Annotated in this window: 50 protein-coding genes and 1 pseudogene (2 of these 51 only partly in view); 24 read left to right on the top strand and 27 right to left on the bottom strand. The window is 66.3% G+C overall.

Translation table 11 applies throughout. From position 1 onward, the window contains the following. The 4 genes from E2484_RS17940 to E2484_RS17925 form a co-directional block, all read left to right on the top strand. Positions 1-300, top strand: the 3' portion of a protein-coding gene (locus E2484_RS17940) for a DUF7855 family protein (protein ID WP_137286704.1). It extends 39 nt beyond the left edge of the window; the window shows 300 of its 339 coding nt (coding positions 40-339); its start codon lies off the left edge, out of view; the stop codon is at positions 298-300. Further along, on the top strand, positions 297-1,127 hold the full coding sequence (locus E2484_RS17935) for a DUF7856 family protein (protein ID WP_137286557.1): 831 nt from the start codon (positions 297-299) through the stop codon (positions 1,125-1,127). The genes E2484_RS17940 and E2484_RS17935 overlap by 4 nt, the downstream gene beginning before the upstream one ends. 429 nt (positions 1,128-1,556) lie before the next feature. Continuing rightward, complete coding sequence (locus E2484_RS17930; RefSeq protein WP_137286556.1) at positions 1,557-2,222, top strand: DUF7857 domain-containing protein; 666 nt, start codon at positions 1,557-1,559, stop codon at positions 2,220-2,222. Next, on the top strand, positions 2,219-2,899 hold the full coding sequence (locus tag E2484_RS17925) for a MinD/ParA family ATP-binding protein (RefSeq protein ID WP_137286555.1): 681 nt from the start codon (positions 2,219-2,221) through the stop codon (positions 2,897-2,899). Before E2484_RS17930 ends, E2484_RS17925 begins: the two co-directional genes overlap by 4 nt. 23 nt (positions 2,900-2,922) lie before the next feature. Here E2484_RS17925 and E2484_RS17920 read toward each other — a convergent pair whose 3' ends face one another. After that, complete coding sequence (locus tag E2484_RS17920; protein WP_137286554.1) at positions 2,923-4,461, bottom strand: pyridoxal phosphate-dependent decarboxylase family protein; 1,539 nt, start codon at positions 4,459-4,461, stop codon at positions 2,923-2,925. A 201-nt stretch (positions 4,462-4,662) separates the two neighbouring features. Beyond that, positions 4,663-6,384, bottom strand: coding sequence for an aldehyde ferredoxin oxidoreductase family protein (locus E2484_RS17915; protein ID WP_137286553.1), 1,722 nt, complete (start codon positions 6,382-6,384; stop codon positions 4,663-4,665). A 159-nt stretch (positions 6,385-6,543) separates the two neighbouring features. On the opposite strand from E2484_RS17915, the gene E2484_RS17910 reads away from it, so the two are divergent. Further along, the gene (locus E2484_RS17910) at positions 6,544-7,926 is read left to right on the top strand and encodes an aspartate aminotransferase family protein (RefSeq protein ID WP_137286552.1); all 1,383 of its coding nucleotides are present in this window, start codon (positions 6,544-6,546) and stop codon (positions 7,924-7,926) included. 30 nt (positions 7,927-7,956) lie between these two features. Next, a complete protein-coding gene (locus E2484_RS17905; protein ID WP_137286551.1) occupies positions 7,957-8,349 on the top strand; it encodes a Rid family detoxifying hydrolase in 393 nt (130 codons plus the stop codon). 6 nt (positions 8,350-8,355) lie between these two features. On the opposite strand, the gene E2484_RS17900 is transcribed toward E2484_RS17905, so the two are convergent. Next, a complete protein-coding gene (locus E2484_RS17900) occupies positions 8,356-9,006 on the bottom strand; it encodes a hypothetical protein (protein ID WP_137286550.1) in 651 nt (216 codons plus the stop codon). 570 nt (positions 9,007-9,576) lie between these two features. On the opposite strand from E2484_RS17900, the gene E2484_RS17895 reads away from it, so the two are divergent. Both E2484_RS17895 and E2484_RS17890 read left to right on the top strand, forming a co-directional pair. Next, positions 9,577-11,184, top strand: coding sequence for a BCCT family transporter (locus E2484_RS17895; protein ID WP_137286703.1), 1,608 nt, complete (start codon positions 9,577-9,579; stop codon positions 11,182-11,184). Between the two features lie 408 nt (positions 11,185-11,592). Beyond that, positions 11,593-12,942 carry an aminotransferase class III-fold pyridoxal phosphate-dependent enzyme gene (locus tag E2484_RS17890; protein ID WP_137286549.1) on the top strand — a complete coding sequence of 450 codons (1,350 nt, stop codon included), beginning with the start codon at positions 11,593-11,595 and terminating at the stop codon, positions 12,940-12,942. Positions 12,943-12,963: 21 nt separating this feature from the next. Here E2484_RS17890 and ilvA read toward each other — a convergent pair whose 3' ends face one another. Both ilvA and E2484_RS17880 read right to left on the bottom strand, forming a co-directional pair. Next, positions 12,964-14,223, bottom strand: coding sequence for a threonine ammonia-lyase (gene ilvA, locus E2484_RS17885; protein ID WP_137286548.1), 1,260 nt, complete (start codon positions 14,221-14,223; stop codon positions 12,964-12,966). Beyond that, positions 14,220-15,518 (bottom strand): amidohydrolase, encoded by a 1,299-nt coding sequence (locus E2484_RS17880; RefSeq protein WP_137286547.1) that lies wholly within the window; start codon positions 15,516-15,518, stop codon positions 14,220-14,222. The genes ilvA and E2484_RS17880 overlap by 4 nt, the downstream gene beginning before the upstream one ends. Before the next feature lie 135 nt (positions 15,519-15,653). Here E2484_RS17880 and E2484_RS17875 point away from each other — a divergent pair, with 135 nt between their 5' ends. Together E2484_RS17875 and E2484_RS17870 are read left to right on the top strand one after the other, a co-directional pair. Further along, positions 15,654-16,625: an NAD(P)-dependent oxidoreductase gene (locus tag E2484_RS17875; protein WP_137286546.1), complete on the top strand. Its 972-nt coding sequence runs from the start codon at positions 15,654-15,656 to the stop codon at positions 16,623-16,625. Between the two features lie 8 nt (positions 16,626-16,633). After that, the gene (locus E2484_RS17870; protein ID WP_137286545.1) at positions 16,634-19,636 is read left to right on the top strand and encodes an FAD-binding and (Fe-S)-binding domain-containing protein; all 3,003 of its coding nucleotides are present in this window, start codon (positions 16,634-16,636) and stop codon (positions 19,634-19,636) included. Between the two features lie 229 nt (positions 19,637-19,865). On the opposite strand, the gene gdhB is transcribed toward E2484_RS17870, so the two are convergent. The 3 genes from gdhB to E2484_RS17855 form a co-directional block, all read right to left on the bottom strand. Further along, complete coding sequence (gene gdhB, locus E2484_RS17865) at positions 19,866-21,161, bottom strand: glutamate dehydrogenase GdhB (protein ID WP_137286702.1); 1,296 nt, start codon at positions 21,159-21,161, stop codon at positions 19,866-19,868. Positions 21,162-21,163: 2 nt separating this feature from the next. Then, entirely contained in the window at positions 21,164-22,342 is a 1,179-nt protein-coding gene (locus E2484_RS17860; RefSeq protein WP_137286544.1) for a M24 family metallopeptidase, read from the bottom strand. Between the two features lie 95 nt (positions 22,343-22,437). Further along, complete coding sequence (locus E2484_RS17855; RefSeq protein WP_137286543.1) at positions 22,438-23,340, bottom strand: transcription initiation factor IIB; 903 nt, start codon at positions 23,338-23,340, stop codon at positions 22,438-22,440. A gap of 172 nt (positions 23,341-23,512) precedes the next feature. On the opposite strand from E2484_RS17855, the gene E2484_RS17850 reads away from it, so the two are divergent. Beyond that, a complete protein-coding gene (locus E2484_RS17850) occupies positions 23,513-24,034 on the top strand; it encodes a DUF7858 family protein (RefSeq protein WP_137286542.1) in 522 nt (173 codons plus the stop codon). Between the two features lie 10 nt (positions 24,035-24,044). Here E2484_RS17850 and E2484_RS17845 read toward each other — a convergent pair whose 3' ends face one another. Together E2484_RS17845 and E2484_RS17840 are read right to left on the bottom strand one after the other, a co-directional pair. Next, positions 24,045-24,842, bottom strand: coding sequence for an AAA family ATPase (locus E2484_RS17845; protein WP_137286541.1), 798 nt, complete (start codon positions 24,840-24,842; stop codon positions 24,045-24,047). A gap of 63 nt (positions 24,843-24,905) precedes the next feature. Then, positions 24,906-25,337: an HIT family protein gene (locus E2484_RS17840; RefSeq protein WP_137286540.1), complete on the bottom strand. Its 432-nt coding sequence runs from the start codon at positions 25,335-25,337 to the stop codon at positions 24,906-24,908. Positions 25,338-25,860: 523 nt separating this feature from the next. Here E2484_RS17840 and ileS point away from each other — a divergent pair. The 3 genes from ileS to E2484_RS17825 all read left to right on the top strand — a co-directional run bounded on the left by ileS (position 25,861) and on the right by E2484_RS17825 (position 30,789). After that, positions 25,861-29,157, top strand: a complete 3,297-nt coding sequence (gene ileS, locus E2484_RS17835; protein WP_137286539.1) for an isoleucine--tRNA ligase — start codon at positions 25,861-25,863, stop codon at positions 29,155-29,157. 600 nt (positions 29,158-29,757) lie between these two features. Then, a complete protein-coding gene (locus E2484_RS17830; RefSeq protein ID WP_137286538.1) occupies positions 29,758-30,231 on the top strand; it encodes a hypothetical protein in 474 nt (157 codons plus the stop codon). A gap of 3 nt (positions 30,232-30,234) precedes the next feature. Beyond that, complete coding sequence (locus E2484_RS17825) at positions 30,235-30,789, top strand: hypothetical protein (protein WP_137286537.1); 555 nt, start codon at positions 30,235-30,237, stop codon at positions 30,787-30,789. 31 nt (positions 30,790-30,820) lie between these two features. On the opposite strand, the gene E2484_RS17820 is transcribed toward E2484_RS17825, so the two are convergent. Both E2484_RS17820 and E2484_RS17815 read right to left on the bottom strand, forming a co-directional pair. Next, positions 30,821-31,678: a ribose-phosphate diphosphokinase gene (locus E2484_RS17820; RefSeq protein WP_137286536.1), complete on the bottom strand. Its 858-nt coding sequence runs from the start codon at positions 31,676-31,678 to the stop codon at positions 30,821-30,823. A 179-nt stretch (positions 31,679-31,857) separates the two neighbouring features. Further along, the gene (locus E2484_RS17815; RefSeq protein WP_137286535.1) at positions 31,858-32,718 is read right to left on the bottom strand and encodes an HVO_0234 family beta-propeller protein; all 861 of its coding nucleotides are present in this window, start codon (positions 32,716-32,718) and stop codon (positions 31,858-31,860) included. Between the two features lie 258 nt (positions 32,719-32,976). Between E2484_RS17815 and glmM the strand changes: the two genes are divergently transcribed. Next, positions 32,977-34,341: a phosphoglucosamine mutase gene (glmM, locus tag E2484_RS17810; protein WP_137286534.1), complete on the top strand. Its 1,365-nt coding sequence runs from the start codon at positions 32,977-32,979 to the stop codon at positions 34,339-34,341. Between the two features lie 93 nt (positions 34,342-34,434). Here glmM and E2484_RS17805 read toward each other — a convergent pair whose 3' ends face one another. Then, on the bottom strand, positions 34,435-35,583 hold the full coding sequence (locus E2484_RS17805; protein ID WP_137286533.1) for a DUF7118 family protein: 1,149 nt from the start codon (positions 35,581-35,583) through the stop codon (positions 34,435-34,437). Beyond that, complete coding sequence (hisI, locus tag E2484_RS17800) at positions 35,576-35,983, bottom strand: phosphoribosyl-AMP cyclohydrolase (RefSeq protein ID WP_137286532.1); 408 nt, start codon at positions 35,981-35,983, stop codon at positions 35,576-35,578. Before hisI ends, E2484_RS17805 begins: the two co-directional genes overlap by 8 nt. 135 nt (positions 35,984-36,118) lie before the next feature. Between hisI and E2484_RS17795 the strand changes: the two genes are divergently transcribed. Further along, positions 36,119-37,306, top strand: coding sequence for a sodium:calcium antiporter (locus E2484_RS17795; protein ID WP_137286531.1), 1,188 nt, complete (start codon positions 36,119-36,121; stop codon positions 37,304-37,306). A gap of 337 nt (positions 37,307-37,643) precedes the next feature. Here the strand turns inward: E2484_RS17795 and E2484_RS17790 are convergent, their stop codons facing one another. The 5 genes from E2484_RS17790 to E2484_RS17770 all read right to left on the bottom strand — a co-directional run bounded on the left by E2484_RS17790 (position 37,644) and on the right by E2484_RS17770 (position 42,082). After that, complete coding sequence (locus E2484_RS17790; RefSeq protein ID WP_137286530.1) at positions 37,644-38,261, bottom strand: IMPACT family protein; 618 nt, start codon at positions 38,259-38,261, stop codon at positions 37,644-37,646. Continuing rightward, positions 38,254-39,489 carry an AI-2E family transporter gene (locus E2484_RS17785; RefSeq protein WP_137286529.1) on the bottom strand — a complete coding sequence of 412 codons (1,236 nt, stop codon included), beginning with the start codon at positions 39,487-39,489 and terminating at the stop codon, positions 38,254-38,256. Before E2484_RS17785 ends, E2484_RS17790 begins: the two co-directional genes overlap by 8 nt. 110 nt (positions 39,490-39,599) lie before the next feature. Then, positions 39,600-41,057 carry a PQQ-dependent sugar dehydrogenase gene (locus E2484_RS17780; protein WP_137286528.1) on the bottom strand — a complete coding sequence of 486 codons (1,458 nt, stop codon included), beginning with the start codon at positions 41,055-41,057 and terminating at the stop codon, positions 39,600-39,602. A 141-nt stretch (positions 41,058-41,198) separates the two neighbouring features. Then, the gene (locus E2484_RS17775; RefSeq protein WP_137286527.1) at positions 41,199-41,702 is read right to left on the bottom strand and encodes an amino acid-binding protein; all 504 of its coding nucleotides are present in this window, start codon (positions 41,700-41,702) and stop codon (positions 41,199-41,201) included. A gap of 179 nt (positions 41,703-41,881) precedes the next feature. Continuing rightward, complete coding sequence (locus E2484_RS17770; RefSeq protein ID WP_137286526.1) at positions 41,882-42,082, bottom strand: hypothetical protein; 201 nt, start codon at positions 42,080-42,082, stop codon at positions 41,882-41,884. 130 nt (positions 42,083-42,212) lie between these two features. Between E2484_RS17770 and E2484_RS17765 the strand changes: the two genes are divergently transcribed. After that, positions 42,213-42,773 carry a putative glycolipid-binding domain-containing protein gene (locus E2484_RS17765; RefSeq protein ID WP_137286525.1) on the top strand — a complete coding sequence of 187 codons (561 nt, stop codon included), beginning with the start codon at positions 42,213-42,215 and terminating at the stop codon, positions 42,771-42,773. Here the strand turns inward: E2484_RS17765 and hisB are convergent, their stop codons facing one another. Continuing rightward, a complete protein-coding gene (gene hisB / locus E2484_RS17760) occupies positions 42,774-43,361 on the bottom strand; it encodes an imidazoleglycerol-phosphate dehydratase HisB (RefSeq protein ID WP_137286524.1) in 588 nt (195 codons plus the stop codon). It lies immediately after the preceding gene. A 109-nt stretch (positions 43,362-43,470) separates the two neighbouring features. Here hisB and E2484_RS17755 point away from each other — a divergent pair, with 109 nt between their 5' ends. Then, on the top strand, positions 43,471-43,650 hold the full coding sequence (locus E2484_RS17755; protein WP_137286523.1) for a hypothetical protein: 180 nt from the start codon (positions 43,471-43,473) through the stop codon (positions 43,648-43,650). Here E2484_RS17755 and hisA read toward each other — a convergent pair. After that, positions 43,647-44,375 (bottom strand): 1-(5-phosphoribosyl)-5-[(5-phosphoribosylamino)methylideneamino]imidazole-4-carboxamide isomerase, encoded by a 729-nt coding sequence (hisA, locus tag E2484_RS17750; protein ID WP_137286522.1) that lies wholly within the window; start codon positions 44,373-44,375, stop codon positions 43,647-43,649. The genes E2484_RS17755 and hisA overlap by 4 nt on opposite strands. A gap of 114 nt (positions 44,376-44,489) precedes the next feature. Between hisA and serB the strand changes: the two genes are divergently transcribed. The 4 genes and pseudogenes from serB to E2484_RS17735 all read left to right on the top strand — a co-directional run bounded on the left by serB (position 44,490) and on the right by E2484_RS17735 (position 47,195). Continuing rightward, the gene (serB, locus tag E2484_RS17745; RefSeq protein ID WP_137286521.1) at positions 44,490-45,128 is read left to right on the top strand and encodes a phosphoserine phosphatase SerB; all 639 of its coding nucleotides are present in this window, start codon (positions 44,490-44,492) and stop codon (positions 45,126-45,128) included. A 111-nt stretch (positions 45,129-45,239) separates the two neighbouring features. Continuing rightward, complete coding sequence (locus E2484_RS17740; RefSeq protein WP_137286520.1) at positions 45,240-45,737, top strand: Hsp20/alpha crystallin family protein; 498 nt, start codon at positions 45,240-45,242, stop codon at positions 45,735-45,737. 416 nt (positions 45,738-46,153) lie between these two features. Beyond that, a pseudogene (locus E2484_RS25740) lies at positions 46,154-46,417 on the top strand (FAD-dependent oxidoreductase); the annotation flags it as partial. After that, positions 46,401-47,195, top strand: a complete 795-nt coding sequence (locus E2484_RS17735) for an NAD(P)/FAD-dependent oxidoreductase (protein ID WP_321112707.1) — start codon at positions 46,401-46,403, stop codon at positions 47,193-47,195. The pseudogene E2484_RS25740 and the gene E2484_RS17735, both read left to right, overlap by 17 nt. Before the next feature lie 5 nt (positions 47,196-47,200). Here E2484_RS17735 and E2484_RS17730 read toward each other — a convergent pair whose 3' ends face one another. From E2484_RS17730 to E2484_RS17705, 6 genes are all read right to left on the bottom strand, one after another. Beyond that, the gene (locus E2484_RS17730; RefSeq protein WP_137286519.1) at positions 47,201-47,920 is read right to left on the bottom strand and encodes a DUF7530 family protein; all 720 of its coding nucleotides are present in this window, start codon (positions 47,918-47,920) and stop codon (positions 47,201-47,203) included. Next, a complete protein-coding gene (locus tag E2484_RS17725; protein WP_137286518.1) occupies positions 47,917-48,825 on the bottom strand; it encodes an NAD(P)H-binding protein in 909 nt (302 codons plus the stop codon). Before E2484_RS17725 ends, E2484_RS17730 begins: the two co-directional genes overlap by 4 nt. A 62-nt stretch (positions 48,826-48,887) precedes the next feature. After that, positions 48,888-49,988, bottom strand: a complete 1,101-nt coding sequence (locus E2484_RS17720) for a S1C family serine protease (protein ID WP_321112706.1) — start codon at positions 49,986-49,988, stop codon at positions 48,888-48,890. 44 nt (positions 49,989-50,032) lie between these two features. Next, positions 50,033-52,570: an Hvo_1808 family surface protein gene (locus E2484_RS17715; RefSeq protein WP_137286517.1), complete on the bottom strand. Its 2,538-nt coding sequence runs from the start codon at positions 52,568-52,570 to the stop codon at positions 50,033-50,035. 256 nt (positions 52,571-52,826) lie between these two features. Continuing rightward, on the bottom strand, positions 52,827-54,023 hold the full coding sequence (gene metX, locus E2484_RS17710; protein ID WP_137286516.1) for a homoserine O-acetyltransferase MetX: 1,197 nt from the start codon (positions 54,021-54,023) through the stop codon (positions 52,827-52,829). Beyond that, positions 54,020-55,315: an O-acetylhomoserine aminocarboxypropyltransferase/cysteine synthase family protein gene (locus tag E2484_RS17705; protein WP_137286515.1), complete on the bottom strand. Its 1,296-nt coding sequence runs from the start codon at positions 55,313-55,315 to the stop codon at positions 54,020-54,022. Before E2484_RS17705 ends, metX begins: the two co-directional genes overlap by 4 nt. A 100-nt stretch (positions 55,316-55,415) precedes the next feature. On the opposite strand from E2484_RS17705, the gene E2484_RS17700 reads away from it, so the two are divergent. Beyond that, on the top strand, positions 55,416-56,531 hold the full coding sequence (locus E2484_RS17700) for a family 43 glycosylhydrolase (RefSeq protein WP_170977407.1): 1,116 nt from the start codon (positions 55,416-55,418) through the stop codon (positions 56,529-56,531). Between the two features lie 82 nt (positions 56,532-56,613). Further along, positions 56,614-57,082 carry the start of a S66 family peptidase gene (locus E2484_RS17695; protein ID WP_137286513.1) on the top strand. It continues 596 nt past the right edge of the window, so 469 of the gene's 1,065 nt are visible here — the first part of the coding sequence; it begins with the start codon at positions 56,614-56,616; the stop codon falls past the right edge of the window.

The following is a 57,082-nucleotide window of genomic DNA, read 5'->3' as shown; positions in this document are numbered from 1 at the left end:
ACGCTCCGAAACGTCTGTAACGGACACGAAGAGACCGTCGTCCAGCGATTCGGCCGGGCGGCACTGCTGGAGGCGACCGAACTCGGAGCGTTCCTCGCGCTTCGCCTCCGGGCGAAGCACGCCGGAGACGTGCAGGTCGAGCGAACCGCGCCGTTCAACGAGTTCGAGGACGTGCCCGAGTCGGTTCGGGACGCCGCCGCGGCCTACGAGGACCGCGAGCATCCGAGTACGCCCTACGCGAAGTTCGCGGTCGGCACCGACCATCCGGACCTCGACTCGATGCACGACGCCGACTTATGAAGGTGCGACTCGCCGGGGAGACCCGAATCGGCCGAGCCATCGACCTTCGAGACGTCGATGTCGACGCGACGACGGTCGTAGACGCGATTCGCGGCGAGAACGGTGACGACCCCACCGTCGCTATCGACTGCCCGGACCCCGGTCCCGTCCACGAACACGTCGGCGTGATTCGCGCCGAGATGGACCTCTCGCTCCGACCCGCCCTCGCGGCGGCCGCGCGCTCGCGGGGCCGGACTGCTCCGCAGGCCGACGAACTCGCCGCGGTCCGGGACCGCCTCGACGCGCTGGACGTGTCGGAAATCGACCTCGAACGCGCCCGTCGTCGGGTCGCGGACGCGAGTGACGCCGCGGAGGAACTGCGCGAGCGAGTCGCTACCCTCCGAGGTCGCGTGCAGGCGCTCCGCGAGGCGTCCGCGGGGACGGCCGTCGACATGGACGCGGCCGAGACCGAACTCGAAGACGCGACCCGCCGCCTCTCGGAGGTCGAAACCGAGCGCATCGCGGCCGAACAGGCGCTCGCGCGCGCCCGTGAGAGAGCGCGAGCGAACCGCGAGCGCCGCCGGGAACGCCTCCGTCTGGCGGACCGCGAGAGCAACCTCCGGCGGGCGGCCCGCGAACGTCTCGCCGACGGGATGCGGGACGCGTTCGCCGACGCTCGTGACGCGGTTCCGGACGGCGCGAGCGTCGGCGGACCGGTCGAGACCGCGCTCGCGGTCGCTCGCGCCGCGGAGATGGACGCTCCGGTCGTGCTGGTTCGTGGCGTCGATTCCTTCGGTAGCGTCGAGGAAGCGTCCCGATGGTTAGACACGCCTGTAGTTGGTCTTTGACCGTATTTTCATTTCTTTATATGACACAAAAGATTCCGAAAGATGTTATTTTGTTTCTCGTCGGAGCGTTCTACCGCTCGAAAGGAATCGCCTGACGGGGGTCGAACCGGCGAATTCGCTCGCTACTCCGTGAGTCACGGAGTCTCCGCAACCGCACAGCACGGCACCGCGACGGCCTAGAACCTCCCGCTCCTCGCTTCGCTCCCGCCGACCGCGCCAGCGCGCGCCGGGTGGAACGGTCCACCGAGCGATAGCCGGCCGACCAGACAACCGTGGGCGGGGGCTCGGACCACCGTGGGCGGGGCTCTCTAAAAATCTATTCTAACTTCGACTCCGACGCTGGTTCCAGCCACGTACAGCAAACGACCGGGACTCTCGAAACCGACCCTGCGCCCAACTTTATCACCGAAGACAGGACGAATCCGGGCCATGGTCGAACTCGACTGGCGCGTCGAATCGCGCGCCGGAATCTCGCTCGTCGAACTCGTCGTCCGAAACCCGACAGCCACCGCCCGGCGAATCCGGGTCGGAAACCGCCTCGACGCCGCGGTTTGGCCTCCACGCCGCGAGGGCGTCTCCGCGGCCGGGTGGGACGACGGCGGGTACGAGGGCGTCGTCGCGTCCGGCGGGCGGCGCGCGCTCGGATACGCGAGTCCCGTCCCCGTCGAATCCAGCGCGGAACCCCCGGCCGAACTCGTCTGGAGCGAGCGCGCCGGGGAGTCCGAGGCTGAGGGTGACTCCGACACCTTCGACGCCGACGCGACTCCGGAAAGCGTCGTCCGGGCGCTCGGCGACCCGCGACCGCCCGCCGACGCGGTACCTGCGCCGCAGTCCAGTTCCGAACGCGTCTCGATTCCCGAACCGAACGTCCCCGAACCGGTCGAATCGTGGCTGTCGGCCGTCGAGGAGCGGGCGGACCACGGTGGGGAGTCGCGGTCGGAACCGTCCCCCGAAGACCGTCCCGCAATCCGGGCAGTCGCAAGTCGAATCGAACGACTGCGACGCAGTTCGTCCGAACGGGCGCGACGCGACTCGTGCGAACGACCGCGAAGCGAGTCGAACGGCGAGTCCCGCGACCCGCGGTGGTCGCCGTGATTCTGGCCGTCGCGGGCGGGAAGGGCGGCGTCGGCAAGTCCACCGTCGCGCTCAACCTCGGCGCGGAACTCGACGCCGTGGTCGTGGACGCCGACCTCGCCATGGCCGACCTCGCCGCCCGGCGCGGCCCGGACCTCCACGACGTGCTGGCCGAGCGCGCCGACCCGGTCGAAGTCGTCCGCGAGGACGGTCCCGTGCGCCTGCTTCCGTGCGGGCGAACGCTTGCCGGAGCGCGCGCTGGCGACGTGACCGCCTTGGTCGCGGCCGTCGAAGCGGTCGAGGACGCCTACGGTAGGGTCGTCCTCGACTGCCCCGCGGGGATGGCCGCCGACGCCGGGATGCCACTCCTCGCGGCCGACGCCACGGTCCTCGTCACGTCACCGCACGAGTTCGCGCTGGCCGACGCCCTCCGGACGCGCGAACTCGCCCGCGAACTCGACGCGGGACTGGCCGCGGTCGCGCTGAATCGGACTGGCGAGCGACCCCCGACCGACCAGGTCCGGCGGGCGCTCGGCGCGCCGGTCGTGGCGATTCCCGACGACGACCGGATTCGCCGGGCACAGCGAAGCGGCGTGCCAGTGAGTCGGGTCGCTCCCGAGAGCCGACTGGCTCGGCGATTCGCCGAGTTGGCGGACCGAACTCGGCGAATCGGTGGGCGAACTCGGAACCCTCGATGAAAGTCGCGACTGCCAGTCCCCAGTCAGACCGGGAGACTCGCGCTCTCGCGCCACTCCTCGTCCAGTCGCGCTCCGGTCTCCGCCAGCGCGTCGAACACCGTCTCGATGTCCTCTTCGGTCGTCCTGTGACTGCAGATAGACGTTCGGAGGGCGCGCCTCTGGCGGATGGTCGTCGTCGTGAGGAACGCGAGTCCGCTCTGTACGACTTCGTCCGTGATGGCCTGGTTCAGTTCGTCGAGGTACTCGTGGACCCGCTCCAGCGGGACCGCTGGCGGGGCGGCCAGCGTCTCCCCGATGTCCGTCGGGACGTAGCGGAAGGAGTAGATGAAGAGGTTCGGCTCCTGCACCGCGACGAAGTCGTCGTGCGAGCGGACGAGACCGTCGAGGTGGACGGCGCAATCGACGCTCTTCCGCAGTAGCTCGCGGTACCCCTCCAGTCCGTAGTGCTTCAGGCTCGCCCAGAGTTTCAGTGCGCGGAACCCGCGGGATATCTGCGGACCGAACTCGTAGTAGTCGAACTCTTCGGGGGTCTCCGCGACCGAACCCCGGAGATACGAGGCGTGCATCGAGAAGGTCTTCGCCAGCACGTCGCGGTCGCGGACGAGAACCGCCCCGCACTCGTAGGGGACGAACAGCCACTTGTGCGGGTCGAGGGTCACGGAGTCGGCCTGCTCCATCCCCGCGTACCGCGACTCGAACTCGGGGACCATCGCGCCCACGGCCCCGCAGGCCCCATCGACGTGGAACCAGAGGTCGCGCTCCGCGCACACGTCGGCAATCCGGTCGAGCGGGTCGATCGCGCTCACGTTGATGGACCCCGCTTGACCGACGACGCAGAAGGGTTGGTCCCCCTCGTCCTCGTCGGCCTCCAGCATTCGCTCCAAGGCGTCCACGTCCATGGTGAAGTCCTCGTTGCTCGGCACTCGCTGCACGGCGTCTCGGCCGAGGTTCAGCATGTCCGCGACCCGGACGACGCTGGAGTGGCCCTCGTGGTCGGCCACGTAGAGGGTGTATCGCGGTCGGTCGTCGCCCTGTAATCCCGCTCCTGTCGTCTCGTAGCCGGTCCGGTCGCGCAGACCGGACATGAGGGCGGTGAAGTTAGCCATCGTCCCACCGCTGGTCAGCAGACCACCGGTGTCGGTCGGGTAGCCGATAGCTTCGGCCAGCCACCGGACGCATCGGCGTTCGACCTCGGTTCCGGAAGGTGCGGGATGCCAGCCACCCGTGTTCATGTTGACCGTCGCCGCGATGGCGTCGGCCAGCGGAGCCAGCGGGGTTCCCGACCCCATCACGAACCCGAAGTACCGTGGCGAGGGGTTGTGAGTCGCGTACGGGACGACGCGCTCTTCGACGGCGTCCAGAATCGCTTCCGGGTCCTCGCCCTCCTCGGGGAGCGGTTCCTCGAAGGCCGCGACGACGTCTTCGGGACTCGCCTGCACGTAGACGGGACGGCCCTCGATGGTCTCGTAGTAGTCGGCAATCAGGTCCACCGTCCGGTATCCCAGTTCGCGGAACTCGTCGGAATCGAGTTCGGCGATTGGGGATTCGCCATCGGATGCCATGGCTGGCCTACTCTACGATATTAGTTAACTATTAACAATTAACGTTCCCGCTACGTCGCACCGATCGGAACTCTCTCGACGATCTGAACCGCCGATTCGTCCTGGAGGTCCGTACGAGGACGGTGAGCTTCGAACCGTGGACCGGACGAAGTTCGGCAGAGAGTGAGCGAGTGCGAACTGCCGGTAGAAGCCGAGTGGAGACTACGCCGACATCGTCTCGTCGGAAACCTGCTCGTCCGGAACCACGCCGTCTTCTTCCCACCCACGAACCTCGTAGTACTCGTCGAGCGCCTCGCCGAGACCGTCGATGTCGTAGGGCAGTCGGTCGTCGTCGCGGTCGAACCCGCGCTGGTTGTTGAAGTGTCGTTCGAGAGTCACGGTCCGATTCCCGACGTCGAGGAGGTCGTCGTAGTCGGCGTCGAACAACGCCTCGTACCGACCGGGGGTCATGAAGTCCCGGGAGAACTTGCAGACGATGCCGCTGTCGTTGAGCGCCATGAGGTTCTCGCGCTCGACCAGTCGCTCGGGCTTGCCCTCGAATCCCTCGGGTTCCATGGCCTCGTCCTTGGAGACGAGGGGATACTCGACCGAGTAGAAGGTCGCGTACATGTGGTCGGCCCCGCGGTTGGCGACCGCGTACGAGAGGCCCTGTCCGTGGAGGACGCGGCCTTCGTGGCCGGCGAAGTCCATGCTCTTGACCGTCCAGTTCTCGACGCCCAACTCCTCGTGAGCGCGGTCGATGCCCTCCGCGAGCAGGTCTCCGACGCCCTCGCGGTGGGCGATCTTCTCCACGAGGTCGTGAACCAGGTCTTCGTTGCCGAACTCGTCTTCGCTGGCGAGATACGCCGACACCGTGTTTCCGGCCGAGATGGCGTCGAGGCCGTATCGGTCGCAGAGTTCGTTGGACTTCATCACGTCCACGATGTCGTCGACGCCCGCGTTCGACCCGAACGCCATCGCGGTCTCGAACTCGGGACCCTCGGTTTCGACGCCCGCCGCCTCGTCCTTGGTCGGGAGTTTACAGGCGAACGCGCAGGCCGAACACGTCCCCTTCTTGTACTTCTTCTCCTCGACGGCGTCACCGTTGATGCCCTCGGCACCCTCGAACGACTGCTCGGAGAAGTAGTAGGAGGGCAGGCCGTCCATCTCGTTAGCGAGGTCCATGACCGCGACGGTGCCCTGTCGCTTCATGATGTGGTCCTCGGTGGCGGCCTCGCGGTGAATCTCCATCTGGGTCGCGGGAATATCGACGTCCGGGCTCGAGTCCCCGTCGAAGGTGACGGCCTTGACGTTCTTCGCGCCGAGGACGGCCCCGAGACCGCCGCGGCCGAAGGCGCGTTCCTCGGTCGTCATGATGGAGGCGAACCGGACCCCGTTTTCGCCCGCCGGACCGATGCAGGCGACGTGTTCGGCGTCCAGTCCACGGCTCTCCTCGATGTACTCGCAGGTTTCGGGCACCGTGGCGCCTTCGAGGTTCGGGACTTCCTCGAACTCCACGCGCGGGCGAGACGGAGTCTCGCTGCCTGACGACCGTGGTTCGTCAGCCCCGTCGGTGACGTGGACGACGAGCAGGTCGTCGCTCTCGCCAGCGATTTCGACCGCGGCGGCCCCGGTGTCGGCGACGTGTCGGGACATGAACCCGCCGGCGTTCGAGGAGATCAGTCCGTCGGTCAGTGGTGAGACGCCGGTACAGTTCGTCCGACCGGTGAAGCTCATGTTCGACATCTGCATCGGCCCCGTCGTGAAGAACAGGCTGTTGTCCGGGCCGAGCGGATCGACGTCGAACGGAACGCGGTCGTGGGCCAGTTTCGTCCCGACGCCGCGGCCGCCGACGAACGATTCGAGCACGTCGTCGATAGATTCGGTGCGGGTTTCCCTCGCGCTCACGTCGATAGTGAGAAGCGGCCCCTCTGTGCGTAGCATTGCCACGACAATCCTTCGTGCAGGAGTAAAGTGGTTACGATTATTGTATATGCTGTATCCTATTTCTGGGAACGAGAACATCTAATAATCAGTTACTGTATACGCCTTAGATAGAAAGCGTGGATAAACTATTTATGGTTATTTCCCATGCGTACTCGTATGACGGCTGGACCACCGATCGACGAACTCCACTACGAGGATGCACCGAGCCTCGACGCGGTTCCGGGGCCGAACTCGAAACGCCTGCTGGAGAAACAGCGCAACATCGACAGTAGCGCGGTCGCGTACCCCGAGGATATCCCCATCGCCTTCGAGGAGGGGAAGGGTGCGACGGTTCGGGACGCCGACGGCAACACCTTCATCGACATGTTCGCGGGCATCGGCGTGCTGAACGTCGGCCACGCCAACCCGTACGTGCTCGACGCGGTCCACGAACAGGCCGACAAACTCGTCCACACAGTCGACTTCCCGACCGAGGCGCGACTCGAACTCATCGAGAAACTCGACGAAATCGCGCCGGGGGCGCTTCAGGGGAACAACAAAGTCGTCTTCGGCGGCCCGACCGGGAGCGACTCCATCGAGGCGGCCATCAAACTGGCGAAGTACAACTCGGGCGGCGACGGCCTCATCGCGTTCCGGGGCGCGTACCACGGCGCGACCAGTGGTGCGATGAGCCTCACCGGCAACAAGGGCTTCAAGGACAACTACACGCCCCTGCTCTCGGACGTGGTTCACGCACCGTACCCCAACCCGTTCGAGCAGGGCAAGAGTTCCCAAGAGGCAGTGGACCACGCGCTCGAAGAGGTGCAGGCCATCCTCGAAGACCCCTACGGCGGGTTGGCGAACCCCGCAGGAATCTTCGTCGAGCCGATTCAGGGCGAGGGCGGCGTCGTCGCGCCCCCGGAGGGTTTCCTCCAGGGACTGCGCGACCTCGCCGACGACAACGACGTGACGCTGGTCTTCGACGAGATTCAGAGCGGCCTCGGTCGCTCCGGCCAGTGGTGGGCCAGCGAGTGGTACGACGTGACGCCCGACGTGATGACCTCGGCCAAGGCGCTCGGCGGCGTCGGTTTCCCGCTCTCGGCGACGATGTACCACGAAGACCTCGACACGTGGGGGTCGGGCGACCACGCCGGGACCTACCGGGGTCACGTCGTGGCGATGCGGGCGGGTACCCGAGCCATCGAGTACATTCAGGAACACGACCTGTTAGCCCACGGCCGTGAAGTCGGCCAGTACATCTGCGACCGACTCGAAGAAGTCGCGGCCGACACCGACCGACTCGCCGAGGTCCGAGGCAAGGGTCTGTTCGTCGGCGCGGAGTTCGTCGACGAGGAGGGCAACCCGGACGACGACGCCGCGACCGCGGTTCAACAGCACTGTTACGAGCGCGGGGTCCTCGTCTGGAAGGCGGGCCGTCACGGCAACGTCCTCCGCCTGCTCCCGCCGCTGGTCCTCACGGAGGAACTCGCCGAGACGGCGATGAACGTGATTACCGACGTGGTTCGTGAGGTCACCGCCGCACAGAAGCCCAGCGCCTGAGACCGACTATCCGTTTTCCCGCATCTGAACATGAGCAACACCGAGCGAATCGTCACCGACGAGGCACCGCGAAACGACAACCCCTACTCGCAGGGCGTGCTGGCTGGCGACACCCTGAAAGTCTCCGGCTACGGCCCGGTAGACCCCGAGACGGGCGAGGAAATCGAGGGCGACGTACAGGCCCAGACCGAGCAGGTCCTGGAGAACGTCGCCGCGGTCGTCAGGGAGGCCGGTGGCGACGGCCTCGACGACGTGGTCAAAGTGACGGTCTACCTGACGGACTTGGACGACTACGACCGAGTGAACGAGGCCTACGGCGCGATGTTCCCGAACGACCCGCCCGCGCGGGTCTGCGTCGAGGTCTCGCGGCTTCCGGGCGACGTTCGCGTCGAACTCGACGCCGAGGCGTACCTCGGCGAGTAGAGCCACTCAGTCGTTGAGCTCTTCGATTCGCTGGTCGCGCTGTTCGGCCGCGGCGTTGACCTGCTCGATGAACTCGGTCATCTGTTCTTTCATCTCCGTGCGGAGCGACGTCGCGGAGAAGTCGTCGGACTCCGAGAGGAGTCGGACGAAGGCGCGTAGTTCCTCGTCGGTGACCTCCTCGAAGTCACCGAACTCGAGCTTGTCGATGACCTCGTCTACGTCGATTTGGCCGACCGGGTCGACGTTGAAGTCGACGGTCACCATGCGGTAGTCCGACCCCGCGAGCTCCTGTTCGGCCTTGTTGACGCCCTCCGCGAGCATATCCTTGAACGGGGTGTAGTACCCCATCGTCCCGAGGTGGAGGAACGCCAGCATGTCGGTGATCCCCTGCGTGTAGGCGTCTCGCGCGTCGTCGTCGGGGTTGAACACCGTCTCCCGGTCGCGGTCCTCGAGGTGTTCGAACAGAATCGAGAAGTCGAGGATGGCGTTTCGGATGCGCCGTCGAATCCGATTTCGCTTCTGCTTCTTCGAATGTTCGGTGTAGTCGGTCTTCCGTTCGAGCAGGAACTCCCTGTCGCTCGGGGTGAGGATGCCGCGGCCGCGGTCGGCCGAGTAGGTGAGCGAGTCGCGGTCGGATTCCTCGTGTGTATCATTCATACACAGAATATGTATACGAAACTGATTAAGAGTTACGGACTTTACGAAATCACGGCGAGTTTCGGGAGGTCGAGCCGAGAATACGACCGAGTAGTCGTCGTGAGAGTTGTGACCGGAGTTCTTCAGGCGAAGTCATTTACGGATAGTGTTTACCGTATATGTTTCAAAACTGTCGTCGTTAGTTACAGTAAATATCCTGTGGACCTATCGTTTCGACCTCTCGAGTCGGTAGTTCCGTCTCGCTACTTTTGCTTATAATGACTGTTTTGATCGTATACAGATTACGTATTTAACTAGGTGCTGTAAACACATTTCGTTCTCGCCGGGTTCAGTAATCGTAACGTTTATCACGATAATTCACGACTACAGTGACGTACGACACCGAGAGTCATGGTCAGTGAGGGGATATAACATGAAATACAGCTCTAACGGTTACACTAGACAGAGAGTGAACAGTACACGGGCGATTTCTCGCCTTGGCGTTCGTCTCCCGCGGGCGGGCGTCGTGACCGACTCGTCGGACCTCGTCCAACCGGGTGAGTCGCCGTGAGTCCGGCCGGCGACCAAGGAATGGTCGAGGAGTTCTTCGACGAAATCGAACCGACCATCTTCGCGTTCGGGGCGGCCATCACGCTCCTGTTCGTGGTCGCGTTCTCGCTGAGTCCGGACGCGGCCTACGACACCGTCGACGGAATCCGCGTCTGGATTCTGGCCCACTTCAACTGGTTCTTCCTCCTGGTCATGCTCTCGTTCGTCCTCTTCCTCGGATTCCTCATCTTCGGTCCGTGGGGGAAACTCAGACTCGGCGACGAGGACCCGGAGTACAGTTACTTCTCGTACTTCGCGATGATGTACTCCGCCGGACTGGCGGCGGGTATCGTCTTCTGGGGGCCCGCGGAAGCGCTGTTCCACTACTCGTCGGTTCCACCGATGTACGACGTCTCGGCGGAGTCCGCGGCCGCGATGCCCGTCGCGGTGCAGTACTCCATCTTCCACTGGAGTCTGACTCAGTGGTCGTGTTTCACCGTCATGGGCCTCGGAATCGGCTACTTCGTGTACAACTACGACGCCCCGCTCCGCGTCTCGGCGGTGTTGACACCGATTCTCGGTGCCGACAACGTCGATGGGGTGCTCGGGAAGGTCGTCGACATCCTCGCGGTGTTCGCGACCATCGGCGGGGTCGCTACCTCGCTGGGCTTCATCGGGAGCCAGTTCATCACCGGTCTGAGCTTCCAGTGGGGTATCGAGTTGGGCGACGTCGGGACCATCGTGGTCATCACCGGGATGACGGTCATCTTCACCGTCTCGTTGATACTCGGGGTCGACCGCGGCATCCGGCGACTGTCGAACTTCAACATGAGCCTGTTCCTGCTGCTGATGGTCGCGACCCTGATATTCGGCCCGACGATGCGCATCCTCGAACTGGGGACGCAAGCCATCGGTCGGTTCGTCTCGGACTTCTTCATGACGAGTCTGTACACGCAGTCGACCCAGACTAGCCCGGACAAGTGGGTGAACGCGTGGACCGTCTTCTACTGGCTGTGGCCGCTCGCGTGGTCACCGTTCGCCGGACTGTTCATCGCCCGCGTCTCGCGTGGCCGGAGCGTCCGTGAGGTCGCCTTCGCTGGCATCGGCGCGACTTCGATGGCGACGATTCCGTGGTTCGCCATCGTCGGCGGTTCCGCGGTCATCATGCAGAACTCGGGTGCCGCGAACATCCTCGGCCCCATCACCGAGTACAGCGAGGCGGTGTCGGGGTACGTGCTGTTCGGTGCACTCCCCGTCGTCGGTTCCGTCCTCCTGTTCGGGTTCCTCGTGCTCGTGACGACGTTCTTCGTCACCTCGGCGGACTCCTCGACGCTGGCAGTGTCGATGATGACCACCGGTGGGAAGGAACACCCCTCGTCCATCAACCGCGTCTTCTGGGCGGTGCTCCAGGGTGCAGTCGCGTCCATCCTCATGGTGGTCGGCGGTGTGAACGCGCTCCAGTCGGCCGCCATCATCACCGGTGCGCCGTTCGCCATCGTCTGTCTCATCGCGATGCTCGGACTCATCAGGACGTTCCAAACCGAGTCCGGAGGCATCCTCCTACAGGACCGGTCCACGATATTCGGTTCGGTCGACAGTACCGAGAAATCGCCGGCCGCTCAGCGAGCGGGCACGTCCGACGACGACTGACTACTGGAGGTCGGTCGTCCGGTTAGCAGGCGCGTCTGCGTTTCCGCGGACACGCCTCGATATGTCCCTGAGCAATATAAAAAATCAGTAGGCGAGTGATTGCACATATTAAAGAATCATTTCCATTTATCCGTTCGCGGTAACGCAGCCCGCCTCGGATTCGCGGTCGGGTCGGTAGCAGCCGCGTCGTTCGCGCTCGCGGCGCTGTCAGTTGGCAGAGCTACGAACGTTGGTCGGCAGTAGAACCTCGAACGCCACCCGGAAATGGACTCTCGAACACCGACCGGCAGTTAGAGTCCCGAACGCTGCCCGCAGCGCGAGAATTCGAAGGTCGCACTGCGAGGAAAATCGCCCCCGACCGACTGACTAATAACAAGTTTTAATTGACGGCGAATACGTTTTCTGTGTATGGATAGGGATACCGCGGACCCCGATCCGGTCACGCTTCCCGGACCGAACGCTCGGAAGTGGGTTCAGTTTCACAAGGAGAACGCTGCTCCCAGCGAGTACTCCCACGAGTTCGTCTGGGACATCACGGCCGAGGCCGACGGGCCGTTCGTCACCGACGTCGACGGAAACGTCCTCCTCGACTTCACCTGTCACATCGGTGCCGCGCCGCTCGGATACGACAACGAGAAGGTCCTCGACAAACTCCGCGAGTTCGACCTCGTCGAACCGATGAAGATCGCGGGCCAGGACATGTACTTCGGGGCCGGAGATGACCCCGAGTCCTCGGAGTTCCCCGGTTCGAGCCACCTGATGGAGAAACTGGTCGACGTGTCGAGCCAGTACGGGATGGACACCGTCTTCCTCTCGAACTCGGGGGCCGAGGCGGTCGAGAACGCGATGAAGATCACCTACGACCACAACCCGACCGCCAAGTACGGCTTCACGTTCGCCGACAGCTTCCACGGCCGGACGCTCGGGACGCTCTCGCTCACGCGCTCGAACGAGACGTACACCCGCCACTACCCCGAAATCGCAGGGATTCGAACGGTGCCGTTCTGCGACGACGACGGCGACTGCGATTGCGGTTTCTTCACCGGCGAGGGGTCGGTGCTTCGCAACGCCCTCCAACCCGAAGGCGGCCACCTCAACCCCGAGGAGGTCGGTTTCCTCGTCATGGAACCGGTGCAGGGCGTCGGCGGTTACCGCTTCCCGAACGAGGAGTTCGTGACGGAAGTGAACGACGTCTGCCAGGAGTACGACATCCCGCTGGTCGTCGACGAAATCCAGTCGGGCGTCGGCCGGACCGGCGAGATGTGGGCCTCCGACCACTACCCCATCGAACCCGACGTCATCTCCAGCGCCAAGGCGCTCCGGGTCGGGGCCACCATCTCTCGGTCGGACGTGTTCCCCTCCGAGAAGAATCGGCTCGGCTCGACGTTCGGCGGCGGCGACATCCTCTCGTCGATGCAGGGCGTGTTCACCCTCGAAGCCATCGAGGAGTACGACCTGCTCGACAACGCCACCGAGCGCGGCCGACAGGCCAAGGAACTGCTCCGCGACGACGCCCCCGACCACGTCGCAGACGTGCGGGGCAAGGGCCTGATGCTCGCGGTCGAGTTCGACACGCCAGACCGCCGCGATGCCGTGGTCGAAGAGTCGCTGAAGCGCGGCCTGCTCACCCTCGGCTGTGGCTCGAAGACCATCCGCCTGCTCCCGCCGCTCGACGTGACCGAGCGCGAAATCGAACTCGGCATCGGCATCTTCGCCGACGCCATCGAAGCGGCCGGAACGAAAGCGTCGGTCGCGTAGTCGTCTCGTCGCTCTCCTCTCTTATTCGCGCAGGTCGTCGTCGACGACCGCGACGCCGTCGAGGGCGTCCAGCGCCGCCAGCACCTCCGCGAGGTGGTCCGGCCCGCTCCCCGCTACCGCCGCAGTAATCGGCGTGCGGTTCGGGTCGTCGGTCGCGGTTCGTCGCGCCCGCTCTAGCCTCTCTACTTCGACGCCGTGAGTCTCGAAGACCTCGGTGACGGCCGCGAGGTCTCCCGGCCAGTCGGCCACTGCGAGTCGGACCTCGACGTACCGACCGAGTTCCGAGAGACCCGCCTGCGCGAGTTCGGCGTGCTCGGTGAGGTTCACGTTCCCGCCCGAGACGACGACGCCGACGTGTTCGTCCTCGACGTCCACCGCGCCCGAGAGGACTGCGGCGAGCGGGGCCGCGCCCGCGGCCTCGGCGACCGTCTTCGCGCGCTCGGCGAGGAGCGCGACCGCGGCGCTCGTCTCGCGGTCGCTGACCGAAACCACGTCGTCGACTCGCTCGCGGACGACCGCGAAGGTCTTCTCAAGCAGGCGGGTGTCGGCGATTCCCTCGGCCACGGTATCGACCCCCGAGAGTTCGTGAATCTCGCCGCGTTCGAGCGACGGCTTGGCGTGGGCCGCGCCCTCTGGTTGGACCCCGACGACTCGGGTATCGGAGTCGCGGGCCTTCAGGACGGTCGCGATGCCCGAGACGAGTCCCCCGCCGCCGATGGCGACGACGGCGGTGTCGAGTTCGGGGTACTGCTCGACCAGTTCTAGGCCGACGGTTCCCTGACCCGCGATTATCTCCTGGTCGTCGAACGGATGGACGAATTCGAGTCCCTGCTCGTCGGCGAGGTCGAGCGCGTGCCGGTAGGACTCCTCGTAGATGTCGCCCTCGACCACGACCTCGGCACCGTACCCCCGGGTCGCGTCGATCTTCGCGGCGGGCGTCACCTCGGGGACGACCACGGTCGTCTCCACGTCGCAGAGTCGCCCGGCGAGCGCGACTCCCTGCGCGTGGTTGCCAGCGCTGGAGGCGACGACTCCTCGCTCGCGGCTCTCGGCCGGGAGTCGGGATATCTTGTTGTACGCGCCCCGAATCTTGAACGACCCGGTTCGCTGGACGTTCTCCAGTTTGAGGCCGACCGAGGCGGCACCGGTCGTCTCGGCGAAGGTGGTAGAACGGTCGAGCGGGGTCCGGTGAACCACCTCCGAGAGACGCTCGCGGGCCGCCTCCACGTCGTCGAGGGTGACGATCTCGTCGGCGGTCGGAATCCCGTCGTCCGAACTCATCGCTCGCTTCGGGCTACCGGCCCGTCGTCGGCGACTGCGAGTATCGAGTCGGTCAGCACTGCGACCCCGTGGTCGAGGCTCCGCTCGTCCACGTCGAACGTCGGGGTGTGGTGGCTCGTGGGGTGGTCGGTGCCGACGATGAGGTACGACGCGAATCCGCCCTCGTCCTGGACTCGCTCCATCAGGAAGGTGGCGTCCTCGCTCGCGCCGAAGTCCGCGGTCGGCAGGACCCTCTCGACGCCCGAGACGTCGCGGGCCACGTCGGCGACGACTTCCACGAGTTCGGGGTCGCTGTCGGCACGCGGGGACTCGCTCACGATTTCGACCTCGGCCTCACAGTCGTGCATCTCGGCGGCCGTCTCGAACGTCCGGGTGAGTCGACCCTTGACGTACTCCATGAGTTCGGTCGTCTCGCCGCGGGCCTCTGCGACGACGTCGGCGCGCTCGGCGATGACGTTGCTCGACGTCCCGGCCTCGGCCCTCCCGACGTTGACTCGGGTCATCCCGTCCTCGTGGCGCGGGATGGCGTAGGCGTTCTCGATGACCGTTCCGAGCGCCTGCATCGCGTTGTCGCCGTCCTGCGGGGCCTTCCCGGCGTGGGCCGAGGTGCCCCGGATGGTCGCATCGACGTGACACATGGCCAGCGGTTTCTCGATGCCAGCCACCACCTCGCCGGTCGGGTGGTCGAGGCCGACGTGGACCGCGAAGAGGTAGTCCAGTCCCTCGGCGAACCGGCTCTCGGCCATCGGGTGTCCGCCGCCGGACGCTTCCTCGGCCGGTTGGAAGAAGACGACGAGTCGCCCCTCGAAGTCGCTTTCCTTCACGGCTTCGAGCGTGGCGAGTCCCCACGTCATGTGGGCGTCGTGGCCGCAGGCGTGCATCGTCTCGTCGGACTCCGACCGGAACCCCTCGGCGGCCGGGACGTGGTCGGGGTCGGTCGATTCCTCGATGAACAGGCCGTCGATGTCCACTCGCAGGCCCACCGCAGGACCGTCGCCGCAGTCGAGGACCGTGACCGCTCCCGTGTTCCCGCCTGCCATCCGGTCGAGGAGGTCGGGGTCCGCACCCCGCTCGCGTGCGCGTTCGAGCCACTGGTCCACGTCGTCGGCTTTCGGAACCGCCATTCGGTCGCCGGGGTCGTAAGCTTCGGGTCCGACCGCGAGTTCGTCCACCCCGATTCGCTCCAGTTCCTCGACGAGTCGGTGGGTCGTGTAGAACTCGCGCCACGCGGGTTCGGGGTATCGGTGGAACTCGCGCCGTACGTCGGATAGCCGATCTCGAATTGGCTCGGGCATGTGCGGCACTGACACGCTCCAGCCACTTATTTGTAAACGGTTCCCGTTGACGACGGATACACATAAGGATTAAGTTAGGGTATCACAATCCTTCGAACAGTTACCAGCGTCTGGCCGACGCAGGAGTTCAAAACAATGCAAGAAACCCCGGACGTAGTCGTCCTCCGAGAGGGGACCGAAGGACTGTCGATGGAATCGTACGCCGAGGAACTGCGCGACCGTCTCCCCGGCCGGAACGTCGCGCTCGCCCGAACTCCGGCCCAGGAGCGCGAACTCGTCGCTGACGCCCGAGTCGTCACCGGTATCACCGTCGACGAGGAGTTGCTCTCCGACGCCGACCGACTCGAACTGTTCGCGTGCACGTTCGCTGGAACCGACCACGTGCCGATGGACGCTTTCGCCGACCGCGGGGTCGCCGTGACGAACGCCGGCGGTATCCACGCCCCCGGCATCGCCGAGCAGGCCATCGGCAACGTGCTCGCGTTCACCCGCCGACTCCACGAAGGGTGGCGGCGCAAGCAGAACCGCGAGTGGCGTCACTTCCAGTCGAGCGAGCTGACCGGTAGCACCGTCACGGTGGTCGGTCTCGGCTCCATCGGACAGGCCGTGGTCCAGCGCCTCGACGGCTTCGAAGTCGAGACCATCGGCGTCCGGTACACCCCCGACAAAGGCGGACCGACCGACGAGGTAGTCGGTTTCGAGGAGGAGGCCATCCACGACGCCTTCTCGCGGAGCGAGTACGTCGTCGTCGCTTGCCCGCTCAACGACATGACGCGGGGACTGGTCGGCGAAGAGGAACTGGCGACTTTGCCGACCGACGCCGTGGTCGTCAACACCGCCCGCGGCCCCATCGTGGACACCGACGCGCTGGTGTCGGCGCTCCGGTCGAACAAGATTCGGGGCGCGGCCCTCGACGTGACCGACCCCGAACCGTTGCCCGAGGACCACCCCCTCTGGAACCTCGAAAACTGCCTGATAACGCCGCACACGGGCGGTCACACGCCGAAGCACTGGGAACGACTCGCCGACATCGTAGCTCGGAACGTGGACCGACTCGACTCGGGCGAGGAGTTGGAGAACCAGGTACTCGCGCCGGAGTCGCACTGACGGACCACATGGCTACACAGGATACTCCGAACGACCCCCGAGACGAGACCGGTCGCACCGACCCCGCCGCGGACCCCCGCGCCGACTACGACTACGTCGGCGGCGAGGAGGCGAGAGCGGACTTCGTGTCCGACCTCGTGGCCCGCGTCGACGGAGACGTGCGATTCGACGAGTACACGCGTCAACTCTACGCGACAGACGCCAGCGCCTACGAGGTGACGCCGGTCGGCGTCGTCCTCCCGGAATCGTCCGACGACGTGGCGGCCGTGATGGCCTACTGCGCCGACCGCGAGATTCCGGTCTTGCCTCGGGGCGGTGGCACCAGTCTCGCCGGACAGGCCGTCAACGAGGCGGTCGTCCTCGACTTCACGAACTACATGGGCGACCTCCTCGACGTGCGACCCGACGACCGCCTCGCTCGAGTGCAGGCCGGGGCCGTCCTCGCCGACCTGAACGCCGAACTCGACCCCCACGGCTTGAAGTTCGCGCCCGACCCCGCGGCCGGAAACCGGAGCACCATCGGTGGCGCCATCGGCAACAACTCGACCGGCGCGCACTCGCTGAAGTACGGCAAGACCGACGCCTACGTCGAGGAGTGCGAGGTCGTCCTCGCCGACGGTACCGTGACCACCTTCGGCGAGGTGTCGCTAGAAGAACTCCGCGAGGTGGCCGACCCCGAGGGCGACCGCGAGGCGCAGATTTACGACGCGGTTCGGCGCGTCGTGGACGACGAACGCGAGGCGATACGCGAGGTCTTCCCCCGACTCAAGCGGAACGTCTCGGGCTACAATCTCGACAGGCTGATAGAAGAGGCCGAATCGGGCACCGTCAACCTCGCGCGACTGCTCGCCGGGAGCGAAGGCACCCTCGGCATCGTCACCGAGGCCACCGTCTCGCTCGAACCCGTCCCCGAAACCAAGGCGGTCGCGCTCCTCACGTACCGGGACCTGCTCGACGCGATGGCCGACGTGGACGACATCGTTCGGAACCACGACCCGGCGGCCGTCGAGGCCATCGACGACGTCCTCCTCGACCTCGCTCGGGACACCGAGGAGTTCTCGGACGTGGCCTCCCGACTCCCCGAGGGGACCGAGACGGCCCTGCTCGTGGAGTTCTACGCCGACGACGTTGCGGACGGCCGCGAACAGGTCGCCGACCTCCTCGCGGACCGGAAGGGAGAGCGCGCCTTCGACGCGCTGGAGGCCTACGAGGCCGACGAACGCGCCCAGCTCTGGAAGCTCCGGAAGTCCGGCATGCCGATTCTGCTCTCTCGCACGTCGGACGCCAAGCACATCTCGTTCATCGAGGACACCGCGGTTCCGACCGAAAACCTCGCCGACTACGTGGCCGACTTCCAACAGGTCTTGGAGGACAACGACACCTTCGCGAGTTTCTACGCTCACGCCGGTCCGGGGTGCATGCACATGCGCCCGCTCGTGGACACCAAGAGTCCGGCCGGCGTCGACCAGATGGAGTCCATCTCGGACGCCGTGACCGACCTCGTGGTCGAGTACGACGGGTCGGTGTCGGGCGAACACGGCGACGGCCGCGCCCGGACCCAGTGGAACCGAAAGCTGTACGGCGACGACGTCTGGAATCTCTTTCGGGACCTCAAGACGGCGTTCGACCCCGATTGGCTCCTGAATCCGGGCAACGTCTGCGGCGACTTCGACATGACCGAGAACTTGCGATTCGACCCCGACTACGAGTTCTCGGCCGGATTCGACCCCGCGCTGAACTGGGAGAACGAGAACGGCTTTCAGGGCATGGTCGAACTCTGTCACGGCTGCGGTGGCTGTCGCGGCGAGCAGGAGACCACCGGCGGCGTGATGTGTCCGACTTACCGCGCGGCCGACGAGGAGAGCACGGCCACGCGGGGTCGGGCGAATCTGCTCCGGCAGGCGATGTCGGGCGACTTGCCCGACGACGAGCAACTCGACACGGAGTTCATGGCCGAAGTGATGGACCTCTGTATCGGCTGTAAGGGCTGTGCCCGCGACTGCCCTTCGGAGGTGGACATGGCCAAACTCAAGGCCGAAGTCGAACACGCCCACCACGAGGAATACGGCGCGAGTCTACGAGACCGCTTGTTCGCCGAAATAGACCGGCTCAACGCGCTCGGGAGCGCCCTCGCACCCGTCTCGAACTGGGCGAGCGAACTCCCGGGAGCGCGAACCCTGCTGGAGAAGACGGTGGGCATCGCCAGCGAGCGAAGCCTCCCGACGTTCCACCGCGAGAGCTTCGTGGACTGGTTCGAGGCCCGCGGCGGCCCCCGCATCTCGGCCGACGAGGCCGCCCGGAAGGTCGCGCTGTTCCCCGACACCTACACCAACTACAACCACCCGGAGGCGGGCAAGGCCGCGGTCCGGGTCCTCGAAGCCGCGGGCGTCCGGGTCCGCGTCCCGGCGAACGTGACCGCCACCGGCCGTTCGGCCCACTCGAAGGGCTTCCTCGACGTGTCTCGGGAGTGCGCCGAACAGAACGTCGAAGCCCTCGCGCCCAAGGTCCGCGACGGGTGGGACGTGGTGCTGGTCGAACCCTCCGACGCGGTCATGCTCCAGTCGGACTACCTCGACCTCGTCTCGGGTCGGGACGCGGAGCGCGTGGCGGCCAACACCTACGGAGTCTGTGAGTACCTCGACCGGTTCGAGCTGACCGACGATATCGACCTCGACGCGCCCGGCGAGTCGCTGACCTACCACGGCCACTGCCACCAGAAGGCCATCAAGAAGGACGGTCACGCCGCCAGCGCCCTCCGGTCGGCGGGCTACGAGGTCGACGCGCTCGACTCGGGGTGCTGTGGCATGGCCGGAAGCTTCGGCTACGAGGCCGAGCACTACTCGATGAGCCGTGATATCGGCGAAATCCTGTTCGAGCAGGTCGATGACAGCGACGGCGACACCGTGGTCGCGCCCGGCGCGTCCTGCCGGACCCAACTCGGCGACTGGGAAGGGTCCAGCGACGACCCGCCCCATCCCATCGAGAAGATCGCGGAAACGGTCGGCGAGTGAACCGTCGCTAAAATATATCTTCCGCGGTCTAAGAACTATTTTTCTTTCTCAGGGCAATATATAAAGTTCCCGGGCGGCCATCGCTCGACTCGACCGTCCGCGCGAACCGCGTGAGGGACGAGCATCGAAGGTCGTGGGCACCGGAAGACGAACGCCCTTCCGAGCAGTCGCGCCGGAGGCGCGTCGACGAAGCGACCGAACAAAAACCAAAAATGCGACTACAGATGCGTTAGGGCCAGAGTCCGCGAGTAGACTTGGCCTCGGCGATGCGCGAGAGCGCGACCACGTACGCGGCATCCCGCCACGACGTGTCACGCGCTTCGACCTCCTCGCGGACCGCGTTCCACGCTCGGAGCATCTCGGTTTCGAGTTCGTCGTGAACTCGTTCGAGCGACCACTGGCGGCGGTTAATGTCCTGCAACCACTCGAAGTACGAGACGGTGACCCCGCCCGCGTTGGCGAGGATGTCGGGGACGACCGCCACGTCGTTCTCTTCGAGGATGGCGTCGGCGGCGAAGGTGGTCGGGCCGTTCGCGCCCTCGACCACGACGTCGGCCTGCACGTCGCCGGCGTTGTCCGCGGTGATGACGTTGCCGACGGCTGCCGGAATCAGCACGTCCACGTCGAGTTCGAGCACTTCCTCGTTCGAGAGTTTCTCGGGCGCGTCGTGAGTCATCACGGCCTCGGGTTCCTCCTCGTGGGTCGGGACCGAGCGTGTGTCCAGACCGTCGGGGTCGTAGATGGCTCCGTTCACGTCGCTGACGGCGACCACGTCGGCACCCCAGTCGTCGAGCAGGCGGGCGGCATTCGCGCCGACGCTCCCGTACCCCTGTACGGCGACCGTCGTCTCGTCGAGGTCGTAGTCGTAGTAGTCGGCGGCCTCGCGGGCGATGATGGCGACCGAGCGACCCGGCGCTTCCTCGCGGCCCTCGCTCCCGCCGACGACGGGCGGTTTCCCGGTGACGACGCCGGGGATGGTCTCGCCCTCCTGCATCGAGTAGGCGTCCATGAACCACGCCATCGTCTGGGCGTCGGTCCCCATGTCGGGAGCGGGAACGTCCTTCTTCGGGCCGACCACGTCGCGTAACTCCTCGGCGAACCGCCGGGTCAGGCGCTCTTTCTCGTCGGTACTGAGGTCCTTGGGTTCCACTGCGACTCCGCCCTTGCCGCCGCCGAAGGGAAGGTCCATGACCGCGCACTTCCACGTCATCCACATCGAGAGCCCGATGCACTCCTCGGCGTCCACCGCGGGGTGGAAACGCAGGCCGCCCTTGTACGGGCCGCGCACGTCGTCGTGCTGGGACCGATAGCCCGTGAACACCTCGACCGACCCGTCGTCACGCTCCAGGGGCACCGCCACGCGCTGGACCCGGGTCGGGTGTTTGAGGCGCTCGATGACGCCGTCGTCCACGTCGACGTGGGCGGCCGCTCGCTCCAACTGGCGTCGTGCGGTCACGAGCGCCGAGTCCGGTTCCACTTCTTTGCCGTCGTCCCCGTCGTCCGGCTCCGCGTTTGTCGTCGTCATCATTACGCCTGGAAGAGTTTTCGCGGGAAATCGGCTAGCGTTTCCGCTCCGGTCGAAGTGACTCGGAACGTCTCGCTGAGTTCGACCCCGAAGTCGTCGAACCAGAGGCCCGGAATCATGTGGAAGGTCATGTCCTCTTCGAGGACCGTCTCGTCGCCGGGTCGGAGACTGGCGGTGTGTTCGCCCCAGTCCGGCGGATAGCCGAGTCCCATCGAGTAGCCGATGCGGTCCTCCTTCTCGACGTCGTACTTCGCGATGGTGTCTCGCCACGCCTTCTCGACCGATTCGGCGGTTACACCGGGTTCGGCCGCGTCGAGCGCCGCTTCCATGCCTTCGACGACGATGTCGGCGGTCTCTCGAACCTCGTCCGGCGGGTCGCCGACGAACGTCGTCCGGGCTAGCGGCGAGTGGTATCGGTGCCGACATCCAGAGAGTTCGATGATGACCGGGTCGCCGTCCTCGAAGGGTCGGTCGGTCCACGTGAGGTGGGGCGTCCCGGTGTGGTCGCCGGACGGCATCAGTGGTACGATGGAGGGGTAGTCGCCGCCGTACTCGTCGGTCCCGTCGATGAGCGCCGAGTATATCGCCTCCGCGGCCTCGTACTCGGGCACGCCTTCCTCGATGGCGTCGAGTCCGGCCTGCATCGCGTTCTCGGAGATGCGAGCGGCCTGTCGCATGTACTCTATCTCCTGGTCGGACTTCTTGATACGCACCCAGTTGACGAGGAGCGTGTGGTCCTCGAAGGTAGCTTCGGGTAGGTTCTCTTGGATGCGCGTGTACGACTTCGCGGTGAAGTAGTAGGCGTCCATCTCGAGTCCGATTCGCCCGTCGGCGACGCCGAGTGACTCCAGTTGGTCGGCGAAGAAGTCCATCGGATGGAGGTCGTACGGCGACTGGACGTGGTCGTCGCTGTACGCCCGGATGCTCTCCTCGTCCAGTTGCGTGGTCGCCCGAGCACCGTTAGCGTCCATCTCCCGACCCACCCACACCGGTTCGTCGCGGTCGAGGGTCACGAGGACGGCCTGGTGGACGTAGAACGACCACCCGTCGTAGCCGGTGAGGTAGTTCATGTTCGCCGGGTCGGAGACGACGAGGGCGTCGAGTTCCTCCTCGCGCATCCGCTCTTTCGTTCGGGCTATTCGTCGCTGGTACTCGCTGTCGTCGAAGATTGCCTGTGGCATGACAACGCTACTCTCGTAGTCGTTCACCGCGGCGTTGTTTAAGTTTTTTGTGTACGACACAAACGGATAGTGTGTATGGTGTCTCGGTTCGCTGGTCAAGGACCGGTGATAGTGGTACACTCGGATTTTCGGAGCGTATCGAACGTCGACCGGAGCGTTACCGCTGTAACGCCAGCGACATCCGCAGCCGCTTTCTGCGTCAGCGCGTGGTTCTGCTCGCGTGCAGCGGTGTACAGACACGCCGCTGCGATGCCACCCGGATTTTTGCCCGCGACGATGCCCCGGTCTTTCGCCTCGGCCGTCAGTTCGTGGGCGCGTTGTTCCACTCGATGGGGCAAGTCCAACCGTGACGCGAACCGTGCGAGGAATTCGCTCGGGTCGATCGGACCGGTCGGAAGCCCGAGTTCACGGTTCAACGCATCGTATGCGCGTTTCAGCTCGCTTTTGTCTGCTCGAGCGGCGTCCACCACCTCGGTCAGCGTTCTCGAAAGGTTCCGCGTGCGACACGCGGCGTAGACGGTCGCAGTGGCGAACCCTTCCAGCGACCGCCCTCGAACGAGGTCTTCTTTCTGTGCAGATTTGAACAAGGTACAGGCCTGATCTCGCACGTATTTCGGGAGGTCGAGTGCACCGACTAGTCTCCGAATCTCGGTGTACGCGTAGACCTTGTTCCGGTCCGTCTTCGATCCTATCTTCGCCCGGTCGTGGTGCTTGCGCATCCGGGCGACCTGCCGACGCTTGCGGCCAGTCAGCCGTAAATCGCTGTCGTGGCCGATTTCGGTGGTCAGGCCGCGGTCGTGGCGCGACCGAGTGAGGGGAGCGCCGGTTCGCTCTTTGTCGGTGTCGTCGTCCGCGAACGTGCGCCACTCGGGACCGCGGTCGAGGCGGTCCTCGGAGACGACGAGGCCGCAGTCCGAGCAGACCGTTTCGTCGCTGTCGGGGGTCAGTCGTCCGTCGCATTCCGGGCACGTCCGGCTTGGCACGTGTGCTTCGCTCATCACAGTCGAAACTTCGCTCGAAATCCTATTTAAAGGAAGGCCGAGACGCCGGGAAACGACCGAACGCGCCCCGAAGAAGGTACCGTTAACCGGTAGGCTCTCCCGACCGCGTGGTTATCGAACCCGATACCTGTCGCCGAACTTTAAGTAGATGACGTGACAACCGAAGCGTATGGCGCTCTCGGACATCGCAGACGGCCTCGAAGTCACCACCGAGCAACGCGACCGGGGAGTCGCGTCGGTGGACGCGACTGCAGACTCGGGAGACCTCCGAGAGAGACTCGCCGAGTTCGCCGCCGACCTGCCCTGCGACGCCGTCTCCGCGGCGACGATAATCGAGGGCCACACGTCGGGCCAGTCGGTCGGCGACACTGCTCACGACGCGGGAGTCGCCCCGATGACCGCGGCCAAGACCCTCCACCTGCTCGGGTGCGAGGGCGTCTCGCCGCTGACGTCCGACGCCCACCGAATCGTCCGCGACTGGCTCTCGGCCGACCTCTCGCGGACCGAGGCCCGCGAACTCGCGGGCGCGAACGAGACCGAGTTCGCGCTGGCGACGTTCGTGGAGACTCACAACCCGCTTCCGGGCGCGAGCGACCTCGTGGAAGGAGCGTTCGCCCGCGATGGAGACGCCGCCGTCGAAAAGCGTGACGCGTTGGCCGGGACGATGAGCGGGAGAGACGAACGACTCTAACCGTCGAGAATCAGGACAGCGCGTCTGGCAGTAGTTCTTCCGGGTCGAAATCCAGCAGTCCGGGGTCCTCGAACTCCAGTCCCAACTCGGCGTCGAAGACGGCTTCCGCGGCGTGAGCGACCGCGGGCGCGAACCCTGCCTCTGGGTCGTCGTTCGCGCCGACGCTCGCAGGCACTCCCTCGACGCTCGTCACTTCGCTCTCCGGAACTGCGGCGTCGGCGCTCCGGAGGGGATGCTCGGGTTCGGCGCGATTGGCGACCACGGCGTCCACGCTCGCGCCCACGTCGGCGACCCGCCCGCGAGTGCGCTGGACCGCGTCCACGCCGCGCTCGCTCGCGGGTGCGACGACCGCGACCTGTTCGGCCGTCGTGACGGCGGCGACGGCCTGGTTCGCGGCGACCGGCGGGGTATCGACCAGCACGTGGTCGTACTCCGCGTCGGCCTCGGCGAGGAGGGTCTCGAATCGCTGGGCGGCGTCGGCGGTCTTCGTGCGGGCCATCCGCTCGAAGGGCGCGCGGGCCGGACAAAGTTCGAGTCGTCCCGCGAGGTCGGCGGTCGCGGGATGCTCCCGGAGACCGTCCGAGAGCGGCCGGTCGTCCGGATGGGATTCCTCTCCGGTCAGGAGTTTCGTCAGGTCGGGGTCGATGCGCCCGGAGACGTGGCGGGCCAGTCCCTCGGTATCGAAGGCAGCGTCGAGGATTGCGACCTCGCGGCCGTCGCGGGCGAGGGTCGCGCCGAGTTCGACGGCGAGTCGAGTCGTGCCTGCGCCACCGGTCGCGCCGACGAGCGCGGCAGTCGAGTGGGTCATTGCTTCGAGGTTGTCACGGACTGATATAAAAGAGTGCGCTTGGTCGCTCGGAACCGCCGACGCTCAGTCGCGCTGGGTGTGAATATCCTCGGCAATTTCGTCCAGTTCGGCCTCCGAGAGGTCCGGACGCTTGCCCGCCACGGCGTGAATCGGGTTGCCGCCGTCGCCCTCGAACCGCGGGATGATGTGGCCGTGGACGTGCGGAACCTCCTGTCCGGCGGCCTCGCCGTTGTTGAACGCGACGTTGGTCCCGTCGGCGTCCACGGCGTGTTCGACCGCTGTGTTGAGGCGGTGGAGTGCGCCGAAGACGTGGGCCGCCACGTCCTCGGGAGTCTCTTCGAGGGTCTCGTGGTGTTCCTTCGGGATGACGAGGGTGTGGCCCGGCGCGAGCGGATTCGCGTCGAGGAAGGCCATCGCGGTGTCGTCTTCGAAGACTTTGCGACTCGGAATGTCGCCGTCGACGATTTGGCAGAAGATGCAGTCGTCTTGGCTCATGGTTCTATCGGGTGTGTTTGGTCGCTTGGGGTATGAAGTTTGAGGCTTCTTCTGCGCGGTTCGGTCGGATTCGGTACGAGTTGCCCATTTGTTTCTTTTACAAATAGTTGATTTGCTTTAAACTATCTAGATATTTCTACAGGCAGGATAGCTACTGTCCGAGCCGACGACCTGTTCAGTCGGCACGGAACGAGAGGGAACGGCGAGAAAAACGAGAGTGGACGGCGGGACGAAGCCAGCTTCAGACTTGAGCAAAGGAGTCTACCGCAACCGCACAGCACCGCAACCTCGGCCCTCCCCAACCTCCTGCGGTCCTCGGTCGCTTCGCTCCCTTCGGTCCTCGTCCCTCGCGCGCGTTGCTCGCGCGCGCCGGGTCAATAATCGAATATCGCGCATCGAATATCGCGCACCGAATATCGCGTCGGGCGGTGGTGATTTTTCAGAGCAGCCGAGCGCACTCCGCGTCCACAGACCCAACTGCACAACCGAACCCAATTTAACTCCGTAGGAGAACAGAACAGGTATGAGCAGGTTCGGCGAAGTCGAAGACCAGTACGACCCGGATTCGGTCGAGGACCGGGTGTTCGACTACTGGGACGAGGTAGACGCCTACGAGAAGACGAAGGAGCATCGCGCCGACGAGGAGACGTTCTTCTTCGTGGACGGCCCGCCGTACACCTCCGGCGCGGCCCACATGGGCACGACGTGGAACAAGACGCTCAAGGACGCCTACATCCGCTATCTCCGAATGCAGGGTCACGACGTGACCGACCGGCCGGGCTACGACATGCACGGCCTGCCCATCGAGACGCGGGTCGAGGAGAACCTCGGCTTCGAGAACAAGAAGGACATCGAGGAGTTCGGCGAGGAGAACTTCATCCAGGAGTGCAAGGAGTACGCCGAAGAGCAGTTGGAGGGTCTCCGCGACGACTTCCAGTCGTTCGGCGTCTGGATGGACTGGGACGACCCCTACAAGACGGTCGACCCCGAGTACATGGAGGCGGCGTGGTGGGGCTTCGAGCAGGCCCACGAGAAGGGACTCGTCGAGCAGGGCATGCGCTCTATCTCCCAGTGCCCCCGATGCGAGACCGCCATCGCCAACAACGAGGTCGAGTACGAGGACGTCGAGGACCCCTCCATCTACGTCAAGTTCCCCCTGCGCGAGCGGGAGCGCGAGGACGAGCGAAGCGAGTCCTCGGACCGAGCGAGCGGCGAAGCCGCGAGCAACGAATACCTCGTCATCTGGACCACGACCCCGTGGACCATCCCCGCCAACACCTTCGTCGCGGTGGATGGCGACGTCACCTACCAGCAGGTCCGCGCCGAGAAGGACGGCGAGGAGGAAGTCCTCTACCTCGCAGATGGCTGCGTCGAGGAGGTCCTGAAGAAGGGCCGGTACGACGACTACGAGGTCGACGCCGAGTTCACCGGCGAGGAGATGGTCGGTTGGAAGTACGACCATCCCCTCCACGAGCAAGTGCCGGACCACGCTTCCGGCGAGGACGCGCTACAGGTCTACACCGCCGACTACGTGGAAGTGGATCGCACCGGTCTGGTCCACTCCGCGCCCGGTCACGGTGAGGAGGACTTCGAGCGCGGCACCGAACTCGGACTGGACATCTTCTGTCCGGTCGGCAGCGACGGCGTCTACGACGACTCCGCCGGGAAGTACGCCGGGCAGTACGTCAAGGACGCCGACGAGGACATCATCGCCGACCTCGAAGCCGAGGGCCTGATGCTCTCGTCGGGGACGACCACTCACAGCTACGGCCACTGCTGGCGGTGCGACACCGGCATCATCCAGATCGTCACCGACCAGTGGTTCATCACTATCACCGACGTCAAGGACCAACTGCTCGACAACATCGAGGACAGCGAGTGGCACCCAGAATGGGCGCGAGATAATCGTTTCCGGGACTTCGTGGAGGAGGCTCCGGACTGGAACGTCTCCCGCCAGCGCTACTGGGGTATTCCCATTCCCATCTGGACGCCCGAAGACTGGAACGGAAGCATGGACGACGTCGTCGTCGTCGGCACCCGCGAGGAACTCGCCGAGAAGGTCGACCAGGACGTCGACCCGGACGACGTGGACCTCCACAAGGGCACCGTAGACGACCTCACCATCACCGAGGACGGCACCACCTACACCCGCGTCCCGGACGTGTTCGACGTGTGGCTCGACTCGTCGGTCGCGTCGTGGGGCACGCTCGACTACCCCGAGAACGAGGAGGCGTTCGAGGAACTCTGGCCCGCCGACCTCATCATGGAGGCCCACGACCAGACCCGCGGGTGGTTCTGGTCCCAACTCGGCATGGGAACCGCCGCGGTCGGCGAGATTCCCTACGAGGAGGTGCTGATGCACGGGTACGCCAACATGCCCGACGGCCGCGGCATGTCAAAGTCAAAGGGAATCCTCGTCGACCCCCACGAAGTCATCGAGAAGCACGGCACGGACCCGATGCGGATGTTCCTGCTCTCGGTGAACCCGCAGGGCGAGGACATGCGGTTCTCGTGGGACGAGACCGCCGAGATGCAGCGGGACCTCAACATCCTCTGGAACGTGTTCCGGTTCCCGCTTCCGTACATGCGCCTCGACGACTTCGAACCTGGCGACGTCCAGGGACGTCGAGACGGAGGCGGTGAAACCGCCGGAGGGACCACGCTCTCGGACGTCGACGACGACCTCGAACTCGTGGACGAGTGGGTCCTCGCACGCCTCCAGTCGGTCGTCGCCGAGATGACCGACCACTGGGAGGACTACCGCCAGGACAAGGCTCTGCACGTCCTGCTGGACTTCGTGGTCGAGGACGTCTCGCGGTTCTACATCCAGGTCGTCCGCGAGCGCATGTGGGAGGAAGAGGACAGCGCCTCGAAACTGGCGGCCTACGCCACGTTCTACGAGGTGCTGACGACGGTCGTCGCCCTGCTCGCGCCCTACGCGCCCTTCGTCACCGAGACGATATACGACACCCTGACCGGCGACGACGGCTACGACACGGTCCACATGCTCGACTGGCCCGAGGCCGACGAGTACTGGCAGGACGCCCAACTCGAAACCGACGTGACGCTCCTGCGAGCCATCGAGGAGGCCGGGTCGAACGCCCGCCAGCAGGCCGAGCGAAAGCTCCGCTGGCCGGTCACGCGCATCGTGGTCGACGCCGACCACGACCGCACCGTCGAAGCGGTCAAGCGCCACCGCGACCTGCTGGCCGACCGCCTCAACGCTCGCGAGATTCAGGTCGTCGAACCCGGCGATAGCTGGGGCGAACTCCACTACAGCGCCGAGGCCGACATGAGCGTCCTCGGGCCGAAGTTCGGCGACGACGCCGGTCGGGTCATGCAGGCGCTCAACGACGCCCGCGTGGCCGAACCCACGCTCGCCGCGCTCGAAACCGCGGTCGAATCCGACACCGACATGGACGTGGATCTCACCGAGGAGATGGTCGAGTTCGTCACCCAGACGCCCGAGGGCGTCACGGGCGTCGGCTTCGACACCGACGGCGACCAGCACGGCGTCGTCTACGTGGACACCGAACTCACCGAGGACATCGAGAGCGAGGGCTACGCCCGCGAGGTCATCCGCCGCGTCCAGGAGATGCGCAAGGAGATGGACCTCGACATCGAGGAGCGCATCCGCCTCGAACTCGACGTGGCCGACAACCGCGTGGCCGACCTCGTGGCCGAGCGCATGGACCTCGTGAAAGAGGAGGTCCGCGCCGACGAGGTGGCCGCGGTCGAAGACGGCCACCGCAAGGAGTGGGAAGTCGAAGGCGTCACGATGACGATTGCGGTCGCGCCGCTGGCGGAAGCGGAGGCGTAATCTCGTCGCGCTGGCAACTCTCGACCGTCTTAATGCTTTCCCGGTCGCGCGTTTCAACCCCAGTTTAGCGAAAGTTACCCGCAGGTAACTTCCTTTCCCAACGGTGGAGTACGAATGATTATTCGCCGTTTGGGCCGTGGAAAACGGTCCAGTCCGCGATAGTTGTCGAGAACGAACACGTGGCCGGAGAGGCGCACGGCCGGATGCTGTTCTCGCTCTGATACCACTGTCGATAGGTGTGGGTTATATGTCACGTATCGCTCCACGACCGACGTGCCGGAGACCGATTCGTTCGAGTGACTGCCCACCAAAACGGGCGGGAGAGAGCATCTGGTGGCCACTGAACCCAGGAAATGGATTCGGACTTACCTGTACGAAACCCGGTTTCGGAACGGTCAGTGACTGATAGGCGGATAAATATATACTATTTCAAACACGTAGCTACCGATTCGGCGGCGGTGTATCTCACCGACGATTGACAGGGTGGTGGAATGCGGATATTTCGACTTTGAAGCCTTCTGAACGGTGTTTTCGGTTTATTTACATCCGGGTCTATCGTCCTGTGTGGCCTCACTGAGGGGCCATCGGAGGAACGAAACTATGGATGGAGCAGACGAAAACCACGAAAGTATCGACGACGAGTCCCGGCGCTCGTTCATGAAGAAAGGTGCGCTCGCGTCGAGTGCAGTCGCGCTCGGCCTCGGAGCGAGCGACACCGCCGCGGCGACCGAGGCGGCCCAACAGGTTCCCGGCCAGGCGCTCGTGTTCGGCTACGAGTACAACCCGGAACTCTCGTTCGAGGTCATCAACCGAGTGCAGCAGGGGACTGTCGATAGCATCCTCGGGCGGCAGGTGGGCGAAGACGGACGCGCAATCGTCAACGACACCGCCGACTACAACGGCTACGTCATTCGGTACCAATCCGACCAAGATGCGGGTGAGTACGGCTTCGCTTTCATCCGAGAGGGGTCGCTCGGAATCGGCGAAACCCTTCGGTTCGGCACCGACGCCACCTTCTTCAACAGCCAAGTCAACCTGCTCACTGCAGGGCTGACGAGCGGCGATGGAAACTAAGTCATGAGCGAGGACACGAGCGACGGAGCCAAGAAGTTGCTCGCCGCGAGTGGCCTCGGGTTGGGAATCGCTGGCAGTGGACTCGCCGGAGACGCCGACGAGCGTAGCGCCGAACGGGCACTCCAACAGGTACCCGGATCGGTGTTGGTGTTCGGTTACGAGTACAACCCGGGACTCTCGTTCGAGGTCGTCAATCGGTTGCAACAGGGAACCGTCGATAGCGTCCTCGGTCGGGAGGTGGGCGAAACCGGACCGGTGGTGAACGACACCGCCGATTACAACGGCTACGTCATCCGGTACCAACCCGGTCAAGACGCGGGCGAGTACGCCCACGTCTTCGTTCGGAATGGCTCGCTCGGTGTCGGAGACCGGTTCAGTTTCGGCACCGACACGACCTTCTTCGACGCGGAGGTAAACCTCATCACCGCAGGTCTCGCGAGCGGTAGCGGTGCCGACGAAGACGGGGAGACGACGACCGAAACGACGACAGAAACAGACACGACGACTACACAAGAGGTGGTCGTGAACGGCACGACGACCGAGGACGGCGGCGGGTAGCGACTCGATTCGCCGGGCGTGCCCGCTGGCCTTAGAGCGCGTCGGCAAGCACGGATGCGACCGAGACCTCACTCACCGGCCGCTCGATGGTGTCGGTCCCGTAGATTCCCTCGACGCCGGCCTGCGAGAGCTTCGTGACGGCGTTCGCGGCGAGCATCGGGTGGACGCAGGTCACGAACACCCGCGAGGCACCCTTCTCGTTCAGAATCTCGACCGCCCCCGACATGGTCGAACCGGTGGCGATGATGTCGTCGGTCACGACCATGTCGCGGCCCGCCACGTCGGTGTCGCTCGGCGTGAGTTCGACCTCGGTGCCCGAGAGGCGCTGTTTCTCGAAGTAGTCGGTGTCGCCCGCGCCGTAGGCGTCCCGGACCGTGGCGGCGATGTCCAGCGCGCCCTCGTCGGGCGAGAGGAAGACGGGACTGTCGAGGTCGGCGGGGAGCGGGTCGGCGAGTCGTCCCGCGGCGTCGATGGGTTCGGCGGGCACCTCGAAGAAGTCGCAGACGGCGTTCTCGTGGGGGTTGACGGTCAACACGCGGTCGGTGCCGGACGAGATGGCCCGCGCGACCGCGCGGGCCGAAATCGGATGGCCCTCCTCGAACGCCTCGTCCTGACGGGCGTAGCCCATGTACGGCAGGACGGTCACGACCTCCTCGGCACCCCACTCGCGGGCGGCGTCCTGTAACTGGAGCAGTTCGACGTGGGCGTCCGACGAGACGGTGGAAGCGACCACGACGGCCCGGTCGACGTCGGTTTCGGCGACGCCCGGTGCGGCCGCCAGCAGTTCGCCGTCCGGGAATCGCTCGTACTCGACGCTGGCGAGGGGTTCGTCCAGTGCGGCCGCGAGCTCGGCCCCGAGGGCCTGCGAAGCTGACCCGCTGATAATCATGTGCGAGGGGTGTACGTCGGCGGGTAAATCGGTTTTCAATTGGGGTCCGACTCTTCGCAGCGTCCTGCCGTCGTCGCCCGCCTCGAACGCGTCGGTCTCCGACCGGCAGTGACAATTCTAGACAATTCTCGAAGCAACGGAATACGTTCTTTAGACCACACGTACGTTTCCCGCTCGACCTACGGCGCGGCGACGGCCCGCACGCCACGAAGCCCGAGGATCTGGTGGTTCCACCCGTCGCCGACCGACAGCAGAAACGTCCCGGCCTCGGTGACCGCGTACGCGCCACCGCTCCCGCCGTGGTCCAGCGCGACCACCCACTCCTCGACGGGCAACGCTACTTCGTTCCAACCCCCGCTCTCGTGTGCGAACAGGCCGTCTTCGCTCGCGGCGTGCGCCCGTCCGAGGGCTCCGGGTTCGGCGTCCCCAACGGAACTTCCGTCTGCAGGCGCGACGCCGACAGCGCGGAACTCGCCGTCGAGTTCGTCCAGCCATCCGTTGCCGAGTCGGTAGAGACCGTCGCCGGTCGCGGCCAGCGGAACTCCGCCGGCGGACACGTCGCGGGCGTCTTCGAGGCCGACGTGCCGGAAGTCGTCGTTCGTGGCTCGGTAGACGCCCGACTCCGCGGCGAGGAAGTCGCCGTCGACGGCCCGCACGTCGGCCAGTTCGCCGAGTTCGGTCCAGTCGTCGCTCTCGCCGCGGAGGACCGTCCCGTCTTCGCGCGCCACGAGGAGTCCCCCCTCCTCGGTGAAGCCGACTGCCACGGCCGGGCCGACGCCGAGACCGTGAAAGTCCGGTTCCGAGTCGCTCTCGTCTCCGTCTCCGAAGACGCCGACCAGCACGTCCTCGTCGGTTGCGACCGCGAGGCGACCGCTCGCTCCCGTGGCGTCGCGGGCCGAACACTGGCGGACCAGTCCGAACTCGCCCACGAGGTCGTCGGAGGTGTTCACGCGAGCCACGCCGAACTCGCCGACGACGTACACCGGTGTCGGCCCCTCGCTGGCGTCGTAGACCCGCTTTTCGTCGATGCTGATGCCCATGTCTGAAGGAGGGAGGTAGAGGCGTGAAAACGTTCGGGTTACGCCTCGTCCGGTGGAGTCGTTCGTCGGGTTCGGGTCGAATCGGGAGGTCGGAGGCGAGACGCTAGCTACCGCGGACGCCGCGGTGTCACCGACGCGCCGGAGACGACTCGATGGCCAGACCCCCCGCCGACTCGTCAACCGCCTAACGTAGTGACTCCCTCCCTCGGTGAGTCGCGCTCCGGAATAACTTTTGCCCGCGGGTACTCACCCACGGATATGAAAGTGTTCGGGTCGAGTGGAACTCGCGGGGTCGCCAACGAGGAGTTGACCCCCGAGTTCGCGCTCAAGGTTGCCGAGGCCGCGGGGACGGTGTGGCGGGCCGACCGAGTGGCGGTCGCTCGGGACACCCGCGCAACCGGGAAGATGCTCGCCGACGCCGCCGCCAGCGGACTGGCCAGCGTCGGCGCTGACGTGGACCGACTGGGAATCATCCCCACGCCGGGCGCGCAGGCGTACGCCGAGCGCGAGGCGACCCCGGTCGTGATGATTACCGCCTCGCACAACCCGCCGGAGTACAACGGCGTCAAGCTGATCGGCGACGACGGCGTGGAACTCGCGGTCGAACAACTGGAGCGAATCGAACAGAAGTTCCTCGCCGAGACGTTCGACTCGGCTCGCTGGAGCGAGACCGGCGAGAGTCGGTACGTCGAGGGCGCGCGCCGAGAGTACGTCGAGGACCTGCTCGCGGCGGTGGACCGCGAGAAGATCGCCGACGCCGACCTCACGGTCGCGCTGGACCCCGGTCACGGTGCCGGGGCGCTCACCAGTCCGGAGTTCTTCCGGAAACTCGGCTGTCGCGTCGTCACCGCCAACAGCCAACCCGACGGCCACTTCCCCGGCCGCGACCCCGAACCCGTCCCCGAGAACCTCGGCGACCTCGGCCGACTCGTCGAGGCCTGTGACGCCGACGTCGGCATCGCCCACGACGGCGACGCCGACCGCGCCATCTTCTACGACGAGAACGGCGAGTACGTCGAGGGCGACGCCACGCTCGCGGCGCTCGCGGCCGCGGAACTCGACCCCGGCGACTCGGTCGTCTCGGCGGTCAACGTCTCCCAGCGCCTCGTGGACGTGGCCGACGAGCAGGAGGCGTACCTCGAACTCACGCCGATCGGTTCGACCAACATCATCACCCGCATCCGGGAACTCCAGCGCAAAGACAAGTCGGTCCCGGTCGCTGGCGAGGGCAACGGCGGCATCTTCTTCCCCGACTACCGCCTCACGCGCGACGGGGCCTACACCGCCGCGCAGTTCCTCGAACTGCTGGCCGACCGCCCGGCCAGCGAACTGGTCGCGCCCTACGACGGCTACCACAACGTCCGCATCAATATCGAGTACGCCGACGACGCCGAGCGCGAGGCCCTGCTGACCGCGGCCGAGCGCGAGGCCCAGAACTCGGAAGCCGATACGACGACGCTCGACGGCTACCGCATCGACTACGGCGACGCGTGGGTGTTGGCTCGGCCCAGCGGCACCGAACCGATGGTCCGCATCTACGCGGAGGCCCGCGACGAGGCCCGCGCCGAGGAGTTGGCGACCGAGATGGAAGGCCAACTGCTGGCGGCGAAGGCAGAAGTCTGAGACGGCGGGTCGAGGCCGGAGTCCGAGTCCGAAGTCCGTCCGAAGTCTGACCGAAGTCTGAATCCGAAGTCCGAATCCGAAGTCCGAGGTCGTCTATCGGTCGGGATACTCCTCGCGCGCTTCTTCCAGCCGTTCTTTCTGCTCGCGCAGGTCCGTCAACTCGTCTTCGATAGCACCGCTCGTCACCTTCTCGCGCTCGGCCTCCGAGAGTTCCGTCTTCGCTTCCGCGGCGGTCCGGAGGCGCTCGAAACGCTCGGCGTCGCGGACGACCGACTGCACGTCCCGCAGGTCCGCGACCACTTCTTCGGGCGCGAACCGGGCGACGACCGACGTTAACTCCTCGACGCGCCACCGGAGTTCCGCGGCGGGTTTGGGCGGCCACTCCAGTTGCAGCGGGTCGGCGTCGAGTCGTTCGAGGTAGGTCTCGTTGGTCGCCACCGCGCGCTTGAGTGCGCCGGGGTCGTCGACGTAGTGGCCGAGTTTGGAGTTCGAGTAGCGGGCGTACTTCAGCAGGTCGGTAATCGTCTCGGTCCCGGCCTCCCGCGTCTCGACGTACTCGCGGAGGGACTCTGGCGGGTCGTTGAACCCGACCAGCGGGTAGCCGTGGGTCGTGGCCACGAAGTCGAGGACTGCGCGGGTGCTGGCCTCGGACCGGAACTCGGCGAACGCCTCGCTCACGGCGTCGTTGTAGGTCTCGATGGGGTCGCGGATGTCCTCGACGGGCGCGTCGAGGTCTACTTCTCCGAGTTCCACCAGTCGTTCGCGGTCGGCGATTTCCTCTCGGAGGTCCGCGATGGCGTGGCCGACCTCGCGCCGGAGTTCGCGGTAGCGTTCGAGGGCCTCCTGGCGCTCGGCGAGGAGCCCGGCGATTTCGCTCGCGGATTCGAGTCGGTCGCGGGCGGCCGCGAAGTCGTCTTCGCTGAGTCTGCGCTTGTCGAATCGGTCGTTTGCGGCCTCGAAGGCGTCGCGTTCGGGTAGGTCGTCGGGCAGGTCCTCGACCAACGAGGCGAACTGCTCCTGGAACTGGATGAAGTTCTTGAAGTTCTCGCGGCCGGTGCCGGTCGCCTGTCCCTCGTAGCGGTCGAGCAGGTCGGTCGCCCGGTCGTAGGCGTCGGCGACTGCCTCGACCGTCTCCTCGCCGTGGTCCGAGATTTCGGCGTCCACGTCGCGGTAGGCCGCGTCGGCGTCGGCGAGCGAGGCGGGCAGGTCGTCGGCGGTGGCAGGTTCGGTCGTGCTACTCATACACGTCGTCCGGGTCGAAGGCTTTCTCGCCGACGACTTCGCCGTCGAGCGTCCGGTAGAAACACGACTCGTAGCCTGTGTGGCACGCGCCGCCCTCCTGTTCGACGAGGTAGAGCAGGGCGTCGCCGTCGCAGTCGGCCCGGACCTCCCGGACCTGCTGGACGTGCCCGCTGGTCGCGCCCTTCTGCCAGAGTTCGTCTCTGCTCCGGGAGTAGTAGTGGGCCAGTCCGGTCTCGCGGGTCCGTTCGACGGCTTCGGGGGTGACGTACGCCAGCATCAACACCTCCTTGGTGTCGGCGTCCTGTGCAATCGCGGGGATGCGACCGTCTTCGCCGAAGTCGAGTTCGACGGCGCTCGCCTCGGCGTCGGCATCGACCTCGGTGGTAGGGGCGTCGCTCATTGGGACGTAGTTCGGCTTTCCCGGCGATATGTTTTGTGTGTCGGACGTCGGACGACCCGCGCGTGTAGAACTTTTCAATGCACTCGTCTACGCGGATTCGAGGTTACATGTGGCTTCACGCCGTGTTCGTGACTCGTGTCACATCGACGGGTCGGCGTCGGTCTCTTGGTCGTCGCACTGCTCGTGGTCTCGATACCGGTCGGGTCGGTGGTCGCACAGGAGACCGACGAGCGTCGCGGCGACACGAGCGAGGGCGGTATCGAGGGACCGATAGAGGCGTTCGTGGCGGCGCAGGGGTTGGCGGGTGCGATACTCGTCCTCGTCGCCGGCGGACTCCTGCTGACGGCCTGCGTCGAGAAACTCATCAGCTATCTCACGCGGGCGGCGCTCGGACTGCGACTCTCGCTGTTCGCGCTCGCCATCGTCTTCACGGGCTTCGAGTTCGACGACACCGTCCTCGCGCTCGTCCTCTCGGCCGGCGACCTCGAAGGGGCCGCGCTCGGGACCGCGCTCGGAACCGGACTCGCAATCGTCGGCGTCACGCTCGCGCTCGCCGCGGTCGTCCGACCGTTCGCGGTCGATCTGCCGACCGACTACGTCGCGCTGTTCGCGCTCGCGCCGGTGGCGCTGGTGCCGTTCGTCCTCGCTGGAACGCTGACCTTCGTCCACGGTCTCGCGCTCCTCGGCCTGTTCGCCCTGTCGTTCGGTTACGTTCTCGTTCGGGAGTACCAGCGCGACACGCCCGTCTTCCGCAACTCCGAACTCGGCGCGACGATACGCTCGGACGGCGGTGTCAGCGTCCCCGCGTTGGTCTCCAAGATCCCCGAGGACCGCTTCGTCGGCGGTCGCGCCGCGGCGGGGTGGATCTGGGTCGCGCTCGCGGTCCTCGCGCTGGCCGGGCTCGTCTTCGCGTCGACGTTGCTGGAGGCCGGGTCGGAAGTCGTCGTGGACGGACTGGGCATCGAGGGGACCGTCTTCGGCGCGACCGTGTTGACCGCGATTCTCACCTTCGAGGACGTGCTGTTGACGCTCGAACCGGTCCGTCGCGGCGTCCCCGAGATCGGCGTCGGCAACGTCATCGGGAGCGTACTCTTCTCGCTGACGGGAAACGTCGGGGTCATCATGCTCCTTGGTGACCTCGAAATATCCCGGTCGGTGCTGACGTTCCACCTCCCGGTGGTCGTCGTCGTGACCGCCCTCGCCGCGTACTTCTTCCACGAGGGCCGCCTGAAGCGGTGGCACGGCTTCCTGCTCGGCGGGTGCTACGTCGCCTACTGGGTGGTCTCGCTGGTCGTCTTCGGCGGGGTCCCGCTCGGTGGCTGAACTGGAGGGTAGAAAGGATATTATATGTTAGATTGGTTCTTGTATTGCCTTTAGTCTCCTATTCTGGTGTTTGAGGTGTATAACTATTGCTTGAGCCAATCCGACCGCACGGCACCGTCACCGCACAGCACCGCCATCGCACGGTGCCGTCGGACCGCAGGTCCGTCGAGTCGTGGTTCACTCCGTTCGCCGCGCCACCGGGCGGCACCGCGCCCCGTACCTCCCCGCACTGCTCGCGCCGGTCGGCGCGAGCAGTGCGCGTCCCGAGGACTGTGTTCGGTCACGGAACACCGTGGTCTGCGTCAGTCCTCGGAACGCCGTGGTTCGCGAAATGCGATTACGCTCCGTCGCCGATTTCGGCCCGGCCGCTCGTCGCGCTCCGGATGCGGTCGCGCAGGTCCTCCGCTTCGACCTTCGGCACCCGAACCGCGAAGGCGACGCGCTCGGCGTACTCGGCCTCGAACTCCGCGTCCTCGCTCTCCAGAATCCCGCGTACCGTCCCCGAATCGTCGTACTCGACCGTCACCGCGAATCGCTCGTGGGGTCGCTCCTCGACGATTCCGGCGTCCTCGATGGCGTCCTTGACGCCGCTGGAGTAGGCCCGCGCTAACCCGCCGACGCCGAGGTTCGTCCCGCCGTAGTACCGGGTCACGACCGCGACGACGTTCTCGACGCCCTCCTGCTGGAGGACGTTGAGGGCGGGCTTGCCCGCCGACCCGGAGGGTTCGCCGTCGTCGTCGCCGTACTCCCGGAGCATGTCGCCCTCGGTCGCTCGCACCCGGTAGGCCGGCACGTTGTGAGTCGCGTCGTCGTACTCCGCCCGAATCTCGGCCACGAACGCCTCGGCCGCCTCGCGGTCGGCCGCGGGCGCGGCGTGGCCGACGAACTCCGAACCGCGAACCTCGAAACTGGCCCGGCCCCGACCGGCGAGCGTTCGGAAGGTGTCCTCACCCATTCGTCTCGTTTCCGGATTCGTCTTCGTCCGCCTTCCCTCCGTCGGTCGTCACGTCGTCGGAACTTCCGGCCTCGTCGGACGTGCCGGTCTCGTCGGAATCTACGCTCTCGTCCGGGGTCGCGCTCTCGGGCGTCGTCCCGAGTGCTTCGGCCGCGCCGACTTTCCGGGTGACCGGTTCGCCGTGAATCAGTTCGGGCACCACGATGCGCGCGAGTTGGACGCCGACGACCACCAACAGCGGACCGAGGAACAGCCCGTACCAGCCGAACAGCATGGTACCGCCGATGTAGGCGAACACCATGAGTCCGCCGTGGACGTTTCGACCCGCGATAATCGGCCGGAGTATCGCCACCGGAAGCAGGTCGAGGGCGAGAAAGCAGACGACGAAAAACAGGCCCACGAACCAGAGACCGCCGGGTTCCGGACCGTTCGTGGCCTGATACCCGAGCAGGAGTCCGACCGGCACGTAGACGATTTTCCCGACCACGAGCGGAACGAGGGTCGCGAGCCCGGTCAACAGCGCGAGCAGGGCCGGGGCCGGAACCGCGAGGTTCGGCGGTGCGACGTGGTTCAAGCCGTTGTAGACGACGAGTCCCAACACCGTGACCGCGAAGACGGTCAGGACGTTTCCGACGTAGACCGAGTGGAGGTCGCGGTCGACCGCCAGCGCGTAGGTGTACGCGGCCGACCCCTCGGAACCGAACTGATTCCGATACCACTCCGCGAGTCGGCCGTCCTCCCGCAGGAGAACGAACGCCAGCAGTAGCGACAGGAAGAAGTGCGCAAGCGCGGTCGCCGCTGTCGAGAGACCCGACAGGACCGCCGAGAGCATCTCTTGGCGGTTCGTCTCCGCTGGGCCGGGACTGAGGGCCTTCTGGAGGTCTTCGACCAGCGCCGTCGGTTGCTCGGGCGACCACGGGACGAACCGCGCGAACGACGAGGGGTCGCTCCCCGTCAGTTGGCTCAGTTCCTGCACCCCGACGATGGCGGTGTACCCGACCAGCAGGACTACGGGAACCGTCACCAGAACCATGGTCAGGTCGGCGGCGGTGTCCGAGGAGAGTCGCTGGCGCAGTCGCTGGTCGAGCGGTCGCATCCCGTAGTAGAGGAAGACGCCGAACACGACGGTTCCGACGAACGACCAGAGGACGAACACGAGCAGTCCGAGCATCGCGGCGGTGAACACCCACCACGCGAGACGCTCTCGGTCCTCCGGAAGAATCGCCATGTGCTACCGTTGTCATCCGAGCGGTAAAGTAGCGCGGGCCGAGTGAGAGGTACGCAGGCCGGGCGAGGGGTACGCAAGCCGGGCGACGTTTCCGACGACCCGCTTGCGGGTCACTCGGCGGGGACGACTCGGTGGAGTCCGCCGCCGTCGCTTCCGCTCGCGAGAACGTAGACTTCGCCGTCGGCGTCGCGGCCGAACGAGTAGACTCGACTGACCTCCTCGGCGTCGTCCCCGGCCACCTCCACCACGTTGGTCTGCCAGAGTTCGGAGTCGCTGTCGCCCTCGTCGCCACCGTCTCCGCCACTCTCGGGCGGTGTCGCGGCGAACAGTCGCCCCTTGGCCGCCAGGTCGGCGAAGAGGTACGCGCCGGTCAGGTCCGGCAGTGCCGACCCGCGGTAGACCTTCCCGCCGATGACCGAGACCCCGGTGACGCCCTCGCCCGAGTGGGGGTACTCGACGACGGGGTCCAGAAGGGGTTCGCCGCCGCGAACGTCGTCGGGCGTGCGGTCCGGGCAGTCGTCGGCCCCGAAGCAGTGGGTACCCTCTTTCACGTTCCAGCCGTAGTTGCCGCCCTTCTCGACCAGGTTCACTTCCTCGTAACTGCTCTGTCCCACGTCGGCAACGAAGAAACGTCCTCGGTCGAACGCCAACCGCCACGGGTTCCGGAAGCCCCACGCGTAGTGTTCGTCCAGTCCGTCTCGGCCGACCAGCGGGTTGTCGTCGGGGATGGCGTAGTTCCTGTCACCCGACGGTTGGTCGGTCGTTTCACCGCTTCCGGTTCGAGTCGTCGAAGACGGCTCGCCGTCCACGTCGATTCGGAGGACGCTCCCGAGCAGATTCTCGGTCACGTCCTGTCCGTTGCCACCGTCCACGGCGTCGTACCAGTCGTCTACGTGTCCGGTTCCCTGGTCGCCGCCGGCCCCACCGTCGCCGACGCCCACGTAGAGATACCCCTCGGGTCCGAAGACGACGGACCCGGCGTTGTGGTTGCCCTGTGGCTCCGGGATTTCGAGAATCGCTCGTTCGGAGTCCGGCTTGGCCCGCCTGCCGTCGTCGCTGGCCTCGAACTCCGCGAGGACGAACGTGTGGTTGTACTCCTCTGGCGTGCCCGACCGCGGCGGGGAACTGTAGCGCACGAACACCCGGCGGTTCTCGGCGAAGTTCGGATGGAGCGCGATACCGAGCAGTCCGGTCTCTCGTCCGACCACGATGGAGTCTCGCAGGTCGAGAAACGGTCGGTCGCGGAGACCGTCCGACTCGTGGACGAAGACCCGGCCCTGCTGGTCGGCGACGTACCGGCGGTCGGCGTCGGGCGCGAACGCCACGTCCAGGGGCACCTCGAACCCAGTGGCGAGCGTTTCGAGTCCGACCGCATCGGGGAGAGCTTCGCCCGCGTCGGTCGTCGTTTCGGTCCCGGACGAGTCGGTCGTCGCGGCCGTCGCCGAGGTCGTCGTCGCTTGCCCGCCGTCCACCGGCCCGTCGTCCGACTGCGAACAGCCTGCGAGTCCCGTCACCGCGCTGGCGGCCGTGACCGCGAGGAATCGCCGTCGGGTGGAAGTGGGTCGCATAGCAGTCGTCTCGGGACCGAGACGGAAATAACTGGCTCGGGGTCGGCGGGCCGAGGCGTCGGCCCCGAACCGACCGCTTCTTTCGGCGACGAAGCCATGCCGGTCGAACTCGAAGCGACCGCCGTGTCGCTCGGCGAGTAGCTACTTCAGTTCGATCTTCCGGACGAAGTCGAGGTTCTTCAGATCGTTGAGCACGTCTCCGGGGATGTCGGCGTCGGTGACCAGGTAGAGTCGGGGTTCGTCGGTGAACTCCGGGTCCTCGCTGACTGTCTGGCGGATAGATATGTCGTTGTCGGCGAGCAGGGTGGTGACGGTGGCGACGATGCCCGGTTCGTCGGCGTCGGTCACGTCGATGGTGAGGACGTTCAGGTCGAGGACGGGCGCGAGGTCCATCAGACTCGGAATCGAAGAGATGTTCTGGAAGATGCGCCGGAGGTCCTCGTCGGCGAGGATGGCGTCGGTGGTGGAGTCCACCACCCGACGGTCGACCCCGATTTCGCGGGCGATTTGGGTGTTCGGGATTTCGATGCTCCCCGAGACGACCCGGCCCTCGTCGTTGACGGAGAAGCCCCGTTCGAGGAGGAGGCGGATGACTGCTTGTTGGGAGGGACTCCCCTCGAACTTCTGCATTATCTCGTCGAACATTTTGCGGATACTGGGTCGTCCGGGGGCTTAGTCGTTGTCTCTTCAGTTACGCCCCCGAGGGCCGCTCCCGAGACACCGACGGTCGCGGTGGCGCTCGCGGCCGCCAGCGTCGTGAGGTACGTTCGTCGGTCCACTGTTTTACTCGTCCAATCGAGGCCTGAAAGCTGATTCGACCGTCGTCACTCGAACGGCCAGAGCGGGGTCAGCGGAAGCACGCCGTCGATTTCCCGGTCGGAGAGGTCAGCACCGTCGGCAGTCTCTCCGTACTGGATGACCGGCGTCCCCTCACCGTGTTGTGCGACGTCGGAACAATCGGGGAACGCGTCGGGGTCGACCCGAGGCACCCAGCCGATCCACTCCTCGACGGTGTCCTGAATCACGTCCTCGTACGCGTTGTCGAAGGACGTGTGTCTTGCAGGCAACCTCCGGTGCGTAGTCCAACCTTCGCGGCGACTTTAGCGGGTGGGGTTCGGTCGAAGTGTTCACTACGCCTCGCTCCGTGCGAGTCGCATGGAACGACAGGTCGCGTGGGAGTCGGCGGACGGCGTCGGGACGGAGCAGTTGACGGTCTCGTTCGAAGACGGCGTCGCCGCAGACGCCGTAACGGTCGGCGTCAGGGACGACCCGTTTTCGGTGGCGTATCACGTCCGCTGTGACGAGTTCGACCGCGTCCGCTCGGTTCGCGCCGAACGACTCGACGGAACCGACGAAATCGAACTCGAACACGACGGCGAGGGAAACTGGACCGACGGCTCCGACGAACCGGTCTCCGCTCTCACCGACTGTTTAGACGTGGACGTCTCGGTGACGCCGTTCACAAACACCATTCCGATTCGCCGCCTCGAATTCGAAGTCGGCGAGTCGCACGCGCTGAAGGTCGCGTACCTCGACGCGCTCCGGATGACCGTTCGGTCCGTCGACCAACGGTACACCTGCCTGCGGTCGCTCGACGACGACGGCGGCAGGTTCCGGTACGAGAACGTCGAAAGTGGCTTCACCGCCGAACTTCCCGTGGATTCCGACGGCGTCGTCCTCGATTATCCGGGGATATTCCGTCGAGCGTTTCCGTAGCTACAGCTGCCCCTTCGTACTTGCCACGTCGCTCCGGCGCTCGTCGATTCTGGTCGCGTCGTCCAGCGTCCGCGCCAGCGACTTGAACATCGCTTCGATTTCGTGGTGGGCGTTCTCCCCCGAAACCTCGACGTGGAGCGTCAACCCGGCGTTCATCGCCAGGGAGCGCGCGAAGTGCTTCGCCATGTGGCTGGTCATGTCGCCGACACTCGATTGCGAGAACTCCCCGTCGAACTCGAAGAGCGGTCGCCCGCTCACGTCCACGACGACTCCCGCCACCGCCTCGTCCAGCGGGACCTTTCGGTCGGCGAATCGCTCGATGCCGCGCTTGTCGTCCAGCGCGTCCTCGAAGGCTTCGCCGAGGGTGATGGCCACGTCCTCGACCGTGTGGTGGTCGTCGATTTCGAGGTCGCCGTCGCACCGGACCGTCAGGTCGAAGAGGCCGTGCTTGGCGAAGCTTTCGAGCATGTGGTCGAAGAAGCCCACGCCCGTCTCGACAGTGGCGTCGCCGTCGCCGTCCACGTCGAGCGTCACCTCGATGTCGGTCTCCGCGGTCTCGCGGGTCACCGCGGCGGTTCGGTCGCTCATACCCGACAGTTAGCCCGGAGGCACAAGGTCGTTGCCCTCGCGGAGTCCCAGATGACGGACGTCTGACAAAGATATTTGTACTCTCTCGCGCTACGACCAGACGGGAACAATGCGAAAAATCGACGTACTGACCCTGCTCAGTCTACTCCTGGGAGGACTGCTCTCGTTCGGTGACGGGGCGGTCGTGGGTGTACCGCTGTTCGCCGCCAGCGCGTATCTGTTGGCGAAACCGAGAGCGCGACCGGCCCGAGAGCGACTGGCGGCCGCGATGACCGCCCTCGCGGCCTAAACTGACTTCGCTTCTTCGAGCGTGAACTCGCCTTCGTAGAGTGCAGTGCCGACGACCACGGCCGCGGCCCCCGCGTCCCGGAGCGCGCGCACGTCCGCGAGCGTGGCGACGCCACCGGAGGCCACGACCGGGATATCGACCGCTTCGACCACCTCGCGCACGCGGTCGGTCTGAACGCCGGCGAGTTGGCCCTCCACGTCCACGTCGGTGAACAGAATCGCGCCAGCGCCCAACTCCTCGTAGCGCGCCGCGGCCTCCGCGGGGTCGAGTCCCGTGCCCTCGGTCCACCCCGAGACGACGACTTCGCCGTCCTTGGCGTCGAGGCTGACCGTCACCGAGTTCGGGTACTCCTCGGAGATTTCGGACACGATGTCGGGGTTCTCGACCGCCGCAGTGCCGAGAATCACGCGGTCCACGCCGCGCGCGAGCAGGTCGGTCGCGTCCGCGGCGGTCCGGATGCCCCCGCCCAACTGCACGTCCACGTTTTCGCCGACCGCCTCGATGATTGCCTCGACCGCCGCGGCGTTCTCGCGCTCGCCCTCGAACGCGCCGTCGAGGTCCACGAGGTGCAGTGTCTCGGCGCCCCGCTCGACCCACTGCTCGGCGGCCTCGACGGGGTCACCGTACGTCTTCTCGGTGCCGCGCTCCCCGGCGACCAACTGGACGACTTCGCCGTCCTGCATGTCCACCGCGGGGACGACCTCGAACTCGGGAAAGAGTGTCATCGGGATTCGATAGGTGGACCGGCGGTTAAAGGGTCACCCTTCGTCCGTCACGCGCTCCTCGCGCTACCTGCGCCTTCCGGACGTTTCAAGCCCCCGGCAGACGAACCGTCGGCCATGACGCTGGTCGCGTTCGACTTCGACGGGACGCTCTCGGACTCGGAGATGACGGTTCTGCTCGGCGAACGGAAGGACGTCGCCGACGAGATGGCCGACATCACCGAACGAGCGATGAACGACGAGATTAGCTACGCCAAGAGCCTCCGGGACCGGGCCGCCCTGCTGGAGGGCCTGCCCGAGACCAGAGCCGAGGAGGCCTTCGACGACGTGTACCTCCGGCCCGACGCCGGGACGGTCATCCGCGAACTCAACGAGGCGGGCGTGACTACCGCCATCCTGACCGGCGGATTCGAGCGCGGGGTCGAAGTCGCGCTGGAACGCGAGGGCGTCTCGGTGGACGCCATCGTCGCCAACCGCCTGCCGGTCGAGGACGGGAAACTCACCGGCGAGGTTGAGGGGCCACTCATCGAGGGCACGAAGGACGACGCGCTCGAACGACTCGCCGGCGAGCGCGAAATCGCCATGAGCGACACCATCGCGGTCGGTGACGGCGCGAACGATCTCCCGATGCTAGAGGTCGCGGGCCTCTCTATCGGGTTCGTCCCCAAGTCCGCGGTCCGGCCCTCCTGTGACATCGTGGTCGCCACGATGGAGCGACTTCGGGACGTGTTCGACGAGGAGGGCCTGCTGGACTGAGCGAACTCGCGAGACGACTGAAACCCGAAACTGCCGGTATCGGCCGCGTGATAGCACCTATCCTGCTATCTTTATCTCCTCAGAGAGCCTATAGAAAGACGGTGAAAGAGAATGGCTCGATACGACCCCTTCGAGGAGATGGACCGAATGTTCGAACAACTTCGCACCCGCGCCTGGACCCCTGAGGGGTCGCTGGGTGCCGGTGACCGGTCGCTCGCGACCGGCCGCGACGCACCCGCCCGCAAGCACGGCGACGCGAGCGGAAACGTCAGCATGGACCTGACCAAGCGCGAGGACGAGTACGTCTTCGTCGCCGACCTGCCGGGGTTCGAGAAGGAAGACATCGACCTCGAACTCGACGGTGACACGCTCGCCATCGCCGCCGAGAACCGGATTCGAGACCAGCACGTGACCGGCGAGGGCGAGGACGCCGCCGTGGCCGAGTTCACGCGCTCGCGCAGGGTCGCCGAGCGAGTGACGATTCCCGAGGCGATCGTCGAGGACGAGATCACGGCGTCTTACCGCAACGGCGTGCTCGAGGTCCACCTCCCCCTCGTGGAGACCGAGGCGGACGCGGACGACGCGAAGAAAATCGACATCCGAGACTGAGATTTCTTTTCGGCTCGTGGATGGTGGGGACCTCGATTGCGCGTTACCGCGTTTGCATTCCGGATTCGGAGGGTCCACGGATTCGGAGGGTCCAGCACTAGCTACTCCCGACGCCTATCAGACCGCACTGCACGGCACTGCTACAGTACGGCACCGCGACCGCACGGCACCGCGACCGCTCCGCAGACCGCGCCCCGTTCCTCCCCGCTTGCGCCCGCGCTCGGCCGCGGCCGCACCGCAGATGCGGCCGAGCGCGGACGCGGCGCATCCCCGTGGTCTGTGAAGATTCGCGGGGCTCGTGGCCAGTGGAGACTCGCGGTCTCGTCGGGTGCGAAGACGCACGTACCGTCTGCGAATGCTCCGTGTGCCGACCCGAGGCACGTACCCTTTTGCCGCTTCCCTCCGACGGTTCTATCATGACTCGAATCGCCGTCGTGGGCGCGGGCGTGGCCGGACTCGGCGCCGCGTACGCGCTCCGCGAGACCGACGCCGAAGTCACCGTCTTCGAGCGCCGCGAGTCGGTCGGCGGCCGTGCGGCCACCCGCCGCCGGAACGAGTGCATCTACGACGTCGGCGCGAACTATCTCAAGGACGACGACGAGCGCGTCAACGACCTGCTCGCGGACGAACTCACGGAAGACCTCGTGGACACCGACGGACCGGTTGGACACCGACGGACCGGTCTGGACCTTCGACGCGGACGGCGAGATTTCGGAGGGCCGCGGCGACGACGCGCGCAAGTGGACCTACCGCGGGGGACTGGCGACCCTCGGCGAGCGACTCCGCGAGGCCAGCGACGCGACCGTCAGAACCGGGACCGAAGTCGAAGGACTCGCCCGCGAGGGCGACCAGTGGCGCGTCGAAACAGAGGCCGGCGCGACGGCCGCCGACGCGCTGGTCCTGACGCCGCCAGCGCCGACGACCGCCTACCTGCTCGACCGGGCCGACTGGGACGACGCGCTCTGCGACGACCTCGTGGACGCCGCGGCCCGCGTCCCCTACCGGACCCTGCTCTCGGTCGCGCTCCACTACCCCGAGCGCACGGACCTGCCATACTACGCCCTCGTGAACCCAGACAAGGACCACGACCTCGGGTGGGTCTCCCGCGAGGAGTGCAAGCCCGGTCACGTCCCCGGCGACGAGAGTCTGCTAATCGTCCAACCGTCGCCCGAGTGGTCCCGCCATCACTACGACGACGCCGACGACGAAATCGCAGTCGCGGCCGCCGACCGGGCCGCCGAACTGCTGGACGACCCGGACCGCTACCAGTTCGACTGGGCCGACGTCGTGCGCTGGCGCGACGCGCTTCCCGACTCGGGGGCCGACCGCGTGACCCTCGACCGCGGGGCCGACGCCGGCCTCTTCTTCGCGGGCGACTGGGTGGTCGGCGAGGGCCGAATTCACGCCGCGCTCCGGAGCGGACTGGAAACCGGCGAACGCGTCGCCGAGACCCGCTGAGCGACCTACGTCCGCCGGAGAAGGAGAACCGACGTGCCCGAGACCAGCGTCACCGCCGCGACGTGCCCGACGATGGCCGCGACCAGCAGGGTCCGAGCCCGGACGAACGGAACCAGCAGGAGTTGAACCAGCGCGAACCCGATGGTCAGCAGGTCGATGCGGAGCAGGCGCGACCGGGCTTGGGCGTCGAACTGGCCGCCGTACCGGACGGTTCGCCAGAGACCGGTGATGCTGACCCACCATCCCGTGCCGATGCGGTAGCAGAGGTCCCACAGCACGAGGAGGGCGAGATAGACCGCGGGTGCGGGTGGCGTCTCGCCGAGCAGAAGCGCGAGGAGCGTCACCCGTCCACTCCGTACGTCGAGCGCGAACAGATAGGTCAGGAGCGCGACGAACGACAGCACGCCCAGTACCACCTCGATGCTGGACGAGAAGAGGAGTCGCCGGTAGGGCCGGGGCGTCCGGAGCAGCCGAATCTCGTCACCGAGCGCCAGCATGAGGTAGCTTCCGGCGGCCGCGACCACCACCGCGGCGGTCCCGGGGGCCACCGCGCTCCAGAGGTCGTAGACCGCCGCGAAGCCGAGAATCAGCCCCTCGAACGCCGCGAACTGGACGCCGACCGCGACCGGCGGCGACAGCGACAGGCCGGGAATCGCGCCGACGATGCTCTCGTAGACCCACGTCTCGCCGTACTTCGACTCCTCGCGCGTCGCGTCCTCGCTCATGCGTGAGCGTCCGCCGGCGCGCCGTCCGCCAGCGCGCGCTCGACCGCTTCGTCGAAGGGCGTCAACTCGACCGACATGAGGTCCCGAATTCGCTCGTCGTCTGCGACGACGGGGTTCTTCAGGCCCGCGACGAGTGGATGCGCGATGGACTTGGGCACGTCCGTCACCAGGTCCATCCAGTACGCCGACAGGTTCGGCGTCAGGACCGGTACCGAGACGATGCGGGGTTCGGTACCCATCACCCGGCCGGTCCGGCGCATCATCTCGGCGTAGGTCAACACCTCCGGCCCGCCGATTTCGTAGGTCTCGCCCGCCGTCTCGGGTGCGTCGAGGACGCCGACGAGGTAGGCCACCACGTCGGCGATAGCGATCGGCTGACACTCGTTGTGGACCCACCGCGGCGTGATCATCACGGGGAGTTTGGCGACCAACTCACGTATCATCCGGAAACTCGCGCTCCCGTCGCCGACGATTATCGCGGCCCGGAGCGTCGTCAACTCGAACTCGGCCTTCTCCGACAGAATCGTCTCGACCTCGCGTCGAGATTCGAGGTGTTCGGACAGCACGTCGCCGGTCTCGCCGAGTCCGCCGAGGTAGACGACTCGCCGGAGATCCGACCCGCGGGTCGCCTCCACGAAGTTCCGGGCCGCGAGTCGGTCGCGCTCCGCGAAGTCCCCGCCGATCTGCATCGAGTGGACGAGGTAGTAGGCCGCCTCGACCCCCTCGAAGAGTCCGTCCACGCTCTCGCGGTCCAACAGGTCGGCCTCCGCGACCTCGACTCCCTCGGGAGCGTCGTAGCTATCTGCGTCCCTGACGAGTGCGACCACCTCGTGGCCCGCCTCCAGCAGCGCGGGGACGAGATGGCCGCCGACGAATCCCGACGCACCAGTTACCAGCACGCGCATTTGCTGTCAGTTAGTGGCGAGCGACCATAACTGTCGGCGGTCGGAAAAGACGAGCGTTCGGGCTACAACTCCTCGCCCGGCGGCGGGCGCTCGCCCAACTCGATTTCGACCTGCATTCGCTCGCCGTCGCGCAGAATCGTCAGCGTCACGGTGTCGCCGGGGCGGGCCTCGGTGAGATAACTGGAGAGGTCCTCGCCGGAATCGACCTCTCTCCCGTCGATAGCCACGATTACGTCACCGCCGACCGGGACCTCGACGCCTCGGACTCGCTCGGTTCCGCCGCCGCCCTCCAGCACGCCGTCGGCGGGCGACCCCGGAACGACCCGCCTGACCAGCAGACCCCGCGTGACGTTCAGGTCGTTCGCTTCGGCGACGATGGGCGTCACGTCGGCCGACGTGATTCCCAGGAACGAGTGGGCGTAGGAACCGTTCTCTATCAGCGCCGGGACGACGCGCTCGACTCGTCTCGCCGGAACCGCGAACCCCGTGTTCTCGCTGCCAGAGAGCGCCGCGGTGTTGACCCCGACGACCTGCCCGTCGCAATCGACCAGCGGCCCGCCGCTGTTACCAGGGTTGATAGCGGCGGTCGTCTGGACGGTGTTCGGGATGCGGAACTGCGGCCCCTGCGCTCCGCCCGCCGGAATCGACCGGTTCGTTCCGCTGACGATACCGTTCGTGATGGTCCCCGGCAGACCGAGCGGACTGCCGAACGCGGCGACCGGCTTGCCGGGGTCCGGTACCGCCGGTTCGAGGTCCAGCGGGTCGGCGTAGTTCGGCGAGTTCTCCACGTCCAGCACCGCGAGGTCGCTGTACGCGTCCCGACCGACGACTTCGGCCGTGCGCCACTCACCGCGGTCGAACTGGACCTCGACGGTCGAGGCGTTGCCGACGACGTGCTGGTTCGTGACGATGCGGCCCTCGCCGTCGTAGACGAATCCCGACCCGAGTCCTTGCCCGTTCTGGGTCAGTACCTGTACCGTGACGACCGAGCCTATCGTCTCGTTGTACAGCGACTGGTAGTCGCAGGTGACCTGCATCGCCGTGTCGTTCGTTCCTCGATTCTCGACTGTTCCCGTCGGTCCCGCACCGACTGCCCCCACCGGCCCCATTCCGAGGAGCGCGAGTGCGAGCACTCCTACGAGCAAGCGTGTCTGTCCACGCATCGAAGACCGAAACGGGCGGAACGGCCAAGAAAGTGGGGGCCTCTCTATCTCGTCTCCTCGCCGGCGGTCGTCGCTTCGCCGGTGGTCGTCGCGTTCGCGCTCCGGGCGAGTTCGGGACGCACGTCGGCCAGTGCTTCGACCGTCGGCGCGTTCACGATGGTCACGTTCGCGCCGCGTCGAACGACTCGGAAGGCGTCGGCGAACGGTCCGGAGTCGACCACCCACGTGTTCGGCCCGACGCGCTCTGCGCCCTCTCCGCGGAGCAACTCCAGATACGCCCGGTGGAACTGTCTGGCGTCGGTCTGGGTGTCCCACGCGGTCCGCCAGACGTAGCCGTAGTCGGTCCCCTCCTCGGTCTCCTTCCGGTAGGGGACCAACACGTCGTTGCCCCACCCTTCCGACGGGACGCTGGTGTAGTTGAACAGGTCGAACGTCGGGTCGTTCGGGTAGAGGTGCTCACGTACGTCGATTATCTCGTTGTCGTACTCGTAGCCCTGGTACCAGAACATGGTGAAGATACCGACCTCGCCCACCGTCGTGGTGCCGTTCACCCCGCTGAACGAGAGGTTCGACTGGTCGAACGGCCGCCACCCAGCGCGGGCGGTGTCCTCGAAGTCGAGGGGGACCGGCGGTTCGTTCCGCTTGTCGGGATGGATAATCTGCTCGGTGGTGTTGGGCGGATTCTCGTAGGTGGCGTTCACCGCCTCCCACCCTCCCTGTTCGCGTAACTGTGCGACGTAGTTCGGGCCGTCGGAGTAGGGAGCCAGTATCATCTGGCGCATCGCGAAGTTGCGGGCCGAGGAGACGTCGCCGCCCGGCGGTTCCTTCGACTCGACCTGCACGCACTCCCAGACGACACCACAGAGCTGTTCGAACCGCTCTTCGACGTACCGGGCGTCGCCCTCGATCAGGCCGCTCCGGGCGCGCGACCCGTCCTCTGTCCGGGGCTGAAGTTCGTCGCGGGTCAGGTCGAAGTGCTGGTCCTGTAGCGCGTGGACGAACTCGTGGACGAGCGTGGTGCTACTGACCGTGAGCGGGTCGTCGTCCGAGACGATGACCATCTTGTCGGCGAAGGAGTTGTAGAACCCCGCGACCTGCGACGACTCGTTTTCCATCACTCGCGTCGAGTTCTCGTCCTCACCGACGACGAACGTCGCTTCCCAGAGCTGATTCTCCCACGCCGAGACGGTCGCGGAGTCGTCGGGTTCGGCCTCGTTCCGGCGCTGGAGCTCTTCCTGACTCACGACCTCGAGGGAGAGCGACCCGACGAACTCCAGTTGCCGCAGATGTTCGGCCCGCGCGATGGCCCGGTAGACGTACGCCCGGAGTTCTTCGTCCGAGAGACCGTCGGACTGGTTCACGTCGATGGTCGAGTCGTGCCGGTAGCCACCCTCCGCGCCGATGGTCTCGTTGCCGGTCGATTCGAAGACGATCGCGCCGTCGCGGTTGTTCTCGACGCGAACGTCGGTCGAGTTCTCGAGGAAGACGCCGTCGACACTGTTGTCGAGGACGGTGTTGTTCACCACCGCGCCGCCCGACGAGTTCCGGACGAACACGCCCATCACGCCGTCGTTGGAGGTCGAATCGGTGACGGTGGTGTCGTCGGTGGAGAAGAGGTAGACGCCGTACCGACTCCGGGAGGCGTTGGTGGTCGTCACCTCTCCGCCGACGGTGCCCTGCAGGAGGACGCCGGCGAGTCGATTGTTCGTCGCCTCGCTGTCGGCGACTCGCGTTCCGGTGGCGTTGACGGCGTAGATACCTGCCGTATCGCTCTCGGTCGCTGTCGCGCCCGTCACCTCGCTGTCGGTCGTCTCGAAGAGGTAGACGCCGAATCGGTTTCCGGCGACCGACGCCGCGCTGACGGTCGCACCTCGGGTCCCGTCGAGCAGGACGCCGGCGACGTCGTTGTCTCTCGCCGTGACGTTCGAGAGCGTCGGCGCTCGACTCCCGCCCTGATAGACCCCGACGACGCCGTTCTCGCTGGCGGTGACGTTCGTGACGCGACTCCGACTGCCGCCGAACACGCCGACGCCGAACACGGCGTTACGGACCGACTCGCCGTCGGCCACTTCGATACCGGGCGACCGGAGGGCCGTGACGCCGAAGGCGGTGTCGGCGACTCTAACGCCGGTGAATCGGCCCTGCCGGAGCGAGTCGGCGACCGCACCCCACCGCCAATCGGTGAGCGTGAGGTTCCGGACCGTCACGTTCGAGACTCCAGCGATCGAGACGCCGATTCCGGTCTGCGGTCGAAGCGCGTCCGTCTGGAAGAATCGTTCGGCCGCCTGCTCGGAGTCGACGCTAATCGCGCCGTCGACGACGTTGCCGTCGCCGTCCAGCACCACGTCGTTCGCCCGAATCTCGATGCAGGTGTCGGCCGAACTGTTCTCGACGTCGGAGCCGAGGACGTAGGTCCCCGACTCGGTGATGGTCGTACACGACGTGAGAACCGTGAACTGGGCCTGTGGCGCGTTCGCGGCCTGTCCACCGGTCCCTGCGACCCCGCCCGCCCCGACGACTCCCGCGACGGGTCCCACGACCGCGACCACCGCGACGAGTACTGCGAACGATCTGGTTGGCATTCTCTCCCAGAGAGGCGACGGGCCGAAGCATCAAACTCGGGGACGAATTCGGTCGCGACCGTTCGTATTCAAGCCGCGTCGAGGCTGGTGTGAACCCCGGGCGGTCGGTGGCTGGCACTCCGGACTCGATTTCGCGGGCGGAAATGACTCTCCCCCTTCGGACGATTGTATTCCGTTCCAAGAACCAATTATACAATTCTTAAACGAAGGAATAAGATTATGGGGCCGGTTCGGTCCCCGGATTACGGAGGTCGGTTCAGTCCCCGAACAGACTCGCGTGAACCGGCGCGAACTCCCGTTCGTCGGCGTCGCTGACCGCCCGGCCTTCGACGCCCGCCGCGAGGAAGTCCCGAATCGGCGGCCCGACCTCCTCGGGTTCCACGAGGAAGGCGTCGTGGCCGTGGTCGCTCTCCACGACGTGGTTGGCGACGTCCACCCCTGCGGTCTCGAAGGCCGCCGAAAGCCGTTCGGCCTGCTCGACCGTGAAGTGCCAGTCGCCCGTGAAACTGACCACGAGCGCCTCCCCGGTGAACCCGGCCAGCGCGTCGGCGTCCGAGTCGTAACCCGACGACAGGTCGTAGTCGTCCATCGCCCGCGTCAGGTAGAGATAGCTGTTGGCGTCGAACCGCTCGACGAACGTCTCGGCCTGATAGTCGAGGTACGACTCGACTTCGCGGTAGGGGAAGAACTCGCCCGCCGGGTCGTCCGGCGCGAAGGCGTCGGCCAGCGCGGCCCGCCCGGCCGACCGCCGACCGAACTTCCGGTCCATCGAGTCCTTCGAGAGGTACGAGACGTGGCCCAACTGGCGGGCGACCGCGAGGCCGTCGTCGGGGTCCGCCTGCTCCTCGCCGTAGTACTCCCCGCCGTTCCAGTTCTCGTCGGTCGTGATGGCCCGTCGCGCGATGGCGTCGATGGCCATCATCTGGGGGTCGAGGCGGGCCGCGGTGGCGACCGGAATCACCCGGTCCACGCGCTCGGGATACCGCTTGGCCCACTCCAGGACGTTCATGCCGCCGACGCTCCCGCCGACGACGGCGTGGAGCGGGCCGACCCCGAGATGGTCGAGCAGGCGGGCCTGCGCCCGGGTCCAGTCGCCGACGGTCACGGCCGGGAAGTCGGTGCCGTAGGGGTCGCCGGTCTCGGGGTCGATGCTGGCCGGGCCGGTCGTCCCGTAGCACGACCCCGGCACGTTCGCGCAGACCACGAAGTACTCGCGGGTGTCGATGGCCTTGCCGGGTCCCACCACGTCGCTCCACCACGCCGCGGCCTGTCCGTCGGTCTCTCCTCGGGAGGGGCCGGTGACGTGCGCGCTCCCGGTCAGCGCGTGACAGACCAGCACCACGTTGTCGCCGTCGTACTCGCCGTAGGTCTCGTAGGCGACTTCGAGCGGGACCGACCGGCCACACTCGAACTCGAACGTCCCGAGGTCGGCGACGTCGCAGGTCCGGTTCATGTGGCTCTCTCGATGGCCTGCTCTACGTCGGCCAGCAGGTCCGCCGGGTCCTCGATGCCGACCGAGAGTCGAATCAGGTCGGGCGAGACGCCCGCCGACCGCTGCTCCTCCCGCGAGAGTTGCGCGTGGGTCGTACTGGCCGGGTGGATGACCAGCGTCTTCGCGTCGCCGATGTTGGCCAGAAAACTGGCGAGCTCGACGTTCTCGCAGAACTGCTTGCCCGCCTCGAAGCCGTCCTCCAATCCGAAGGCTATCATCCCGCCGTACCCGCCCTCCAGATACCGACTCGCGTTCTCGTGGGTCTGGTGGCCCTCCAGACCCGGATACGCGACCCACGCCACCTCGTCGTGGTCGGCGAGATGCTCGGCGACGATCGCGGCGTTCTCGCAGTGGCGTTCCATTCGGAGGGGCAGCGTTTCGAGGCCCTGGAGGGTCTGCCACGCGTCGAACGGCGACTGCTGGTTGCCCAGACTCCGGAGGGCGCGAAAGCGCGCGGCGGCCGCCAGCGGCGCGTCGGCGAAGTCCCGAGAGAAGTCGGTGTCGTGGTAGGCCGGGTTGTCGCCAGCGAGTTCCGGGTAGTCGTCGGCGTGGGCCTGCCAGTCGAAGCTTCCGCCGTCGACCAGTACCCCGCCGACCGTGGTCCCGCTTCCGTGGAGCCACTTGGTCGTGGACTCCCACACCGCGTCCGCGCCGTGGTCGAGGGGCCGACAGAGGTAGGGCGTGGCGAAGGTGTTGTCCACCACGAGCGGGGCCCCGGCGTCGTGAGCGATTGCGGCCACTCTGTCGAAGTCGGGCGTCACGAGCGAGGGGTTGCCGACGGTCTCGACGTGGACGAACGCGGTGTCCGAATCGACCGCTTCCTCGTAGGCCTCGTAGTCCAGGGTGTCCACGAACCGGGGTTCGACCCCGCGCTTGCTCGCGGTGTGGCTGAGGTGGGCGGTCGTCCCGCCGTAGGTGTCGGTCGAACAGACCACGTTGTCGCCCTCGTCGGCCAGCACGAGGACGAGCGAGTCGAACGCGGCCATCCCGCTGGCGGTGGCGACCGCTCCGGTTCCGCCTTCGAGCGCGGCGAGTCGGTCTTCGAGCTGGCGCGTCGTCGGGTTTGAGATGCGCGAGTAGATGTCGCCCTCGGCGTCGAGCGCGTAGAGGTCCGCGGCGTGGTCGGCGTCGGTAAACTCGTAGGAGGTCGTCTGGTAGATGGGCGGCGCTCGTGCTCCCGTCGCGGGGTCGGCCTCGTGGCCCGCGTGGAGGCTCCGGGTGTCGAAGCGGGGCTGGTCGTCCTCGGAGGTCATGTACCACAAGCATATTTCTACACGAGGTTATAACTGCCAGTTACGGCAAGGCTTGCAGTTGGGGCAGAGTGTTTTTCCCGACCTTCGGCGTAGCCCCGACGTGAATCGGCGCACACTCCTCGCACACGTGGGCGTCGGCGCGCTCGGGAGTACGCCCGCGCTCGGCCGCAGAACTGCTCGCGGGCGGCCCGACGGCCGGGACCGCGCGTCGGGCGCTCGTGGACGGACAGGCACGTCTGCGAACGCGCAAGACGAGCAGTCCGAGACGTACCGCAACCCAGTTCACGACCGGATATTTCCGGACCCCGACGTTCTCGGGGTCGACGGAACCTACTACGCTTACGCGACCTACCACCCGTGGACCGAAGGACGGGGACCGGACCGGGAGCTAATCCCCGTCCTCCGGTCGCCGAACCTCGTGAACTGGAAGCCAGTCGGCCCGGCGTTCGCCGAGAATCCCGACTGGTCCCGGTATCGCGGCCTCTGGGCACCCGGCGTCGGGCGACTCGGCGGGCCCACCCTGCTCTACTACTCCGACTCCGAATTCGGTGCGAGCAACCCCGGAATCGGGGTTGCGACCGCCAGCGACCCCGAAGGACCCTTCGAACCGCGCGGCGGTCTCTTCCGGAGCGAGGGAATCGGGGTTCCAAACTCCATCGACCCCGCGCTGTTCGTCCGCGAAGGGACGCCGTACCTCTTCTGGGGGAGCCACGGGGGCATCTACGGCATCCGACTCGCCGAGGACGGACTCTCGACGGCAGTGAACGCGAGCGAGACGTTCCAGATCGCTGGCGGCGGGGTCGAAGCCCCCTACGTCGTCGAGCGCGAGGGCTACTTCTACTTCTTCGGTTCTCGCGGAACCTGCTGTCGGGGTGCGAACAGTAGCTATCACGTCGTCGCGGGTCGGGCCGAGGGACTGCGGGGACCCTACCGCAACCGCGCCGGAGAACGACTTACCGCCGACGGAGCGACCGGGACGACGATTCTCGAAGGCGACGACCGATTCCTCGGTCCCGGCCACTGCGCAGCCGTTCGAGACGAGCGCGGCGGGTGGTGGCTGCTCTATCACGCCTACGTCCGGGGGAATCCGTGGGTCGGCGACACACCCAGACGGGTCCTCATGCTCGACCGAATCCGGTGGGAGGACGGATGGCCCGTGGTCGGTGAGAACGGCACGCCGAGCGCGGAGGGTCGGGTTCCGCCGGTTTCGGAGTGAGTCTCCCGGCGACTCCTCGAATCGTGGGACACACTCTCTACCCTCCGAAACGTATAGGAAAGCCGACACCGAAGTCCCGGTCATGAGTGATTTTATCGTCCCGGCCGCGCTCGAACGCGGAGACGAGGTAGCAGTCGTCGCACCGGCCTCCGGTCGTGCGGCCGACTACCCCCACGTCTACGAACTCGGACTGGAGCGCCTGCGGGAGGTCTTCGACCTCGAACCGGTCGAGTATCCGACCGCGACGAAGGACAGCGACTACCTCTACGACCACCCCGAGGAACGTGCTCAGGACGTGATGGACGCCTTCTCCGACCCCGACGTCTCGGGCGTCGTGACCACTATCGGCGGGTTCGACCAGATTCGGATATTGAGGCATCTCGACCCCGAGGTCCTGCGCGAGAACCCGACCAGATTCTACGGCATCAGCGACAACACCAACCTCGCACTCTACCTCTGGAACCTCGGCATCGTCTCGTTCTACGGCGGAATGGTCCTGACCGACCTCGCCATGCAGGGGTCGATGCACGACTACACCGTCGAGTACCTCG

Origin of the sequence: Halorussus salinisoli (assembly GCA_005239435.1) — an archaeon.
Classification (GTDB): domain Archaea; phylum Halobacteriota; class Halobacteria; order Halobacteriales; family Haladaptataceae; genus Halorussus; species Halorussus salinisoli.
Note: the sequence above shows the minus strand (reverse complement) of the source record. Positions and strands in the feature narration are given on the sequence as shown.

Bases quoted from the DNA above. Each gene is read 5' to 3' on its own strand.
- E2484_RS17935 (WP_137286557.1), top strand. From the start codon at position 297: ATGAAGGTGCGACTCGCCGGGGAGACCCGAATCGGCCGAGCCATCGAC.
- E2484_RS17930 (WP_137286556.1), top strand. From the start codon at position 1,557: ATGGTCGAACTCGACTGGCGCGTCGAATCGCGCGCCGGAATCTCGCTC.
- E2484_RS17920 (WP_137286554.1), bottom strand. From the start codon at position 4,461: ATGGCATCCGATGGCGAATCCCCAATCGCCGAACTCGATTCCGACGAG.
- E2484_RS17915 (WP_137286553.1), bottom strand. From the start codon at position 6,384: ATGCTACGCACAGAGGGGCCGCTTCTCACTATCGACGTGAGCGCGAGG.
- E2484_RS17910 (WP_137286552.1), top strand. From the start codon at position 6,544: ATGACGGCTGGACCACCGATCGACGAACTCCACTACGAGGATGCACCG.
- E2484_RS17905 (WP_137286551.1), top strand. From the start codon at position 7,957: ATGAGCAACACCGAGCGAATCGTCACCGACGAGGCACCGCGAAACGAC.
- E2484_RS17900 (WP_137286550.1), bottom strand. From the start codon at position 9,006: ATGAATGATACACACGAGGAATCCGACCGCGACTCGCTCACCTACTCG.
- E2484_RS17895 (WP_137286703.1), top strand. From the start codon at position 9,577: ATGGTCGAGGAGTTCTTCGACGAAATCGAACCGACCATCTTCGCGTTC.
- E2484_RS17890 (WP_137286549.1), top strand. From the start codon at position 11,593: ATGGATAGGGATACCGCGGACCCCGATCCGGTCACGCTTCCCGGACCG.
- ilvA (WP_137286548.1), bottom strand. From the start codon at position 14,223: ATGAGTTCGGACGACGGGATTCCGACCGCCGACGAGATCGTCACCCTC.
- E2484_RS17880 (WP_137286547.1), bottom strand. From the start codon at position 15,518: ATGCCCGAGCCAATTCGAGATCGGCTATCCGACGTACGGCGCGAGTTC.
- E2484_RS17875 (WP_137286546.1), top strand. From the start codon at position 15,654: ATGCAAGAAACCCCGGACGTAGTCGTCCTCCGAGAGGGGACCGAAGGA.
- E2484_RS17870 (WP_137286545.1), top strand. From the start codon at position 16,634: ATGGCTACACAGGATACTCCGAACGACCCCCGAGACGAGACCGGTCGC.
- gdhB (WP_137286702.1), bottom strand. From the start codon at position 21,161: ATGACGACGACAAACGCGGAGCCGGACGACGGGGACGACGGCAAAGAA.
- E2484_RS17860 (WP_137286544.1), bottom strand. From the start codon at position 22,342: ATGCCACAGGCAATCTTCGACGACAGCGAGTACCAGCGACGAATAGCC.
- E2484_RS17855 (WP_137286543.1), bottom strand. From the start codon at position 23,340: ATGAGCGAAGCACACGTGCCAAGCCGGACGTGCCCGGAATGCGACGGA.
- E2484_RS17850 (WP_137286542.1), top strand. From the start codon at position 23,513: ATGGCGCTCTCGGACATCGCAGACGGCCTCGAAGTCACCACCGAGCAA.
- E2484_RS17845 (WP_137286541.1), bottom strand. From the start codon at position 24,842: ATGACCCACTCGACTGCCGCGCTCGTCGGCGCGACCGGTGGCGCAGGC.
- E2484_RS17840 (WP_137286540.1), bottom strand. From the start codon at position 25,337: ATGAGCCAAGACGACTGCATCTTCTGCCAAATCGTCGACGGCGACATT.
- ileS (WP_137286539.1), top strand. From the start codon at position 25,861: ATGAGCAGGTTCGGCGAAGTCGAAGACCAGTACGACCCGGATTCGGTC.
- E2484_RS17830 (WP_137286538.1), top strand. From the start codon at position 29,758: ATGGATGGAGCAGACGAAAACCACGAAAGTATCGACGACGAGTCCCGG.
- E2484_RS17825 (WP_137286537.1), top strand. From the start codon at position 30,235: ATGAGCGAGGACACGAGCGACGGAGCCAAGAAGTTGCTCGCCGCGAGT.
- E2484_RS17820 (WP_137286536.1), bottom strand. From the start codon at position 31,678: ATGATTATCAGCGGGTCAGCTTCGCAGGCCCTCGGGGCCGAGCTCGCG.
- E2484_RS17815 (WP_137286535.1), bottom strand. From the start codon at position 32,718: ATGGGCATCAGCATCGACGAAAAGCGGGTCTACGACGCCAGCGAGGGG.
- glmM (WP_137286534.1), top strand. From the start codon at position 32,977: ATGAAAGTGTTCGGGTCGAGTGGAACTCGCGGGGTCGCCAACGAGGAG.
- E2484_RS17805 (WP_137286533.1), bottom strand. From the start codon at position 35,583: ATGAGTAGCACGACCGAACCTGCCACCGCCGACGACCTGCCCGCCTCG.
- hisI (WP_137286532.1), bottom strand. From the start codon at position 35,983: ATGAGCGACGCCCCTACCACCGAGGTCGATGCCGACGCCGAGGCGAGC.
- E2484_RS17790 (WP_137286530.1), bottom strand. From the start codon at position 38,261: ATGGGTGAGGACACCTTCCGAACGCTCGCCGGTCGGGGCCGGGCCAGT.
- E2484_RS17785 (WP_137286529.1), bottom strand. From the start codon at position 39,489: ATGGCGATTCTTCCGGAGGACCGAGAGCGTCTCGCGTGGTGGGTGTTC.
- E2484_RS17780 (WP_137286528.1), bottom strand. From the start codon at position 41,057: ATGCGACCCACTTCCACCCGACGGCGATTCCTCGCGGTCACGGCCGCC.
- E2484_RS17775 (WP_137286527.1), bottom strand. From the start codon at position 41,702: ATGTTCGACGAGATAATGCAGAAGTTCGAGGGGAGTCCCTCCCAACAA.
- E2484_RS17765 (WP_137286525.1), top strand. From the start codon at position 42,213: ATGGAACGACAGGTCGCGTGGGAGTCGGCGGACGGCGTCGGGACGGAG.
- hisB (WP_137286524.1), bottom strand. From the start codon at position 43,361: ATGAGCGACCGAACCGCCGCGGTGACCCGCGAGACCGCGGAGACCGAC.
- E2484_RS17755 (WP_137286523.1), top strand. From the start codon at position 43,471: ATGCGAAAAATCGACGTACTGACCCTGCTCAGTCTACTCCTGGGAGGA.
- hisA (WP_137286522.1), bottom strand. From the start codon at position 44,375: ATGACACTCTTTCCCGAGTTCGAGGTCGTCCCCGCGGTGGACATGCAG.
- serB (WP_137286521.1), top strand. From the start codon at position 44,490: ATGACGCTGGTCGCGTTCGACTTCGACGGGACGCTCTCGGACTCGGAG.
- E2484_RS17740 (WP_137286520.1), top strand. From the start codon at position 45,240: ATGGCTCGATACGACCCCTTCGAGGAGATGGACCGAATGTTCGAACAA.
- E2484_RS17730 (WP_137286519.1), bottom strand. From the start codon at position 47,920: ATGAGCGAGGACGCGACGCGCGAGGAGTCGAAGTACGGCGAGACGTGG.
- E2484_RS17725 (WP_137286518.1), bottom strand. From the start codon at position 48,825: ATGCGCGTGCTGGTAACTGGTGCGTCGGGATTCGTCGGCGGCCATCTC.
- E2484_RS17720 (WP_321112706.1), bottom strand. From the start codon at position 49,988: ATGCGTGGACAGACACGCTTGCTCGTAGGAGTGCTCGCACTCGCGCTC.
- E2484_RS17715 (WP_137286517.1), bottom strand. From the start codon at position 52,570: ATGCCAACCAGATCGTTCGCAGTACTCGTCGCGGTGGTCGCGGTCGTG.
- metX (WP_137286516.1), bottom strand. From the start codon at position 54,023: ATGAACCGGACCTGCGACGTCGCCGACCTCGGGACGTTCGAGTTCGAG.
- E2484_RS17705 (WP_137286515.1), bottom strand. From the start codon at position 55,315: ATGACCTCCGAGGACGACCAGCCCCGCTTCGACACCCGGAGCCTCCAC.